The following is a 57,407-nucleotide window of genomic DNA, read 5'->3' on the forward strand; positions in this document are numbered from 1 at the left end:
CGCTGCCCAGCGCACCGGGCGTCATCTCCTCGAAGCCGAAGGCCAGGGCGCAGTCGACGACCCCCGCCTCCACGGCCTGGCGGGCGAGGAGCAGCGCCGACGACCCCGAGGCGCAGTAGTTGTTCAGGTTGAACACCGGGATGCCGGTCATGCCGACGTCGTAGACCGCCCGCTGCCCGCAGGTGCTGTCGCCGTAGACATAGCCGGCGAAGGCCTGCTGGACCTCGTTGTAGGCGATTCCCGCGTCCTGCAGCGCGCCGCGGATCGCGTTCGCCGCCATCACCTCGTACGGGTCGTTGGCCCCGGGCTTGGCGAACTTGACCATGTTGACGCCGATGACCTGTGCTTTGTCACTCATCTGGTTCTCCTTCGATGATTCAGTGCATCAGGGCGAGGTCGGACTCGGCCACGTCGAACTCGACCCGCAGCAGCGCCTGGCACATCGTCTTGCCGGTGAAGTCGGCGCGCAGGCTCCGCGTCGCGCCGCCGCCGAGGGCGTTGCGCAGCACGAAGTTCATCGCGTGCAGCGTCGGCACCTCGTAGCGGTCGACCCGGCCCTTGACCATCTCGCCGAAGAACTCCTTGACGGCGTCGGCCGTCAGGTACTCCAGGATCAGCGGGTAGAACCGCTCCTCCTTCGCGATCACCGCGATGTTGCAGATGTCGCCCTTGTCGCCGGACCGCGCGTAGGCCAGGTCCTTGAGTTGGATTCGGCTCATGTCTCTACAGCTCCCTGGTCTCGACGGTCTGCGAGATCTCCTCGCGCGGAATCAACGTGGGCCACAGGGCCATCACCTCACGCGGCGGCGGGGTGTTCAGCTGTCCGGTGGATCCGATCGGGCCCGTGCCCATGAGCATCACGCACTCGCGGGCGACCTTGCTCGCCTCGGCGCGCGTGGCGCACTTGGCGGCGACGCGGACGCGGACCTCGTTGATGTCCGGGTCCGGTGCGGGCGCGGCCGACCAGTGGCAGGAGTTCACGCCGATCATGTCGAAGCGCAGCTCCTCGGCGTCGAGGTTCACCATCTCCAGTCGCTTGCCGATGATCTCGATCGAGCGCTCGGCCTTGGCCACCGCGTCGGGCCAGGTGACGGAGGACTCGGCTTCGCCGATGAATCCGTCCATGTAGGCGATGCCGGCCTTGAGGGTGTCGGGGCGGGGCTTGCCCTTGGCGCCCCACACCTTGACGCGGTCCTTGGCGACCTCGTCCATCTCGACGTGGGTGAAGTCGGTGATCACCTCGGGCATCAGGTAGTTGCCCGGATCGTGCACCTCGTAGAGCAGGTGCTCGGTGAGCGTCACCTGGTTCACGACGCCGCCGGTGCCGTCGACCTTGGTGATGAACAGCTCGCCGTTCTCGTTGACCTCGGCGATGGGGTAGCCGATGTTCCACGGCTCGGGGACCTCGCGCCACAGGCTCGAGATGCCGCCGCTGCAGGCCGCGCCGCACTCGATCAGGTGACCGGCCAGGATGCCGATGGCCAGGCTGTCCCAGTCGTCCCACTTCCAGCCGAACTCATGCACCAGCGGCGCGAGGATGGCGGCGTCGTCGGTGGCTCGGTCGGAGATGATGATGTCGCACCCGGCCTCGAGCGCCTCGACATAGCCGTAGGCGCCGGAGTAGACGTAGGAGCCGACGATCCGGTCCCGCACGCGGCCGAGGTCCGCGTCACCGGTATCGAGGTTCGTGAAGGTCGCGCCCTGGTCGAGGAGCTCCTCGACCTTGGCCTGGACGTCGTTGGTGGTCACGATGCCGACCTTGAGCTTGGTGATGCCGAGCTCCCGGGCGGTCTCCAGGATCGTGTCCGCGCAGGCCTGCGGGTTCGCCGCGCCCGCATTGGTCAGGATCTTGATGCCCTTCTCCAGACAGATCGGGAGGACGCCGCGCACCACGGCGCGGATCGAGGGCACGTATCCGCGCGACGGGTCCTTCTGCTGCATCTTCTGCAGGGTCGGGATGGTGGGCTCACCGAGGAAGTCGTACGCGAGGTACTGCACGTCGCCGTGCTTGGCGATCTCGATGGCGGGGTCCAGGTTGTCTCCCCAGAATCCGCTACCGGATCCGATTCGGACGGTTTTCATGGCTGTGGATCTCTTTCAGTAGAACTGATCACGAACGGAAGATGGTCTTCGTATCGAGGTAGGCGTCCAGCGCGCCCGGGCCGAGCTCTCGCCCGATGCCGCTGGCCTTCACGCCGCCGAACGGGGCGTCCATCGGGAAGGACGCGGAGTTCACTCCGACGGTGCCGGACACGACCCGCCGCGCGACCTCCGTGGCTCGGTCCTTGTCGGTGGAGAAGACGCCGCCGCCGAGTCCGTAGTCGGAGTCGTTGGCGATCGCCACCGCCTCGTCGACGGTGCCGTAGGGGATCACCACGACGACGGGGCCGAAGATCTCCTCGCGGGCGATGCGCATGTCGTTGTTCACGTCGCGGAAGACCGTCGGCTCGACGTAGTAGCCGCGCTCGAAGCGGGTGTCCCGGCCACCGCCCAGCGCCACGGTGGCGCCCTCGGCCTTGCCGACCTCGAGGTAGCCGAGCACCTTCTCGAACTGCGCGGCGTTGACGAGCGGGCCGTAGAAGACCGAGGCATCACGGGGATCGCCGATCGGGGAATCGACCATGGTCTTGGTGATCACGTCGACGACCTCGTCGTAGCGCGACTCGGGGGCGAGCACCCGGGTCAGCGCGCGGCAGGTCTGGCCCGTGTTCGGCGTGCACGCCGACCGGACGAAGGGCGCGAACGCGGCGAGGTCCGCGTCGTCGAGCACGATGGCCGCCGACTTGCCGCCCAGCTCCAGGGTGACGCGCTTGAGGTCCGCGCCGCACTGCGCCGCGATCGCGCGGCCGGCGGCCGTCGATCCGGTGAAGGAGACCTTCCGCACGGCGGGGTGCGCCACCAGGTCGGCGCCGGTCTGGCGGCCGCCGCTGATCACGTTGACCACGCCGGGCGGGAACCCCGCGGCCTGCGCGGCCTCGGCGAGCACCATCGCGTCGAGGGTCGTCTCGGGCGCCGGCTTGATGACCACCGTGCAGCCGGCGGCGAGCGCGGGCCCGATCTTCCAGGCCGTGAGCGGCTGCGGCCCGTTCCACGGGATGATCGCGGCGACCACGCCGACCGGGACGCGGCTGATGATGACATCGCCGGTCTGGCTGGCGCGTGCCTCCTCGGTCTGGAGGGCGTCAGCCAGGTCCGCGAAGTACCGGTAGTTCTGCACCACCATCGCCTGCATCGCGGACGCGATCGAGATCGGCGTGCCGTTCTCCTGGACGATCAGGGACGAGATCGTGTCCGCCCGCTCGGCGAAGGCATCGGAGAGCGCGCGCAGCAGGCGCGCCCGCTCGGACGGGGCCGTCGCGGCCCACCCGGGCCCCGCGGCGTCCGCAGCGCGCACCGCGGCGTCGACGTCCGTCGCGTCACCGTCGGGAACGGCTCCGAAGACCTCCTCGGTCCTCGGATCCGTGAGCTCGATCCGGCCGGCGGAATGGGCCGGGCGGAACTCGCCCCCGATGTACAGGTGGTCGATGTACGTACTGGTCATAACTCTCTCTCCTCGCTGTCGTTCGGTACAGACTCGGCCCGAGCGGTCTCAGATGATCCGGCGCCGGGCGCCGAGGTAGACGGCTTCCGCCCGGTTGCGCGCGCCGAGCTTGTGCATGACATTGCGGACGTGGAACTTGACGGTTCCCGCCGAGATGAACAGCCGCTGTGCGACCTGTTCGTTGGACAGGCCGCCGGCCAGGCTGCGCAGCACCTCCGCTTCGCGGTTGGACAAGGTCGCATCGCCGCCACCCGTATCCGCGTCGAGCACGAGCGCCACCTGGTCGACGATCCCGCGGAAGACCGGCTCGTCTCCGTACCGCCGCGCCCCGTGCGGACCGCACCAGACGCGTCCGAGGTACTCGGCACCGGAGACCACCGGGTACCCGAGCTCGGCTCCGCCCCGGATCGCCGTCACGACGGACTGCACCGAGTCGTCGGCGGCCTCGAGCCGGACCGGGCCGGCGGGGCCCAGGACCACGGCGTCGTGGGCCCCGGCGCCCACCGGGACGATCGCGCACCAGGCGGTGCCCGTGGTCTGCCGCGCGGCGGCGGCCGCCGCCTGCAGCAACTCCGTGGTGTGGCCGAGCGCCCGGGCGTGCGACACCGCGCACAGGGCCGCAGCGAGGCCGTGGTTCGGCTGTCCGGTCCGGACTGCGGGACGAATGGGCTCGACGCCGACCGGCCGGCCCGAGACGGCCCGGGCCCGGGCGGGACGGGCGTACGCCTGAACAGTCATGAATTCTTCTCCTCGCGGCGCCGGCGACCCTGCGATCGGGATCACATCCTCCATAAAGAATATATCTGATATGCCCCTTCTAGAAGAGGTGGAGCGAGACATTCTTCGAATCGCCGATTCGCGGTCGGCGAAGCCCCGCTCACCGCCGCGGGCCGGCGGGAAACATCCCACCGGCCCGTCGGTTCGCTCGCCTATCCGGATTTCACGCCATCGTGGGCGTCAGCTCCGCTCCATCGACCACGACCGGGGCCGCGCCGACGAGCACGAAGGCGGTGCGACACCATTCGTCGGTCGAGTTGCGCCACCGATGGGCGGTACCGCGCTGCACGATGGCATCGCCCGCGCGCAAGGTGGCCACCTCGCCGCTGTCGAGGACGGCCTGCAGTTCCCCACTGAGAACAACGCCGTAATCCACTGTGGCCGTTCGATGTTCCGGGAATTCACTGTTCGGCGCCCAGTCCACGATGTAGAATGCGGCACCACGCTCCGTCGCGAGGGTCTCGATCACGACGGCCCCGTCGCGCGCGTCCAGGTTGTCCGCCGGGTGCGCGTCGGTCGCCCAGATCCGGTTCGCGAACGCCGACGGCGGAACCTCGAACGCCTCGACCTCTCCGTCGGAGGCGATCACCGATCGCCCTTCGCTGTCATGCCCCGTGACCACGCGCCGCGCTACGTGCTTCATCAGTCCTGCTCCATTCGATCGATCGTTCCTGCCGTTTCGAGGAGTACTGTCCCGACGGACCGGATCTCAATTGAAATTCTTCGAATCGCGCCTTCTTAGAATTCGAATCGAATCGGTCAGTGCCCACATTGACCCACGCCACACTCGAACCGTAGACCGGAAGGATGTCACTTTCCGACCAGCCTCGATACGACCACCTCTTCATCGACGGTGAATGGGTACTCCCTCTCGACGGCGAGACCGCCGAGTCGATCGACCCGGCGACCGGTCGCGGTTGGGCGACGGTCGCGATGGGCGGCCCCGCGGACGTCGATCGCGCCGTCGCCGCGGCGCGCGCCGCGTACCCGGGATGGCGCCGCACCCCTGGTCACGTCCGAGCCGCGCACCTGCGCAGGCTCGCCGACCTGTTCCAGGCCGCGCTCCCCGAGCTCGTCGCCGTGGAATCCCGCGACACCGGTACCCCGATCACGGACATGCGCGGCGGGCTCGCCGGGCAGGTGCAGTGGTACCAGTGGTTCGCCTCGCTCGCCGACAAGACCCACGGTACGACCGTCCCGTTCGACGACACGGTCCACGCATTCACCACGCGCGTGCCGGTGGGCGTGGTGGGCGCGATCGTCCCGTGGAACGCCCCGCTGCTCACGACCTGCCTCAAGGTCGGCGCCGCACTCGCCGCCGGCTGCACGGTGGTGCTCAAGCCCGCGGAGCAGACCCCGGTCTCGGCGTTGCACCTCGCGCGCCTCGTCGCCGAGGCCGGCTTCCCGCCCGGCGTCTTCAACGTCGTGAACGGCACCGGCGCGCGCGTCGGCGCGCACCTCGTGGCGCACCCCGACGTGGACAAGATCTCCTTCACCGGATCCACCGCGACCGGCCGGCGGATGCTGGTCGACGGATCGGCGAACCTGAAGCGGTTCACCTTCGAGCTGGGCGGCAAGGCTCCGCACATCATCTTCGACGACGCCGATGTCGACCAGGCCCTCAACGCCGCCACGGCCTCGGCGTTCCGGCTGTGCGGGCAGAGCTGTGCGCTCGGCTCCCGCGTCCTGGTGCACCGACCGATCTACGACCGGGTCGTCGACGAGTTCCGGCTCCGCGCCGGCCGGGTCCGGGTGGGCATGCCGGATGACGAGTCCGTGCGCATGGGGCCGCAGTCCCACGCCGCGCAGCTCGAGAAGACCCTGTCGTACGTCGACATCGGCCGTGCCGAGGGCGCGGACCTCGTCGCCGGCGGCAACCGGATCACCCGCGACGGCCTCGCGGACGGCTTCTTCGTCGAGCCCACGGTGTTCGCGGGCGCGACCAACGAGATGCGGATCGCCCGTGAGGAGATCTTCGGCCCCGTCGCCACCCTCATCCCGTTCGACGACGAGGACGAGGCGGTGGCGATGGCCAACGACACCGATTACGGCCTCACCGCCGGTCTCTGGACCCGCGACCTGGCCCGCGCCCACCGCGTGAGCAACCGGATCGACGCCGGATCGGTGTGGGTCAACACCTATTCCTTCGTGCGCTGGAACCTGCCCTACGGCGGCTTCAAGGCGAGCGGCTGGGGCCGGGAGAACGGCCTCGACGCGCTCGCTCCGTACCTGGAGACCCGGACCACGGTCATGAGCCTGACCGGCACGTTCCCCGACAATTTCCCCGAGAACTGAGGCAGATCGATGAAGGCAGTGCAATTCCCCGGCGACGGCACGACGGTCCTGACGGAGGTGCCCGACCCCGTCGCCGGCCCCGGTGAGGTCGTGGTCGAGATCCGCGCGTCCGGGATGTGTGGCAGCGACCTGCACATGCGCAACGGGTCGCTCGTGGCGGGCGAGGTCGTGCAGGGCCACGAGCCCTGCGGCGTGGTGGCATCCGTCGGCGCGGGCGTCCTGCCGCAGGTCGCGCGCGTCGGCGACCGGGTGATGATCCACCACTACGTCGGCTGCACGGCCTGTCCGTCGTGCCGGTCCGGGTGGCCGCAGCTGTGCGAGAGCGCGCCCGCGAAGGTGATGGGCCAGACCATCGACGGCGGCCACGCGCCGTTCATCAAGGTCCCCGCGCAGACGCTCCTGCCCCTCCCGGACGCGCTCAGCTTCAAGGCCGGCGCCGCGGTCGGTTGCGGCACGGGTACCGCCTGGGGCGGGCTGCGCCGCCTCGGCGACATCGCCGGCCAGACGCTCGTGGTCTTCGGCCAGGGCCCCGTCGGCCTCTCCGGCACCATGTTCGCGGCGGCGCTCGGCGCCGATGTCATCGCCGTCGACATCGACCCGGTCCGGCTCGCGCGGGCCGAGTCCTTCGGCGCACGCGCCGTCATCAACTCCGCCGAGGAGGACCTCCCGTCCCGGCTCGAGGAACTGACGGGCAGCCCGACGGTGCCGCTCGTCCTCGAGACCTCGGGGCGCGCGAACGCCGACGCACTGCGGGTCCTGGGGACCTGGGGGCGGGTCTGCTTCCTGGGCCTGCCTGGCCACGTCGAGTTCGACGTCCAGCAGCAGTACAAGAAGCAGTGGACCCTCCTGACCTCGTGGACGATGTCGTCGATCGAACAGCAGCGCTGCGCCGAGTTCATCGCGGCCCACGACCTGCCGATCGACGACATCTTCACCCGCAGCTGGTCCCTGGATCAGGCGGCCGAGGCGTACGACTGGTTCGCCGGGCACGCCGACGGCAAGGGCGTCTTCGAGTTCTGACCGGCGGGCACGCCGAACCCACGACGGAGAAGGAGGACCGGGTGGAATCCACGACACTGCTGGCCGGAAAGGTCGCGCTCATCACCGGGGCGGCGAGCGGGATGGGTCTCGCCACCGCCCGGACGTTCGTCGAGAACGGTGCGAGCGTGCTGCTCGCCGATGTCGCGGACGAGGCCGGCGCGGCGGCGGCCGCCGAGCTCGGGGATGCCGCGGCGTATCACCACACCGATGTCACGGACGAGGCGCAACTGCACGCGGCCTTCGACGCCGGCGTCGCCGCGTTCGGCCGCCTCGACATCGTCTTCAGCAATGCCGGCGCCGCGGGCGACCTGTCCCCCGTCGAACAGCTGACCCCCGAGGGACTGCAACGCACGCTGGCCCTGAACCTGCAGGCGCACGCCAGCGCCCACAAGTTCGCCACCCGCAGGTTCCGCGCCCAGGGAACCGCCGGGTCGATCATCACGACCGCGAGCATCGCCGCGCTGCAGTCGGGCTGGAACGGGGCCGCGTACTCCATCGCCAAGGCGGGAGTGATGGCTCTCGTCCGCCAGACCGCGTTGGAGAACAAGGGCACCGGCACCCGGTCGAACGCGATCCTGCCCGGCGCCGTGATGACGCCGATGCTCCCGCCGATGTTCGGGGTCTCCGAGGCCGACGGGCCGCGCTTCCTCGAGGCCGTCGCGGCCGCGATCGGCGGCGAGACCCTGATCGGCCGCACCGGGCAGGCAGCGGACATCGCCAACACGGCCCTGTTCCTCGCGAGCGACCTGTCCGCGTGGATCACCGGGATCGGCATCACCGTGGACGGCGGCGCGATGGCGTACACGAAGGACGCGACGGTGGAGCTGATCGCCGGCGTCGCCGGCGAGTTCGCCTGACGGGCCGAACCCGAGGGTGCGGCGGCCACCGACGCAGATCGCCACCACGACGCTGATGGCGACCGTCGGTACACCGTCTCCGGGTTCGTCCAGGGCGGAATGTTCCTCGGCGGCGCGCTGGTTCCGTCCTTGAGTTGATTCGCTCATACCAATCGCGAATCCGCCTACGTCCCCAGCGAACTGACCGATCCACCAGCTTTGCGCAGGGCCCGCCCGGTCCGAGGCACGCAGGTCCTACAAACAAGGGGACCACCGGAACAACGTCAGGGAGGCCTCACCCATGAAGGTCAATGCAGCAGTCGCCGTCGCGGCCGGAAGCCCGTTGGAGATCCACGAACTCGACCTGGCCGGCCCCGAGGACGGCGAGGTCCTCGTCAAGATGCTCTACGCGGGGCTGTGTCATTCGGACATCCACATCACGCGCGGCGACCTGGAGGCCCGCCTCCCGATGGTGATGGGCCACGAGGGCGCCGGCATCGTCGAATCGGTCGGGCCCGGCGTGACGCGGGTCAAGCCCGGCGACCACGTCGTCCTGTCGTTCATTCCGAGCTGCGGCGTGTGCCGATGGTGCGCGACCGGCCAGCAGGGCCTGTGCGATTGGGGCGCCACGATCCTCGAGGGCAACCTCCCGAGCGGCCGGTTCGCCTTCACCGGTCCGCTGGGCGACTACGGCGCCATGTGCATGCTCGGCACGTTCAGCCCGTGGGCGACGGTGCACCAGAACTCCGTGGTGCCGGTCCGCGACGACCTGCCCCTCGACAAGGCCGCGCTGGTGGGTTGCGGTGTACCTACCGGCTGGGGATCGGCGGTCAACGCTGCGGACGTCCGCCCCGGCGATGCCGTGATCGTGACCGGGATCGGCGGCATCGGGATCAACGCGGTGCAGGGTGCTGCGCTGGCCGGCGCGCGCCTGCTGGTCGCCGTCGATCCGCTGGAGAACAAGCGGGAGGCCGCCCTGCGGCTGGGCGCGACGCACGCCTTCGCCACGGTCGCCGAGGCCGTGGAGATGCTGCAGGACGAGACCAACGGCAACGGCGCAGACAAGGCGATCGTCACTCCGGGACTGGTGACCGAGGAGATCCTCACCGAGAACTTCGACGCGGTCGGCAAGGGCGGCACCGTCGTCCTGACGGGCGTGAACGGCTTCGCGGAGAAGACCGTGAACGTCCCCGGCGCCTTCCTCACCTTCTTCAACAAGACCATCAAGGGCAGCACCTTCGGGCACTGCAACCCGACGCGGGACATCCCGCTGGTGCTCGACCTGTACACCAAGGGACAGATCAAGCTCGACGAGCTGATCACGCGGACGTACCGGCTCGACGAGATCAACCAGGGCTACGACGATCTCCTGGAGGGCCGCAACCTCCGCGGAATCCTGGTGCACGAGCACTGACATCCGAGCGGGCGCGACCGTGGTCGCGCCCGCTCGGATCAGCCCCGGAACACCGGAGTGCGACGCGCCTCGAAGGCCGCGATCCCCTCCGCGGGATCGGGTCCCGCCATGACATCGAGGACCGCCCGCCGCTCGCGCTCGAGCCCCTCGTCGAGCGAGAGCGCCGCGCTCGCGCGGCCGAGCTCCTTCATCGCCGCCAGGCCCGGCGCGCTGCGGGCGGTGAGGCGCATGCAGTACTTCAGCGCCTCGGACTCGAGCTCCTCATCCTCCACCAGGTAGCCGACGAGACCCCAGGCGTGCGCCGTCTCCGCGCTGATCCAGCGCCCCGAATACATCAGGTCGAGCGCGCGCGACATTCCCACCGCCCGTGGCAGGCGCTGCGATGCGCCCCACGCCGGGACGAGCCCGTACTGGACGTGTTGGTCGCCGAACCTGGCGGTCCGCGACGCGAACACCACGTCGCAGCCGAGGAGCAGTTCCAGGCCACCCGCGAGCGCCAGCCCGCGACAGGCCGCGACCACCGGGAACCGGCTGCGCTCGAGCTGGCGAATGGTGTCGTTCACCAGTCGGAGGAAGTCGTCCAACCGCGCGCGATCGGACATCATCTGCTTGGCCTCGATCAGGTCGCCTCCGGTGCAGAAGTTCTCACCCCGCGCCCGCACCAGCACGACGCGCACACCCGCGCCGGGCTCCTCGAACTCCGTGATCGCCCGCGAGAGCGCCTCCCAGGCCGCGCGGGTGAACGCGTTGTTCTTCGCGGGGCGATTCAACTCGATCACACCCAGGGCACCCTCAATGCCGGATGTGACCGGTGCGCCCGGTTCTTCTGCCATGTGAACTCCTTCGACTGGTGAACGTACGCGGCCTTCCCGGCCACCTGTGATGCGGTTACGGCTCCCCGAGCAGGCCGGCGAGCGCGTCGTCGTCCGCGCCGCGGGGGCGCGCGGAGTGCAGCGGCGGTGGCCGCACCCCGTCGAACGACAGCGGCAGCCCGACGATCGGGATGTCGTCACCGGCGGGCGCGTCGATCAGGGCCAACGCCTTCGTCTGCGGATGCTCGACGAGTTCGGCGATCGACTGCACCGGTGCGCACGGGACCCCCGCGGCGCCGAGAACCGTGCGCCAGTGCTCCCGCGTCGCGGTGCGGGCGACGCCCTCGATGAACCCTTCCAGCTCATCACGGTGCGCCAGCCGCCCCTCGTTGGTGGCGAACCGCGGATCCGAGATCCACTCCGGATGCCCCAGCGCCCTCGCCAACTTCGCGAACATCCCGTCGTTCGCAGCGCTCATCACGAGGTCCCCGTCGGCCGTCGGAAAGGCGCGATGCGGAACGATGAAGGCGATCCCCGAGCCGTGTCGCCCGCCCGGATCGCCATCCGCGTGGAAGCCCGCGATCGCGACCGTGTTCCACCCGATCGCCGTCTCGAGCAGCGACGAGTTCACCGAGGCGCCGACGCCGAGCCGTCCCCTGCGGACCAGGGCGGAGACGATGCCGAGCGCGGACCACAGGCCGGCACCGAAGTCGACGATCGAGACGCCCGCGCGAACCGGCGGCCCCGACGCCTCACCGGTGAGACTCATGATTCCCGCGAACGCCTGCATCAGGGGGTCGTAACCCGGTTCGGTCCGCATCGGTCCGACGTGGCCGAACGCTCCCAGCTCACAGTGCACCAGTTCCGGCTTCAACGCCCGCAACGCCGCCGCATCGAGGCCGTAGTTCTCCGCATTCCCCGGCCTGAGGTTGTGCAGGAAGACATCGGCATGGTCCCGAATCAGTCGCTGGAGGCGAGCGAGGTCACGGTCGTTCTTGATGTCCACACTGATCATGCGCTTGCCACGGTTGAGTGCGTGGAAGGCCGCGCCGTCTCCGCGCCACTGGCTCGGACCCCATCCGCGTGAGGAGTCCCCGGTCGGACGCTCGACCTTCCACACGTCGGCGCCGAGCGCGGCGAGTACCTCGCCCGCGTACGGACCCGCCGCGCTGTCACCGAGTTCCACGACCACGACGCCGTGCAAGGGAAGTTCCGGCGCCGATCCTCCGCCGCCGTCCTGCTTGGACCACGCGTCGCTCATCGCACCGTCAGCCCGTCCCGGTAGACCGCGTCCAGCACCGTCTGGTCGACGATCGACGCGGCCGCCGGAAGGCCCTGGACCCCGAGCAGCCCCATGATCTTGTAGTCGTCGCTCTGCAGTCGTTGCACATCGATGCGGAACATCCCGGACTTCTTGGTGTATTCGGTCTCGACGAGCGGAATCGCGGCGAGATTCGATCGCTTCTGCTGCTCGCGCTCCAGCCCCAGAGTCCGGCCGTACTTGTTCATCGTCAGGTCGACCGCGTGATCCGGGTCCGCAGCGTTCCTCTGCCACCCCTTCACAGTCGCACGCATGAACCCGATCACGGCGTCCCGGTTCCGCGCCAGGAACTCTCGCTTGCAGAACACCACGTTGGCGTACATGGAATATCCCATGCTGTGCGCCGACGTGACGATGAAGTCCTTTCCGGGCACCTTCGACTGGGTCAGCTCGAGCGAGATCGGCTCGTTCGTCAGGACGCCGGAGAGAACGTTCCCGACTCCTTTGACGAGGATGGACGGATCGTAGCCGCGGACCTTGAAGTCGTACCTCTCCGGGAGGTTGTTGACCTTGAGGATGGCGTTGAGAGTGTTCTGGTGGCCCTGGTTCGCGAGGATAGTGGCACCGACCAGGTCGGAGGCCGATCGCACGGGCCGTTCCGGGAGCGAGATGTAGCAGTTGGCCGCTTGCTGCCATGTCGTTCCGAGTAGGACGAAGTCGTTCTTGTTCGCGATCGACTGCATGATGAAGGGCATCGACGCCCCGACACCGATATCTGCGCTTCCCGACGAGACGAGGACGGTCGGATCGGGCTTGTTCTCTCCGCCGGTCGCGAAGGTGACGTCGACCCCCTGGTCGCGGTAGTACCCGCTGTCGTCCGCGATCCAGTACCCGGCCCATTGCACGTTCGGCGTCCACCCCAGGGCGACTCGCAACCCCTTTCCCGATCCACCGGACGAGGTGGCCGAGCTTCCGCACGCCGACAGCACGGCGCCGGCTCCCGCCGTCGCGCCGGCTGCCAGTACGCCCTTCAACACTGCACGGCGCGACAGCGCCTGATTCCTACTCATCGAACAGTCTCCTCGTCCCTAAGATGATCGCTGACGCGGTTTTCGTGATTCATGTGAGGCGGCGCCGTCCGACGCGCTCAACGGTGTTGGTGAGGGTGTAGAGCAGCACGCAGAAGATGGTGGCGATCGCGGCGCCGCTCCAGGCGATGATCGGCTTCCCGAAGTTCATCGACTCCACGAAGAGGTGCCCCAATCCGCGGTCGCCGACGAGGAACTCACCGAGGATGGTCCCCGTTACCGCCGCCGGTCCACTGACCCGTGCCGACATGAGGATGTTCGGCGCAGCCGACGGCAGTTCGAGGAGCAGCACGCGACGCCACCTCGACGCCCCGTACACGGTGAAGATGTCGCCGATGGAGGCCGAGGTCGCCTGCAACCCCGAGAGCGTCCACGCGAAGGCCGGGAAGACGACGATGAGCACGGTGATCATGACCACCGACGAGTTCTGATAGCCGAAGACCCTCGCGAGGATGGGGATGAACACCACGATCGGAATCGTGCGGATCAGGATCGCCGTCGGGGTCACGAGCCCGCCGATCAGCGGCGAGAAACGCACCGCGATCGCGAGGACGACTCCGACGACGGTCCCGACGGTGAGGCCCATCAACGTGACCGCGAAGGTCGTCCCCGTGTCGTTGAGGAACCGGCCGGTATCCGTCAGCAAGGTCCTGCCGACGTCCCCCGGTCCGGGCATGACGACCACGTTGTAGTCGCCGATCCGCACAACGGCTTCCCACACCACGATCGCAAGGACCACGGCCCAACTGCGGCGCACCACGAGCGCCATCAACCTGATCATGTCAACACCCCGTACGCGTAGCGTCGCAGTGCGGTGACGACGAGATAGGCGCCTCCCGACAGTGCGACGGTGATGAGGGAACTCGCCCAGAGCGCGTTCATCTGAAAGTTCTGCATCTGACTCACCAGCAGCACCCCGATCCCCTCCGAGGCTCCGAACCATTCGCCGAACACCGCGCCGAGCACTGCCGCCGGCACGGCGAGGGTCATCCCGTCGAGGATCGAGGGAATCGACCGCGGCGCCTGCAGTCGCAGGTACCGCTGCCACCGACTCGCGCCGAGAGTCGAGAACCAGTCGTCCGTCGCCTGCTCGGCGTCCGACTGCGCGCTGGTCGCGGCAACGAAGACGACGAAGCCGACCGCGAGCGCCGCGAGCACCGTCGGCGTCGTGTCCGGGCCGACGACGGTGATCAGCAGCGGCGCTATCGCCACGATCGGGATCGCATGGAGCACCCCCACCAGGGTCGTCAGTCCCGGGCGCAGCTGGGTAGCGATCGCACTCAGCGCACTCAGCGCCGTGGCGACCGCCGACCCTATCGCGAAGCCCCACCACGCGGAACTCGCCGTACTCGCCAGCGCCGACAGCACGAGGTCGCCACTCCCCGGGGCCCGTAGGAAGTCGAGGATCCCCGACATCGACGGCCAGGTGGCCCCGGCGACCCCCGAGACGCTGATCACCTGCACGACGGCGATCAACAGCACGACCCCGGCGGCCGTGACGCCCAACCGCTTCACGGTCGATCCGGTTGCACGAGAAGGTCTGTGAACCGATCGACGAGCCGGTGGAACTCGGGTTCACGGGTGATCGCGCGATCGCGCGGATGGTCGAACTCCACCCGCTGCACCTCGAGCACCCGCCCGGGCCGGCCCGTCATGACGACCACGCGATCCGCTAGGAAGACGGCCTCCGCCACGTCGTGCGTCACCAGAATGGTCGTCGGACTCGTCTCCGCCCAGATCCGGGCGAGCTCGAGGTTCATCCGTTGCCGGGTCACGGCGTCGAGCGCCCCGAAGGGCTCGTCGAGCATGAGCACCTCGGGCTGCAGGGCGAGCGCACGGGCGATCGAGACCCGCTGTCGCATACCGCCGGACAGCTGACGCGGACGCGCGTCCTCGAACCCGTTGAGCCCCACGAGTTCGATGAGCTCCTGGATCCGCGCCGCGTCCGGCTTGCGCCGGCTCAGCCGGAACGGCACCTCGAGGTTCTTCCGGACGTTGAGCCACGGCAGGAGGGCGTTCTCCTGCAGCGCGACCCCGACCCGGTGCTCCGCGACCGTCTCGTGGGGAGCGCGGCCACCGATGGTGATCGTGCCCGTCGACGGTTCCTCCAGCCCCGCGACCGTCCGCAGGACCGTCGACTTCCCGCAGCCCGACGGGCCGAGGATCGCCACGAACTCCCCGGCGGCGACGGTGAGGTCGAACCGGTCCAGCGCGCGCACCGTCGATCGCCAGCCGAGCCGGAAGTCCTTGGTCAACCCGGTGATGACGATCTCGCCGGCCGCCTCGGACCGCCCCTCGCGCGCCGGGGACGGCGCGATCCGGGTCACCACGCGTAATCCTCGGGCGCGGTCCGGTAGCCCGGGAAGATCTCGTCGAGACGGTCCATGTCTTCTCCAGACAGATCCAGATCGACCGCGGGGATCGACGATTCGAGCTGTTCGACCGTGCGCGGCCCGATGATCGGCGCCGCCACACCGGGCCGATGCAGCAGCCATGCAGTCGCCACAGTGGCGGGCGCGGCGCCCAGCTCGCGGCAGAACTCCTCATAACGAGCCAAACGATCAGGCAGGGTCTCGGCGGCTTGGAGCGCCCTGCCCTCACGCCGCCGCACGGCCCCTCCGTCCGCGCCGACCGCGGCCGCGAGGAACCCGCCGTGGAGGGGCGCGTACGGCAGGATGCTCATCCCGTACGCGATCGCAGCGGGGATCAGTTCCCGTTCGACCTCGCGCTTCACGAGGTTGTAGAGCGACTGCTCGCTGACGAGACCGAGCAGGCCTCGTGCGCGCGCCGATTCCTGTGCCTGGGCCAGGTGCCATCCCGCGTGGTTCGACGTCCCTGCGTAGAGGATCTTCCCCTGATTGCGGAGGACCTGGAGGGCCTCCCAGATCTCGTCCCAGGGAGTGGAGCGATCGACGTGGTGCAGCTGATACAGATCGATGTGGTCGGTCTTGAGCCGGCGCAGGCTGGCGTCGCACTCCCGCCGGATCGCCAAGGCGGACGCCCGACCCGAGTTCGGCCAATCGACCGTCGGGTTGTAGAGCTTGGTGGCGATGACCGTCCGCTCCCGCCTACCGCCTCCGAGCGCGAACCAGTCACCGATGATCTCCTCGGTGCGGCCCCTCCCCGAGTCCTCGCCGAGCGGCACCTCCTTCTGCGACGTCACGCCGTAGACGTTCGCGGTGTCGAAGAAGTTGATCCCCGATTCGTGGGCGTGGTCCATGATCGCGTGGGAATCGGTGGCCGACGTCCGCACGCCGAAATTCATGGTGCCGAGAACGAGCCGACTCACCTGCAGGCCCGAACGTCCCAATTGGGTGTACTTCATGTGCTGTCTCTCCTACTGTCAACCGAGCGAACGTGGATCGGGGTCGTGATCGTCACACCGGTTCGACGACGGCCGGCCGCTTCGCCCGCTCGATGGCGGCCGCGTAGATCTGCTCCTGCTGTTCCCGCGGCGTGATGGCCGGGTACGTGGGCCCCTCGGCACCGACGCAACTCGGCAGCGGGGCGATCGACGTGTCGATAGCAGGAAGGTAGAACAGCACGATCGACTTCCTCGAATGATCGGTCTCCGGCGGGGTCACGACCCGATGGGGCGTCGCGGGGAACAATCCGTTCGTCCACCGCGTCATCAGCTGCCCGACGTTCACGACGTACGCGTCGTCCCGGACGGGCACCGTGACCCGCCGACCGTCCAACTGGAGCACCTGCAGCCCGTCGTAGCTGCCCCGCTGGTGCAACAGCGTGAGCACGCCGCTGTCCCCGTGCTCGGGCAGGAGCACCCGCTGCACGGGAAGTTGATCACTGGCCGAGTAGTACTTGCACGCGAAGTTGCTGGCGTCGTTCTGGAAGAACTGCGCGAAGTAGGTGGGATCGAGGTCCAACGAACGCGCGAACAGCGACATCATCAGGTCACCGAGTTGCTTCGTCGCCTCGAACAATTCGTTCACGGAATCCCGGAATCCCGGGATCTCCGGCCACGGGAAGGTGTTGAAGTAGTCCGCGTAGGCGGGGTCCACCCCAACGCGGACGGCCTCGTCGGGCGACTCGATGCTCGCCGTCTCCCAGCTCTCCATCACGGCACCGTCCTCGATCCCCTTCGTCGAGCGGCTGTAGCCGCGCATCAGGTCGCCACTCGGGGACTTCCACGCGTCCTTCTGCGCCTGGGGGCGGGCGAACAGCTCGTCCATGTGCGCGTAGTACGCGTCGATCAGCTCCGGCCGGATCCCATGACCGATCACCTGGCAGAAACCGCCCGTCGAGATCGCCTGATGCACCTCGCGCGCAACCGCGTCCGGGTCAGTGCCGTCGATCGCCGAGCTGAGATCGACGACGGGGATGTGGATGGATGTCATGCGGCAACTCCTTGTGCGTAAACGTTTAACCAGCAGTGGCAGTACAGTAGCACCCTGTGACTGACATCACGCCGAATTCGGCAACAAGACAACAGATCGCAAAACGCGTCACGATCCGAGACGTAGCCAGTGCGGTCGGCGTCTCCGTCGCCACGGTGTCCCACGCGGTCAACGGCACGGGCCGCGTGTCCCGCGCCCGTGCCGCCGAAATCATCGCTGCGGCGGATCGGCTGGGGTACCGGGCGTCGCGCCACGCGCGAGCGATGAAGGTCGGGGGCGGCCTTGCCATCGGGCTGTTCACGACCCATCCCGTGGACACCTCGGCGCACACACTCAGTCAGACCGAGTGGTACGCGCGAACCGCGCTCTCCGCCGCGACCGAGTGTTTCGATCGTGGCGCGACGCTGATGCTCGCACCGCCGATCGATCGAACCCGATCGGCTCGCGAACTCCCGATCGACGGCGCACTGGTCGTCGACCTCGACCGGGATCCCGTGCTGGCGGAGGAACTGGCGGCCCGCCGGATTCCGGTCGTGGCGATCGGCGGCCTCGTGCACCCACCGGCGATGTCGGTCACCGTGGATCCGGCCCAGATGATGCGCCTGGCGTTCGACGGCTTCCGTGCACACGGACGCCGAACTCCCGTGCTCGCACTGGAATCCGGTGACCGCCCCTTCGACCAGGCGATGATGGAAGCCCATCGGATCTGGTGCGCGGAGAACGCCACGGAACCGATCGTGACGACCAACGGCGTCGGCGACGGACCGTTCGACGCGCGAGCTCGCCGGACGTGCGAGAGCATCATCGAGCAGCGGCCCGACGTCGACGCCGTGCTGGCGCCGTTCGACGCCATCGCCGCGATCTGGTGCGCGGCACTCACCGCATCGGGCCGGTCGATTCCGCAGGACGTGGAGATCGCGACGAGCCACGGCCGGGTGACGATGTCAACGCCCGGGACCTACACGTCGATCGACGTTCGCCGCGAGGAGATGAGTTCGACCGCGGCCCACTTGCTGATGGACCGTCTGTCCACCGGCGAGGACGTGGGGAGCCGACTGCTCACTGCGCGGATCATCGACTAGCGCGGCGGCAACCCGAGCGCGGTGATCTCCACGAACGCGTCGAAGCCCTCGGGACCCATCTCCCGGCCGATTCCGCTTCTCTTCACGCCGCCCATCGGGGCGGTGAAGCCGGTCGGATTCCCGTTGATCTCGACGACCCCGGTACGGATACGCGTGGCGATCCCTTCGGCCCGCTCGACGTCGGCGCCGAAGATCGAGCCGCTGAGACCGTAGTCCGTGTCGTTCGCTATGGCGATCGCATCGTCGGTGTCCCGGTACGCGATGACCGTCGCTACGGGCCCGAAGATCTCCTCCCGAGCGATAGTCATCCGCGGCGTGACGGCCGCGAACAGCGTCGGGTCGGTGAACCACCCGCGGTCGGGCACACGGCCACGACCGCCCCCGGTCACGGGGGTCGCCCCGTCGCGGATGCCAGACGCGACCATTCGTTCGACGCGTTCCCGGTGCGCCGACGTGACCAGCGGACCTATCTCCGTCGCGGGCGACGCGGGGTCGCCGACGATCAGATCGCCGACCAGGCCGGCCAGCCCGTCCACGATCTCGGTCTCCCGGTGCGCGGGCACGAGAATGCGGGTCTTCGCACTGCATACCTGTCCCGTGTTGCGATACGCACCCCGGACGACGGCCGGGAGCACCTCCGCCAGGTCGGCGTCGTCGAGGAGGATCGCCGCGGACTTGCCTCCCAGTTCGAGCGTGCAGGGCCGGACCAACGCGCCACACAACGAACCGATCCGACGACCCGCGGTCGTGGATCCGGTGAACGAGACCTTGTCGACCCCCGGGTGCGTCACCAGGTACTCCCCCACCTCGCGCCCCGCCGGTACGATGTTCACGACGCCCTGCGGCAGTCCCGCTCGGTCGAGCGCCTGCGCCAACAGGATCGCGTCCAGCGGCGTTTCCGGCGAGGGCTTGACCACCATCGTGCAACCCGCGAGAAGCGCCGGCGCCAGCTTCTGCATGATGTTCAGGTGCGGGGCGTTCCACGGGACGATCGTCGCCACCACTCCGACCGGCCGCCGCAGCACCCGTGCCCGTCCACTGGCGGATTCCCGCACCGATTCGAAGGGGTACACGCGAGCGAGATCGATCATCGCGTCAAGGATGCCCCGCGCCCGCGTCGTGTGAATCGAATAGGCGTCCGAGATGGGCGCCCCCATCTCGGCGGAGACGGTGCGCGCCATCTGCTCCTCGACGCCGGCGAGTTCTCCACTGAGCGCCTCCAGAACGCCGATCCGCTCCACCAGGGGCATCCGCGCCCAAGGACCTTCGTCGAACGCCCTCCGCGCGGCCCCCACCGCTCGGTCGATGTCCGCCTTCGAACCGTCGGGGACGGTCGTGATCTCCTGCTCCGTGTACGGCGAGATCACTGGAATGGTCCGCTGCCCCGCCGGAGCGATCCACTCGCCGCCGATCCACAACCGATCTGTCAGTTCATGCCACATCTACTACTCCTTCGAAGCGCTGCCGTGCTCGACGCGGGGCGAGAATTCCTGCCGCGATGGAGCACGCACAGGGGACCGAGAAAGACCTGACTCGACCCGCTGACACACACCGGTCTGCGGGGAGGCGGCGAACGCCGCACTACCGGATACTAGTACAGCGGCGAACTCCGCGTGTTCGGAAGCGACACATGGGTTCTGGCCTCGATCGGTACAGCCGTCATCCGCCGGGCCCCCGAAGACTGCAGCGGCGAAGGGACCTCGCGCGCCACGCCCATGCATTGGTAATGCCTGCACCAATAACCCCCCAAAGAGGCAGTTGTGACGGCGGACACGCCGAAAATACGATTGTGCGAACCGTCGGTGCGACCGCCGGGCCGCCAACCCGGCCCGCCCCGTCGCGGCGGATCCCCAAGCATCCAAGGAGCCTGTAGTTGTTCGCCCCCATCATCGCCCCGCAGGCGTCCGCGCCCCCGCGTCGACCGCGACGCGGCACGACGCGCCGACGCCTCCTCGCGGCGGCGGGCACCCTGATCCTCGCCGCCACCGCGGCGTGCTCGACCACCGACGCCCCCGGCCGGACGACGATCGTCATCGCGGACAGCTTCTCCGCCAAACATCCGGTGGGGGCGGGTGTTCAGGCGTTCGTCAAGGCGCTGCGCGCCGACGGCGCGAAGGTCGGGATCGACGTCGACTACTACGCCGCCGGACAACTCGGGAAGCAGAAGGAGATGCTGACCCTGGTCCGCACGGGCGCGGTCGACATGGGCATCATGATCCCTTCGTACCTCGCCAACGACCTGCCGCTGTCCGGCGTCGGCGACCTTCCGGGCTTGGTCGATGATCCGTGCGTCACCACCCAGGTCCTCGATCCGCTGGTGCGTCCCGGGGGAATCGTCTTCGAGAAGGAGATCAAGGCCCGCGGGATAGTGCCCGTGTACGGCGCCTCGATCGCCGGCTACGAGGTCTTCACCAGCACACGGGCGATCCCCACGCCCGAGTCGATCCGGGACCTGCTCATCCGTTCGCCGGGCGGTGTCGGCGACCGTGTGGCCGCGGGCATCGGAGTCACTCCCATCACGATGCCCGTGAACGACCTCTACGAGGCCGTATCGCGCGGCACCGTCGACGGTGCGCTGCTCGCCCGCTACGCCATGATCTCGTACAGCCTGCAGGAGGTGCTCACCCACGGCACGCAGGACGCGAATCTCGGCACTGTCACCACGTGGATGTCGATGAACGCCGCGAAGTGGAACGGGCTCAACGATGCCCAGAAAAAGGTCGTGCTCGACGCCGGCGAGATCGGTCGGGCGACTGCCTGTAAGTCCGTCGCCGCCGCGGACACCGCCGCGGTCGCGACGCTGAAGAAGGCGGGCGTGACATTCGACCCCGTCACCCCTGAGACCCGCCCCGGCTGGGATGCCGCGCTCGCGGGGATCAGGACCAGCTGGACGCGGGATCTCGACGGCGTCGGGCTGCCGGCGTCCGAGGTCCTGCGCGCTGTCGAGGCACGGATCGGGGAGGTCGTCCGATGAGCCCGATCGTCCACCCCTTCCGCGAGGGTGCCGCCGAGCGCACGACCTTCGGCTACCGCACCCAGGACCACCCCGGCCTCGACCGCATCCAGAACGCCGTCTCCGCCGTCGCCGGTACGGTCGCCGCCGTTGCCGTTGTCGTGATGGTGGCGCTGACGCTGCTCGACGTGGCGCTGCGCACCTTCTTCGGCGCCCCCATCGGCTGGTCCGTCGCCTTCATCGAGCTGTACCTGCTGCCGATCGCCGCGTTCTTCGGCATCGTGGTGGCGTACCGGAGCGGCGCACACGTCGCCGTCACGAGCCTGTACGAACGATTCCCGATCCCCGTGCGCAAGGCGATGCTCATCATCGGATACCTCGTGCTGCTGATCGGCCTCGCCGCCCTGTTCTGGGCGGGCCTGCAAGCAACGCTCTTCGCGATCTCCACGGGCGAGGGGCCGGTTCCCGGCTCGTCCGAGCTGCCGCTGCCCGGATGGCTCATGCGCGCGATCGTCCCCGTCGCGACGGGGCTGGGGCTGGTGCTCGTCCTCATCGACCTGGGGCGCGAACTCGCTGCGCCGTGGACCGCGACCGCGACCGACTACGACCCCGGAGACGAGGCGAGTCGCGCCGTGGCCGAAGCGGAAGCCGCCTTCACGAACGACGATTCCACCACTGCGCCGCAGGGAGACACCCGATGATCGCACTCGCCATGATCGTTCTCCTGATCGGGTTGATCCTGATCCGGGTCCCCGTTTCGTTCGCCATCCTCGGCTCGGGCCTGGTGGGCCTGCTCCTCCAGACCACCGTCGGCTCGACGATGGGCGTCATGGAGATCATCCCGATCAGCTCGGTCCAGAGCCTGTCGATGACCGCCATCCCCCTGTTCATCCTCATGGCGCACCTGATGCTCCTGTCCGGGATGATGGATTCCCTGTTCGCGGCCGGCCGCGCGGTCTTCGGGCGGCTGCCCGGTGGGACCGGTATCGCGTCCACCCTCGCGGGCGTCGGCTTCGCGGCGGTGTCGGGCTCCTCGACCGCAGCCGCCGCCACCCTCGCCGAGACCACCAGCAAGGAGATGATCCGGGAGGGCTACCGGCCCACCACGGCGACGGGGATCGTCGCCTCGGTGGGCACGCTCGCGGGCATGATCCCGCCCAGCGTGATCCTCGTGTTCTACGCGGTCACCGCCGAAGCCAGCGTCGGCGACATGATCGTCGCCGGCCTGGTGCCGGGCCTCATCATCGCGGTCGCACTCCTGGTCGCCATGTACCTGCCGGTCCTGCGCAATCCCGCGGTCGTCCCCGCGGGCGCGCGCTCGACGATGGCGGAGAAGGGGCGTGCGATCGTCCAGGCCTCCCCGATCGCCGTGATCTTCCTCGCGGTGGTCGGCATGATCTACTTCGGCATCGTCACCCCGACCGAGTCCGCCGCGATCGGCTGCGCCGTGGCACTGGTCCTGGTCGCGGTCCGCCGGCGCCTGAGCATCACCGGCCTCGTCCACGCGGTGATCGAGACGATCAAGGCCAGCGCCATGATCTTTGCGATCGTCATCGCCGCCCACGTCTTCGGGCATGCCTTCGCCCACACCAAGGTCGCGGACGCGATGGTGACCTGGGTCAAGAGCCTGACGGTCCCGGCCTTCGTCGTGATGTTGATCCTGCTGGCGATGTACGTGGTCCTCGGGTTCTTCATGGACCAGATCGCGATCATCGCGCTGACGGTGCCCATCCTCGTTCCGGTGGTCGCCGCGCTCGGCTACGACAAGATCTGGTTCGGGATCTTCGTCGTGCTGATGGGTGAGATCGGCCTGATCTCACCTCCGCTCGGCCTCAACGTCTTCGTGGTCGCTCGGTCGACGGGCCGTGATACCTGGGAGGTGTTCAAGGGCGCGGCGCCGTACGCGGTCGCGATGGTCGTCGTGGCCGTCGGGTTCATCGCGTGGCCCGACGTGGTCACGTGGCTGCCGTCCGTGCGATGACCCGGACGGCGCGGGTCAGGCACCGTCGGCGATGACGACCGCGCCGTCGGTGCCGGACCCGTAACAGGACCGGAGAAAGCTGCGGAAGCCGTCGACGATGCCCGTCGCGTGCACCTCACCGATCAGTGTCTCCGCGGTGACCCGGACGCCGGGCAGGGGATCCCGACGGATCAGGTCCAGGGTCTGCAGGTAGCGGGCCGACAGATCGCGGTACAGCGCCTCCGGGCCGGAACCCTCGCTGGCGTTGACGGTCAGGTGCAGGCGGCCGGGTCCGGCCCCGCCCGTGCGCAGCCGCTCCCGGTACAGGCGGTAGACCTCGCTCTCGGACGAGAGGACACCCGGGCTGCTGGCACCCACCGTCCGGAACAACCGGCTGGGCCGGGCGAAGGCGTACAGCGAGAACAGCGCGCCGTAGGAGTAGCCGAAGAGGCCGGCATCGTCGGGGTCGATGCGCCAGCCGGCTGCGATCTCGGGATGCAGTTCGTCCTCGATGAAGCTCAGGAACCGGTCGGCACCGGTCGACGAGAGCTCGTCGACGATCCGGCGGAAGGTCTCCTCCGGGAGCAGGCCGCGGTCGACGCGCGGTCGCAGGTGGTCGGCCATCTGATGTGGGAAGGGCTCGCCGGGCGGGACCAGATCCCGATTGCGTACTCGGATGAAGTCGCGGGCATCGTCCCCGACGTAACCGATCGCCACCTGGACGTGGGGCCGCACCGGACGGACCGGATCGAGCGACATCGCCGCCCCGAGCGGCGCGGTGAGCGCGACCTGCATGTTCGCGTCGGTCACGTAGAGCACCGGCAGCGGATCCGTGCCGAGCGCGTACGCGGGCGGGACCGTGACCCACACGCCGAACGGGGCGCCGACGGCCTCGGACCGGATGGTGAAGAACCGCGTACCCGGGATCATCTCGCTCAGTTCGGGTGCTCCGGGGGTGAGGGACGATCCGTTCATGGGGTTCTCCGATCGCGTGGGGATTGCGCACCGAACCCGTCCAACGGACAGTGTCGGATCGGGCTCTTCAACAATAGAATCCACAATATGTGATAGGTCGTCGGTCCTCGCGATTTCGCGCGAGCCCGCACCGATGGCCCGGAAGGAGTCCCATGGCGACGACGGCACTGCGGGCGGTCGGCACCGCCGCGATCCGGGGGCTGCGCCCGGGGCGGCCATTGCACGACCCGACGCGCCTGGCCCGGGTCGCCGTCGGGATGATCGTGGCCGCCGTGATCGGCTACGCGCTGCACGAACCGGTCGATCAGATGATCCTGTGCGTCGGCGCATTCCTCAGTGCCATCGGCTGCCTGATGCCGCACACGCGGCACCGGCTGGCGGCCGCCTCGGGCACTGCGGTCGCGCTCGTGGGCGCGGCGGCGGTGGGCGCGGTGATCATGCAGCGCTGGTGGGTCGTGATCCCCCTCGTCGCGGTGGGCCTGTTCGTCGGCGGGCTCTGCCGCGTCGTGACCGTCGGATTGAGCATGCGCATCATCGTCGTCACCATCACCTTCCTGGCGTTCGCCGAGATCACGCCTTCGCGGAATGAGTGGGGCGGCGAGATCGGCCTGTTCGCCGCGGGCGCGGCGATCATGGTCGCGGCCCAGTTCCTTCCGCCCTACGAGCCGCGGTACGCGGTCCAGCGCGAGGCGCTCGCCGCGCTGTACGAACGACTCGCGACCGACGGGCCCTACGGCCCCGCGCTACTCGCGGCCGAGCGGAGCGTCGCCACGGTGCATCGGCTGCCCAACGCCGGGCGGCGCACGGCACTGATCGAACTCGCCGAACAGATCGGCCGCCTCCGCCTGATCGACGAATCGTCCGCGGCCGACCGGGCCGCCATCGACGACGACCTGCGCGCCGTCGCCGCGGCGATCAGATCGACACCCATTCGGAGCGATGACTCCCACGTGCGCGACGAAGGTCCGCTGCCGGCCGACGTGGATGCGGCGCTGCGGAGCTGTATCGAGAACGCGATGACGATCGCCACCGGCGGACCCGCCCGGCGGCCGTCGGACGACCACCTGCCACCGTCCGCCCTCGACCTGGTCCGCGAGGAACTCCGCCCGTCCTCGCCCTACGCGCACCACGCGGCGCGCCTGGCGGTGTCGGCGGTGGTAGGCCAGCTCGCGGGCATGGCGATCGGAGCCGCACTCGCGCCGCGGATCGTCGAGCCCGCGCACGGCTTCTGGGTCGTCGTCGCGGTCGTCCTGATCCTCGTGCCCGACTACGGTGAGACCTTCTCCCGCGGTATCGCGCGCACGATCGGCACGCTACTTGGCGCGGCGCTCGGCATCGGCATCGCCTTCCTCGGCAATGATCCGCTGCTGCACACGATCATCCTCATCGTCCTCTTCCTGGGTTATCTCGCCTTCCGCTCCTGCGGACAACCGTGGACCATGTTCTGGGTCGTGGCGTGGATCGGGATCCTCACTCCGGGACCGGAAGGCGCGCTGACCCGCGGGCTGTACACCGTCGTCGGCTGCGTGATCGCCTTCGCCACCTACGCGATCGCTCCCACCTGGCACCGGCCGCGCCTGCGCGCATCGCTGCTCAGTTGGGCGGACGCCGAGGCCGACCGGCTCGCCGCGCTCGCCGCGCTCTGGCGCGCTCCGAGCGAGGCGCACCGGCTCACCGTGGCCGAGGCGACCGGGCGCAGCCGCCTCGCCCGCATCGAGTTCACCACCGCGGGCGAGCTGGCACAGCGTGAGCCCGCCCGGCACGACGAGCCATGGTCGAACGAGAGCATCGACGCGGTGTCCGGCGCGGTGCTCGGAGTCGCCCGTGAGGTGGCCGCCCTGGCGGGCCGTCAGGAGCTGGACACCGATGCGCAGGCCGGTGCGGAGAACGCCGACGACGGTGCCGTCCGCCTGCGTGCGCTCGGCGCCCCGGCCGACGAAGGTCCCGGAGCCGGCGCCGATGAACCACTCGGCGCCGCGATCGATTCGCTGGCCTCGGCCCTGCCGCGTCCGGGCCGGTAGGCCCGCTCCGCCGGCACGCCGTCAGCGGGACGAATCGGCGTACCCGTGGCTTCGGAGACGTTGGAGTGCACCGTCGGCGGCCGCGCTCTCGGCTTGATAGCCGTAGAGCGTAGCGCCGGGGAGTGAGGGCACGTCGAGTCCCTCGTAGCGCAGACACAGGTCACCCACCAGAGGATGCCGGACGCGCTTGATCCCCGCCCGGTGGATCTCGACGTCGTGGCGCCCCCACAGCGTGCGGAACTCCTCCACGGAGCTCAGCTCGTGCACCAGGGCCTCCACGGCCCGGACATCGCCCGGACGGGCGAGGGCGAGGCGTAGGAGCGCCACCACATGACGGGCCATCAGGTCTCGGTCCTCGCCGTAGTACGCACGAGCGTCGTCGTCCCCGAAGACGTACCGGGCGAGGTTCGGCGCACCGTCGGCCCGCTCGACGACGGGCGAGTACAGGGCGTAACCCAGGGGGTTGGCCGCGACGATGTCCAGGCGGCTGTTCTGGACGACGACGGGGATCTCGCCCATCGCGGCGATCATCGCTGAAACGAGCGGCGAGAGTTCCGGCTCGGCAGGGGCCACGAAGGGCGGCAGGGTGAGCCCGGCGAGATCGAACAGGTGCGCCGTCTCCACCGGGTCGAGCCGCAGGGCCGCGGCGATGGCCCGCAGTACGTCCTCGGAGACTCCCCGGGCGCGGCCGCGCTCGATCTGGACGTAGTAGTCGGTGCTGACGTTCGCCAGCGCGGCCACCTCCTCGCGCCGCAGGCCGGGAACGCGACGAAGGCCGGACTCGGGGAGTCCGGCCTCCGACGGCGTCACCTTTGCGCGACGCGTGGTGAGGAAGTGACCGATGCCGCTGTCACCCTGTCCCATAACAACAATCGTACGCGTCCCTCACCCGAGGTGGGTTCGGAACCACGTCACCATCCGCTCCGGGTTCTCCGGGAAGTAGTTGTACCCGTCGAACCTTCGCGTGGTGCCTTCGATCCACAGCAGTTCCTTCTCCTGCGCACCGACGGCGGCGTGGATCCGCTCCACGTCGGCCGGCGTCGTGTTCGCGTCGTGGTGCACCTGCGCGATCAAGGTGGGCGCCGTGACCGCCGCGGCATGCCGACTCGGGTCCAACTCGTCTGGGTCGTAGCCCGTCGCCGCGCGGTACTCGGGTGCGAAGGCCGCGTACGCGGCCTCGTCGTACCCGAGCGCGCTCCGCGCCAGAGCGCCGAGCGACACCGGCTGCACCGCGACCAGCGCCGCGATGCCCACCATGCGGCCGGGTTCGCGGTCGAACGCCACGAACGTCGAATCGGCTCCGAGGCAACGACTCAGGAGACCGATCCGGTCGTTCCCGTCGGCACCGTCGGGCGTCAGTCCCAGGCGTTCCCGGCCGTACCGGAGCGAGGCGAGGACATCGCGCGACTCCTGTTCCCCGATGGTGACGACGCCCTTGTTCGCCTCCCCGCTGCGCCCGTGGTTGCGCAGGTCGTAGGCGAGCACGTTGTAGCCGGCGTCGTGCAGGTTCCGGTAGTCCGGCAGGAAGTTCACCTCGAAGTCGATGAACTGGTCGAACGGAGCCACGTGTCCCGGATAGCCGTAGCGGTTGCACGGCATCGGATGGTTGGCGATGACCAGGCGTTCCGAGTCCGCGGGGATGAACCACCCGGACAGCTCGACGCCGTCCACGGCGGTGAAGGTCACGTCCTCGAACTCGAGGCCGTAGTCCGCCGGGGTGCGCAGAATCGGGGGCCGCGCGGTGTGCGTCAGCCCCCGAACCAGGCCGCTGATCTGCTCCGGTGAGGTCACAGGTGCTTCTGGTAGAAGGGGATCAGGGCATCGAGCGCGATCTTGACCGGCTCCGGCTTGTCGTACAGGTCGTAGTGCGACCAGCCCTCGGCCACCACGATCTGCTTGTCCTTCGACGCGGCCCGGCGCAGCAGCTCGTAGCCGTCCCGGTACGCGCCGAACGCGCCCGGCTTGTCACCGACGACGATGCACAGCGGCTGCGTGAGCAGCTTCTCGACGCGGTTGAAAGCGTCCCAGCCCACCGCGACGTTCTGGTGCGAGAAGAGCGCGCGGTTGACGCCGTGCTCCGCGCGACCACGATCGGAGCGGTAGTACTCAGTGGCCTCGGCGGTGTCGATCTCGGTGATGCCGAGCTCCGCGGCCTTCGCCGGCGACTCGGGCAGCAGGTCGTCGACCCGCAGCTGGGCGCCCTTGACCTCGGCGGTGCGCTGCGCGGCCTGCGCCTCCATGGCGGCGATCGGGTCGTAGCCGGTGAACGCCTCCTGCATGAGGCGACCGTAGTTGGCGCCCGTCACGGTGCCGAGTGCCTTGATCCGGCGCTCGGTCATCGTGGCGTTGACGGCGTAGCCGCCCGCGCCGCAGATGCCGAGCGCGCCGATCCGGTCCTCGTCCACGTAGGGCAGGGTCACCAGGTAGTCGATGACGTAGCTGAAGTCCTGCACGCGGAAGGTCGGGTCCTCGAGGTAGCGGGGCTCGCCGCCGCTGGCGCCCTGGAAGCTGGCGTCGGGCACGATGACGACGAAGCCGGCCTCGGCGATCGCCTTGCCGTACACGGAGCCCGAGGTCTGCTCCTTGCAGCTGCCGATCGGGTGCGCGCTGATCACGGCGGGGTACTTCTGCGTGGCGTCGAAGCCGGGCGGGAAGTAGATGTCGGCGGCGATGTCCCAGTAGAGCGCGGGCAGCGACACGGTCTCGATGTTGGGGGTGCTCATGATGATGTCTCCATCTGTTCTGGCTCGGCTTACGTGATCGACGATATGGCGCGGGCCGGGGAGGTGGCAGGGGCTCTCAGCCCCCCTCACCTCCCCGGCCCGACGGTGCGCGATCGCGCAGGTCACGCGGGTTGTCCGGACTACGCGGGGACGTCGACCTTCACCGCGATGAGCGCCGCCTGCGGATCCGCCTTGCGCTCGGTGGGATCGAAGCTGGGCGCGGTGGCGACGAAGAGCGTCCGGCCGTCGGAACCGCCGAGGGCGCAGGCGAAGACGCCTGTGCCCGGCGAGTACTCGTCGACGATCTCCCCGCCGGGCAGCACCCGGACGCAGCGGCCGTGCGCGAAGTCGGCCACCCACAGCGCCCCTTCCGAATCGAGCGCGCAGCCGTCCGCGGCGACGACCATGTCGCCCAGGGCCGCGAACGCGTCCGACTGGGTGCTGGGATCGCCGTAGCGGGCCCACTCCCGACGGTTTGTGAGGCTACCGTCGGGCTGAATGTCGAACGCCGTCGTGCGGTTGCCGAAGGACTCGTCGACGATGAGCACGCCGTCGGTGATCACGCTGCCGTTGGGGAAGAACAGGCCGTCGGCGGCCTCGTGCACCGAGCCGTCGGGATCGACCCGCCAGATCGACGTGGACTTCAGCGGCTCTCCGGCGAACAGGTCGAAGCCGAAGTGCCCCACGTAGGCCCGGCCGCTGGACTGGTCGACCACGACCTCGTTGCCCCACCCGACGAGCTTGCCCGACAGGTCGCCGTGCACCACGATGGCGCCGTCCGGCTCCCGGCGCAGGAGCGCGTGGTTCGTCATCGAGACTGCCACGAGGCGGCCGTCGGGGAGCCAGTCGATGCCGGCGGTCTGGTCCGGCGCCGCCATCTCGACGCGGAGGTCGGAACCGTCCTCCTTCGCCGACAAGATGCGGTTCGTGTACAGATCGGACACCCAGACCCGCCCGTCGTGCCAACGCGGGCCCTCGAGGAAGGTGTGCCCGGAGAGGACCGTGACGGCCTCCCGGCTCGCGGTCTCAGCCATGATCGTTCTCCTTCGGTTGGTGGGGATTGCTTGTCGTCGGGTGCTCACGGTCCTTCATGAGCAGGTCGGTCAGGACCTGGGTCGCCTCCCACGGGATGAGGTGGCCCACTCCGGGCACCTCGACGTATTCGGCTCCCGGGATCAGTTCCGCCAGGCTGTGCCCGTTCGCGGGTACGACGACCCGGTCAGCGGCGCCCTGGACGATCACGGTGGGGGTGTAGATGTGCCGCAGCCGGCTCGGATCGCGCCACGCGTTGATGGCGCGCCCCTGGCAGAACGCCCCGTAGCGGGAGGTGCCCCGCACGAGGTTCTGCGCGGCGAACTCCTCGAGCCGGTTGTCCGGCGGCTCGTACCCGGCGGCGGTGAACTTGTGCAGCGCGTCGAGGAAGTCGGTGAGCTGCTGCTTCGTCGGCCGCCGGATATCGCGGCCGGACGGGAACGCGATCCCCGCCGCCAGGCTCACCCCATGGGGGTTGGCCGTGAACGCCGGCACCGGCGGGATCGTGGCACACAGGACGAGCCTGTCGACCCGGTGCGGATGGCGCATCGCGAACTCCTGCGCGATCATCCCGCCCATCGACTGCCCGAACACGGTCGCGGTCTCGAGCCCGCACGCGGTGAGCACGTCGGCGATGTCGTCCGCCATGTCGCTGATCGTGAAGGGCATCGGCGCCCGCCGCGACCATCCGGTCCCCCGGTTGTCCACGCGGATCACGCGGAAGTGCTTCTCCAGCTCCGACACCCACACGGTGGGCCAGCCGATCCCGCTACCGGTGAACCCGTTGATCAGAACCAACGCCGGGCCGCGCCCGCCCTCGTGCCAATTGATGTGCGGACGGCGGCGACGCCCGCCGAGCGCGCGCCGCCACAGCTGCTCGTACCGGATCCCCCACCCCACGCCGGTCGAGATCGCCGTGGCCAGCGCGGGCCGGCGGTACAGGCTGAGCACCGTGGCGCCGGCCATCTCGAGCAGCCGGTCGGACAGGGTCTCGGGCTCGGCGAGCTCGATCGGCGCACCGTCCTCGTCCTGGTCCTCGACCCGGATCTCCATCGAAGTCACCGTTCTCCTTCTTCCGTTCCGCGGTACGCGGATTCGTTGGCATCCCAGCGGTACTCGGCCTGCACCGACTCGGATGTCGACACGCCTCCCAGCACCCTCACCGTGGCGGGCGCCCCGCCGAGGACCAGCCCGTCCATCGCGCGGGACAGTTCCCACCCGTTCAGCTCGGCCCCCGGCAGGAGCGACACGGTCACCTCGAGCTCCCCGACCCCGGCGGATCGCACCCCGGCCGAATCGACCGCGGCGATCGCCTCGAGTGCAGCCGTGATCACCGACGGTGCCGCCCAGCCACCGTCGGTCTCGACGAGCTCGCGCACAGGCCCGGCGGAGTAGACCTCGCCGCCGTGGTCGACGTACGCCAGCTCGTCGGTGACAGTCCAGGCGTCGCCCAGGGCGAAGGCGTCGCGCACGAGTTCGTCGCCCACGCTGTCGCCCGGGGCGCGGACCAGCAACAGGCCGACCTCCTCCGGCCGGGCGTGTTCGGCGGTACCGTTCGGCGAGAAGCGGACCCGCCCGGCCGCGAGGTCCGCCCGCGCGACGGCGACCTCCGGCGTTCCGGGCGCCGCACGGCCCAGCAGCCCGGGCGAGGTCCGCGACGACACGAGCAGGCCCTCGGTCCGCCCGGGGTGATGGGCGTGCAGGATCTCGGTCGACCGGAATCGGCGCCGCGATCGCTCCCCGAGCCCGCTGGCGATATCGGCTCCGATGAAAGTGCGCACGGGCTGCCCTTTTTCGAGTGCATCCGGATCCGCAGTCACGAGGCGCCGGAGGACCGCGCCGTCGACACCAGCATGCGTGACCCCGTACCGACGCACCTCGAGCCAGAAGGTCTCCGCATCGTCACCCGACGGGATCGCTGCGCGGGCGTGCGCCACGAGGGCACCGCCGAGGAGGACGAGCATCGTCGCTGGATCCGCGAGGGGCGCGGCCAGGTAGACGGTGTCCGCCTCCCCCACGCTCGCCGCACGCGCCGCCGCGTGCGCGAGCACCGCCCACTGGTGCCGGGTGACGGCCGCGTACGGGGCGTCCGGACCGTCCGCCAGGAGGAACACCGCGTCGCCCGGTCGCTGCGGATCGCGCCGGTACCAGCTCGGGATCGCCACGCGAGCGGGGTTGACCGCGTCGAGACGCTTCCATCCGCTCGGTGCGTCCTCCGCCGACGTGACGACACCACGGAATCCATTGGCCTGCACCGCGCGCGCGCCGGCAGCGTCGGTGAGCAGGACGGCGGGCGCGACGGCGGCGGGATCGCCGCCCTGACGAACGGGCGCGACGATCGCGCCGAGCCGGATCAATGCCGCGGAGAGTACGAGGGCCTCGTCCGATGCCGGGAGCAGCACCGCCACGCGTTCGCCGGCGCGGACGCCGACCCCGAGCAATCGCCGTACGGCGTCCTCGACCTCGGCGTCCAGAGCACGCCAGGTCACAACGCGATCGCGGAAGAACAGGGCCGGGGCGTCGGCGCGATCGGCGGCATGTCGAGCGATCAACGTGCTCACCGTGTCCGCGGAATCCGGTCGGAACTGGTCGATCCAACCCACCACCGGCAGCTGGCCCAGGTGTTCCCGCGCCACGCCGGACACCTCGTCCACGATCCGTCCGACCGAACTGAGGGCGTCGTGGGCGACGTCCACCACGCCGTCGACCACGGCCTGGGCTCGCTGCGAGTTCACTCCGGCTGTCCAGGTGCGTCCGGGGGGCGCCAGCTCCGCCGGCCGGATGTCGGCAGGAAGTTCCGCCTCACCCGCGCGCCACCGTAGCCATGCCGCGACCCGCGGCCAGGAGTTGCGCCGCGCGCCGTTGCCTGCGACGAGTCCGAAATGCCCGACGGGGATCAACACCTCGTACACGTCCGCGCGCGGCGCTGCGCTCCGGATGGCTCGGGCGGCATCCGGGTGGCCCTCGCGGTCCGTTTCCCCCAGCATGAGCAGGACGGGCGCCTCGATGTCGGCCAGCGCGATCACCCGATCACCCACGACCTGGCCGCCGACCATCATCCGATTGGTCGCCACCAGGTCCGCGAGACCCGCGAGCGCGGTGCCCGGGTAGTCCGTGAGCCCCTCCTTCGCGAGGAACCGCCGCTGCTGCTCGGCGGGAAGCAGCGCCTCCCGATCGTGCAGAGTCCGGTAGTACTTCCACTGGAACTCCGCGACCCGGACCGGGTCGGTCAGACGGGTCGCGGTCTTGATCAGCCACCGTGGAATCGCGACGTGCGGCAGGACACCGGTCTGCACGGCGCCCCCGGCGAGGTGGGTGTACGACTGCGCGGACACCGGAATCAACGGCGTCGGCAGCGGTGCGGCCCCGAAATCCACGGGCGTGCCGAAGGCGACGATCGAGTCGACTCCGTCGCCCTGCCGGTAGGCGGTCGCCTGGTAGCTGAACATGCCGCCCTGCGAGTACCCGCTCAGCGTGACGTTCCGGCCCGTGACACCGCGGACGACGTCGACCACGTCGGCTACCGCGATGATGTGGTCCGCGACCGTCCGGCTCATCCCACCCGGTTCCTTCTCCGGCCGGCCGAAATCCACGACCCAGACGTCGATGCCCTGCTCGTGGATCGCCCGCACGGCACTCGCCTTCGGCGCGACGTCGTAGACATCGGCCATCATCATCAACGGCGGCACCAGCACCAGCGACGGAGCCGATGTCGACGGCAGGTCGTCCGGGAAGTACCGGCGGAGGCGGTACATCGGGGCCTGCGCGACCACCTCGTACGGCGAATACTCGAACTCGATGTCCAGGCCGCCGTACCGGAGGTACTCCCCCACGTTCCGGGCGGTGGCACCGACCCCCCGCGCCGCGTTCACCACGTCATCCAACGGTCCCATGACGATTATCGCTCCACCATCGACGAGCCCGCGCCCACGACCATCCGATTCAGACTGAAAACCATGTCAACTCCGCCCGCGATTCGTCGGATGCGATGCACCCCACCTTATGGATGACAATGTAACGACGGTCACAGTGCGATTCAATCAACGATTCGGAAAGCAGCGCTTTCCGTGGGTCGAATCACAGTGGTGGCGGGTCGGAACCGGCCGGCACCGTCGTGGTGCGAATTCAGCTGCGCAGCAGCTCGTCCAGATCCGCGTCGTCCGCACCGACCCGGCGAGCTGAGTGCAGCGGCGGCGGGCGCCGGCCGTCGAAGGACAGCGGAACACCGACCGTCGCGATGTCGTCCTCGCCCTCCGGCGCGGCGACGATGCCGAGCGCCGCGGTCTGCTCGTGCGCCAGGAGCTCCGACGTCGTCTGCACAGGGGCAGCGGGAATGCCGTACGGTCGTAGCAGATCGCGCCAGTGGTCGCGGGTGTTGCCGGCGACCGTCTCGCCGATCAGCCGCTCGATCTCGGCGCGGTTCACCAGCCGGGCCGCGTTCGTCGCGAACCGCTCGTCGGTCGCCCATTCCGGATGGCCCAGCGCCTCCGCCAGTCTCGCGAAGAGCGGGTCGTTCGCGCAGCTGATGATCAGATCGCCGTCGGAGCACCGGAACCCGCGGTGCGGCACGATGAACGAGATGCCCGAGCCGTGGCGCTCGCCCGGGTTGCCGTCCGCGTTGAACCCCGCGATCGCCACGGCGTTCCAGGCGATCGCCGTCTCCAGCAGGGAACTGTTGATCGCGGCTCCCGCCCCGCTCCCGGCCCTGCGGAACAGCGCTGCCAGGATGCCGATGACCGACCACATTCCCGAGCCGAAGTCGATGATGGACACGCCCGCCCGCACCGGCGCACCGTCGGCCTCCCCGGTGATCGACATGATGCCGGAGAACGCCTGCATGAGCGGGTCGTAGCCCGGCTCGGTGTTCAACGGCCCGAGATGACCGAAGGCGCCCAGCTCGCAATGGATCAACTCCGGATTCCGTGCCCGGAGCGATGCCGCATCGAGCCCGTACTTCACGGAATTGCCGGGCCGCAGGTTGTGGAGGAAGACGTCGGCGCGCTCCGTGATCAGGCGCTGGAGCTTGGCCAACTGCTCCGGATCCTTGATGTCGATCGAGATCATGCGCTTACCGCGGTTGAGCGCATGGAAGGCGGCCCCCTCGCCGCGCCACTGGCTGGGACCCCAGCCGCGCGCCGAGTCGCCTGCCGGCCGCTCGACCTTCCACACATCCGCTCCCAGACCCGCGAGCACCTGCCCGGCGAACGGGGCGGACGCACTGTCCCCCAGCTCCACGACGGTGATCCCGGACAACGGCAACTCGACCATCACTCAACGCTCTCTCGACCAGAAACAGGACTGGACGCCAATGTAACGGCGGTCACAACACAGCTCAATGGACGAATAGGAAATCGTCGATTCGAATCGCGTGAATCGATTGCGGTGTCGACTCACGAGCCAGAGCACATTACCTGCAGAAAGGAAGAACGCGGGCCGAATCGAATCCCCGAATGCGTACCGCGAAAACAACCTGGCCTCCTGACCAGTTCCAGGGAACACCACTGCTGGATTCGAGGCGGTCGACCCTACCGTTGCTCCGGTGACGCCAATCACATCGATCGACGTCCCGGTTCTCTCGAGCACCGAGATCCGGCCACACCGCAGAAAGCGAAGCCCATGCCATCAAACACATCGCCACGAAGTAGCGTGGTCGTTCTCGCCTTCTGCTTCCTGACCATCCTCGCGGACGGTTTCGACCTCATCATCTACGGAGCGACCCTCCCGTCGCTGATGGCCCAGTGGGGCCTGAGCAAGTCCGCCCTCGCGAACGTGCACAGCGCGACCCTCGCCGCCCTCATGGTCGGCTTCCTCGTCGCCGGCCCGCTCGCCGACCGGTTCGGGCGCCGGGTCGTGATGCTCGGCGGGTCGACGTGGTTCTCCATCATGTGCACGGCCTGCGCCCTCGCGCCGAACTTCGCGTCCTTCGGCTTCTTCCGCATCGCGGCCGGCATCGGCCTCGGGGCCGTCGTGCCCTCCGCCGTTGCCCTGACCGCCGAGTTCGCCCCCCGCAAGAACCGGCAGCTCTTCAACGGGATCACGCTCACCGGCTACCCGGCGGGCGGGATCATCACCGCGCTCGCCGCGCTGGCGATCCTCCCCAGCGCCGCAGCCATCAAGGCCGCGGCCAAGGCCGGTGCGCCCGCGGAGGACTGGCGGATCCTCTACGGCATCGCTGCTGCATTCCTCGTCGTGGTACCGCTCATGTACTTCCTGCTGCCCGAATCGCCGAGCTACCTGCTGCACCGGGGCCGGAAAGAGGAGGCCGAGACGATCGCGAGGACCTACCGACTCGACTTCGAGACGCTCCAGGACGAGCAGCGCGCGCATGAAGCCGCCGACAACCGCAGCGGATACCGCCTCGTCCTCTCCCGCAGATTCCTGGTCTCCACGATCATCTTCACCATCATCATGTTCTGCACCCAGGTCCTGGTGTACGGCCCCAACACCTGGCTCCCGAGCATGATCAGCAGCATGGGCTTCGGCGGGACGCAGGGCACGATGGCTCTGCTCATGCTGCAGATCGGCGCCGCGGTCGGCACCATCATCGGCGCCATCCTCGTCGATCGCGGCGGCGCGACCAAGACCATCGTCCCGTACTTCGTCCTCGGCGCGGCTTCCCTGCTGTTCCTCGCGTACGGCGAGGATATCGGCGCGGTCGGCATCTTCGTCGGAGCGTTCTTCGCCGGCGTGGGCACCGTCGGTACGTCGACGCTGATGTACGGCGTCATCGCCGCCCACTACCCCACCGCCGCACGCAGTTCCGCGATCGGCTTCACCCTCGGCCTCGGTCGCTTCGGTGCGATCCTCGCCCCGCAGATCGGCGCCATCTTCGCGACCGCGCGGGACGGTCTGATCGCCTTCATGGTTCCCGCCCTCATCGGTGCCGTCCTGGTCCTCCTGCTGGCGGTGACCTCGCGCGCCTCCGGCCCGGCCGCCAGACCCGAGCAGGAGACTGATCCGGTGGCCGCCGAGTAAATTCCGGTCCGCCCGGGCACGGACCCCGTGACAGGTTCCCCGACCTGTCACGGGGTCCGTGCATAACCTGGAGGGGTGAGTCCACTGAGCCTGTCGAACCTGATCCGCCAGGTCGACCTGTTCAGCCTGCGGCTGTTCGTCTCCGCGATCGAGGAGAAACAGATCGGCCTCGCGGCCGCGCGCGAGCACATCGCCGCATCGACCGCGACGAAACGGATCCAGACACTCGAGGACGCGGTCGGCACGCCGCTCCTCGAGCGGGGCCGGGGCGGCGTGCATCCGACCGCGATGGGCGAGATCGTCGAACGCTGCGCCCGCGCCGTCCTCAGCGAAGTGACCGACATGCACTCGGCGCTGCTCGACGCGACGACGACGATCGAGCACAGCCTCTCGGTCTGGGCGGCGCACTCGGTGATCGTCGACGTGGTCGCTCCCGCGGTCCGGCTGTTCGTCGCCGAGCGGCCGGATGTCGAACTATCCCTTCGCGAGGCGGACAACTCGGAGGTGGTCGATGCCGTCATCGGCACGTCCGCGGATCTGGGTGTCTTCGCCTGCGTCGGTGCGTACCCCGGGCACGAGGAATTGGCGGTCGCGCTCCTCTACGACGAACCTCTGATCGCGGTCGTCCCGGTGGATCACGCTTTCGCGGAGATCGATTCGGTCGGATTCGGACAGCTGCTGGACAGCGGTCTCATCGCCACCGGCACTCTCGCGCCCGCCTTCGCCGACGGCGCGCGCTCTCTCGGGCGAGACCTGGTGGTCAGTCACGTGGTCCGGACCGGCGAGGTGGCCGTCGGCATGGTGCAGGCCGGTCTTGGAGTCACGGTGGTCCCGAGGAACCTCCTGACACAGGCGAATCCGTCCAGCGTACGCACGCTCGGAATCGACGAGGACTGGGCCGTTCGGAGTGTCTATCTCGCGGTCCGGAAGGGCCGCGAGGCCGGCCCGCTCGCGCGGGCGTTCATGCGCGAGGTGACCGAACGCGCCCGGCGCTGAGAACGCCGGGCGCGCCACGGAATCGTCAGATCGTGGTGTAGCCGCCGTCGATGTTGAACTCCTGGCCGGTGATGTACGACGCCTCATCACTGGCGAGGAAGAGTACCAGCTGTGCCACCTCCTCCGGCTGCCCCACACGCCCCATCGGGATCGCCGCGAGCAGCGCCTTGATGACCTCCGGCTCCTGCACGAGGTAGTCGCTCTGCGGTGTGTGGATGAGGCCCGGGTGCACCGAGTTCACCCGAATCCCGCGCTGGGCGAGGTCGACCGCGGCGTTCTTGCTCAGCAACCGATTGGCGGCCTTGGAAGCGCCGTACGCCGGGTGCAGGTTCGGCCACACGATGATGCCTGCGATGGACGACATGTTCACGATGCTGCCGCCTCCCGCCGCATCGAAGTGGGGTAGTACGGACTGGATTCCATGGAACTGGGCGTAGACGTTGAGCTTCATCAGCCGGTCGAAGTCGTCGAGCTTCGCGGCGTCCCAGGTCTCCGGGGTCCCCGGCAGGCCGGCGTTGTTGACCAGGATGTCGAGCTTGCCGAAGTGCGCGACGGCCTGGGCGGTGACCTCGCGCCAGCGCGCCGCGTCGGTCACGTCCAGTTCGATCGCGATGGCGCTCCCGCCCGCCGCGGTGATCTCGTCGGCCACCGCCCGCGCCGCGTCGCCCCGGATGTCGGTGACGACCACGTCGGCGCCCTCGGCGCCGAACAGGCGGGCATCCGCCGCCCCCATCCCCGATGCCGCGCCAGTGATCAGCGCTACCTTGCCCACTAGCCGGTTCATGTCCGTCGTTCCCTTCGTTCTGTGATGGTGGTGCTCAGCGGGTGACGACCGCCGACGCCTCTCGGTGTAGAGCCTCGGCCAGGGCGGAAGGCCCTGCGTCGCTGAAGATCACTGCACGCAGCCGGTCCGCAACGCCCTGGAGCCCGAACGCGGCGAGGCCGTCGGCCTTGTCGCCGATGTCGTCGACCGAGAGCGGGTGTTCCGCGGTCCCGAGGCTGTCGACGACCATGGCGGTGCGGACGGCACCGTCGACCGTGGTGAGCCGCACCGCGGACGCGAAGTGATCGGGGTAGTAGCGCTTCTCCAGCTCCGGGTCGAGCCGGAACCTCACCCGGTCCGCGATCGACGTGATCGCCCGGTCGGCGAGAAAGGCCTCGCCGTAGGCGTCGTAGCGGCTCGGCCCGTACGCCAGGGTCGCACCGACGATGTAGGGGCAGCTGTACTGGGCCGCCATCGGAGACTCCGCGCGACCCATGTGTTGCTCCTCCACCAGCCTCGGCCCTGCGATCTCGATGTCGGCGATCTGCTCGACCGGCAGAGTGAAGCCGGCGGTGGCCTCGCGGAGCGCATCGATGGTCGAGTGGAACAGGCGGCAGCACGAGTACGGCTTGAGCGCCAGCTCGTGGATCCGGAGCCCACGACCCAGGTTCGGCTCACGCAGCGGTCCGGCGAAGGAGGCCGCCACTCCGTAGGTCCCCTCGATCGCAGCCCGGGGCGCCGTGACGCCCGGCAGTGCGCTGAAGTCCGCGGCCCGGATCCCGTTGTGCGCCCCCAGGCCCGCGTGCACGCGTTTGATCTCGCCGCCCGTCGGCTCGACGGAGAACTGCATCGAACCCGACGGCATCGACAGCGCGTGGCCCCAGGCGGTCACCACCGCATCAGGATCCACCGAGCGGTCCCGGCGCAGGGCGCGCAACGCCAGCGTCGTGACGGCTGCGCCGAACGCGCCGTACAACGCCGTCGGATGGAACCCTCTGTGCACGGCCGACATTCCGCCCGATGCCTCGCCGAGCAGCGTCATCGCCTCGTACCCCGCCGCGAGCGCCTGCAGGAAGTGGGCCGGACGCACCGTCGGGCCGGGCTCGGCGGCGACCGCGAGGGCGGTGGCGACGAGCGGCGCCCCGGGGTGGCTCGCGGTGCCGTTGTGCGTGTCGTCGAGTTCGTAGCCGTGCGCGGCGGTTCCGTGCACGAGCGCGGCGATCGACGCCTCCGTCGTCCACGAACGGCCGAGTACCGCGCTTGTCCCCGACCCGGCGAATCTCTCCGTCCACGCGGCGATGTCACGCGTGACGGGTCGAGTCGCGCCCCACAGCGTGACGATGAGGTTGTCGAGCAGCAGGCGGCGCAGTGCCTCGACGTCGAGGTCGTCGAGGTCGCGCGCGGCGACCGCGGCGACGTGGGCGGCCACGCGGGCCGTGATCGTGCTGGTCATGTCTTCTCCGGTCCGAGTCGCCGGGGTCAGGAATGCGTGGTGCCGCCGAGCTCCGCCCAGTCCTCGGGGTCGTGGAGCACCCAGATCCGGGCCTGCGTGCTCGCGGCGATCTGCTTGATCCGCTGGATCGATACGACGGCCTCGTGCGCGTTGTAGTCGACGGGACACGGGCACTCGTACTGCACGCCGGATCGCAGATGGACGGTGTCGCCCGTGATCAGGAACTTCTGGCTGGGCAGCTCGACCAGCATGCTGATCTCGCCCGGTGTGTGGCCCGGAGTCTGGTACAGGACGATGCTGCCGTCGCCGAACAGGTCGACGTCCTCGCGGAGGGGGTTCCAGGAGAACGCACGAGTCTTCTCGAAATCCGCGGCGCGGTAGAAGCCGCGGAACGGCGGGTCCGGCCAGAACGCGTAGCGGATGTCCACCTCGGACATGTAGAACTGCGCATCGGGGAACAGGTACATCCCGCCGGTGTGGTCGAAGTGCGAGTGCGAGATCACCACGTGCGTGACATCGGAGAGCTGGAAGCCGGCCTTGTTGATCTGCTTGACAAGGGTGTTCTGCGGCGGGCAGTCGAGGGAGAAGACGTCCACGAGGTCGCCGTACACGGAGCGCGGGTCGTCCCAGGTCTCGGGAACCAGCCCGGTGTCGAACAGGATGAGGCCGCGCTCGTGTTCGATGAGGAAGGTGGGGATGGGCACGCTCAGCGGGCCGTGCGTCCCCATCGTGATGAGGCCGGAGTCGAGCGTGATGACGGCGCCGTCGAGAGGGTGGAGCTTGATCGCGGGCATGGCTTTTCCTTCGGTGGGACGGGTTAGTGAGGGAATGACTGAACGGATGTCAGGAGAGGTGCTCGAGCGCTTCGGCGGTGACGCCGAACGAGGTGGTCTCGACGAACGCGTCGAACCCCTCAAGGCCGGCCTCGCGGCCGATCCCGCTGCGTTTGACGCCGCCGAACGGGGCGTGGAAACCGATGCCCGCGCCGTTGATGTCGACGCCGCCGGTACGGATTCGCTGGGCGACCGCGAAGGCGTGGTCGAGGTCGGCGCTGTACACGGCTCCGGACAGGCCGTACGCCGAGTCGTTCGCGATGTCTATCGCCTCGTCCTCGTCATCAGCTGTGAGCACGCAGATCACCGGGCCGAAGATCTCCTCCTGCGCGATCACCATGTCGCTGCGGACGTCGGCGAACACCGTCGGCTGCACGAACTGGCCGGCCGGACGATCGGCGGGGCGCCCACCGCCGACGGTGACTCGCGCACCTTCGGCGCGCCCCTGCGCGATGTAGGTCTCGACGCGATCGCGCTGCCGGGCACTGACCAGCGGACCGATCTCGGTGTCAGGGTCCGCCGGGTCGCCGACACGCAGGTCACCGACCATCGCGGTGAGCGCGTCGACCACCTCGGCGTATCGGCGCCGAGTCGCGATGATCCTCGTCTTGCCGACGCAGGCCTGCCCGTTGTAGCGGAACGAGGCGCCCCGCAGTGACGTGACGGCCGCATCGAGATCCGCGTCGTCGAGGATGATGGCGGCGGACTTGCCGCCGAGTTCCAGAGTGACCCTGCGCAGATCATTGCCGCACGCCGATGCGATCCGTCGTCCTGCGGTGGTGGAACCGGTGAACGAAACCTTGTCCACGCCGGGATGGGTGACGAGGTGTTCGCCCGCAGCCCGATCCGCGGCGACGATGTTCAGCACGCCAGGAGGGAGTCCCGCCTCCGCGGCCGCACGAGCGAGGAAGTGGGCGCTGAGCGGGGACTCCGGAGCCGGCTTGAGCACGACGGTGCACCCGGCGACCAGTGCCGGCGCGAGCTTGAGCATCGCGACCGCGACCGGGGAGTTCCACGGGACGATCGCGGCGACGACACCAACCGGTCGGCGCAGGACGACGGCGTTGCCGGTACGACCGGAGCGGGTGTAGCGCCACGGATACTGCTCGGCGAGTTCGAGATTGATATCGAGGAGCGCTGTCGACGCTCCCACCTGAGCGGCACGCGTCTGGGTGATCGGACACCCCATCTCGGTCGTCACGGTGACGGCGATCTGCTCGCCGTGACCGGCCAGCCGATCCCGGAAACCCCGAATCAGGGCCGCGCGTTCCGCGACGGACATACGGGGCCACGGACCGCGATCGAACGCATCGCGTGCCGCGGCGACCGCGGCGTCCATGTCCGACGGTGCACCGAGGGCGACGCGGGCGATCGTCTCGTCGGTCGTCGGGGAGACGACATCCACCGTCTCGGCGGACGCCGCCGGTCGCCACGCGCCTCCGATGTAGAAACGGTCAGTGTTGTCCTGCCACATTTTTCGCCTCGGTCCTCGCGCTGGAACGGCGCTCACGTCACTGTTGTTCCGGTGTGAGCGGGGTCTCACTTCAGTGTCGAGCGCGAGGATCGGTCGGTCAATTGGCGAAGGGGAAATGTGGATTCGGCACGCGTGAAACGTCGCGCGAGGAACCCGAGGTCGTCACGCGGGCGGGTCGACGAACAGGTCGTAGTCGATCGGGTCCGCGCCGCCGTAGGGCCTCAGGTCCGTGACGCCCGCACCGCGCACGAGCTCGGCGTCGAGGAAGCACCGCCCGGTCACGGAGAGCGGCTGCGCCAGCAGTACCGCCGCGGCGTCCGCCATGATCTGCGGATGCCGTGCGTGGGCGGTGGCCTCGTCGCCGCCGAGCAGGTTCTGCACGGCGGCCGTCGCGATCGTCGTCTCCGGCCACAGGCAGTTCGCCGCGATCCCGAGATCCGCGAACTCCGCCGCGAATCCCATGGTGAGCAGCGACATCCCGTACTTGCCCAGCATGTACGCCGGGTAGCGGCCCAGCCAGTCCGGGGACAGGTTCAGCGGCGGCGACAGCGTGATCACCCGGCCACCGTCGGCCCGCTCGAGATGCGGCAGACACGCCTTCGTCAGCGCGAACGTGCCGCGGGTGTTCACCTGCTGTGTGAGGTCGTAGCGCTTCATCGTGATCTCCGCCGTGGGGATGGTGCTCAACACGCTGGCGTTGTTGATGCACACGTCGATCCCACCGAACCGGTCCACCGCCGTCGCCACCAGCCGGGCGATGTCCTCATCGGAGCGCAGGTCGCCGACCACGCCGACGGCGGCGCCGTCACGCCCGGCGGCACCGTCGATCTCGGCGACCGCGGTGTGGATCGTGCCCGGCAACCGGGGATCGGGATCGTCGGTCTTGGCCAGGAGCACGATGTTCGCGCCGCGCTCGGCGAGGGCGACCGCGATCGCCAGGCCGATACCGCGGCTACCGCCGGACATGACGACCGTACGGCCCGCGAAGGCCCCGGGCCCCGGTGCGGGGATGAGGGAGGCTGGCATGGGATTCCTTCCGTCGCGCGTGCTCTCCTTCCCACGCTAGGGTCCCGACGGTGCCGTGCCCATGTCCCGCGGGGACCGAAACTGCGTCGTCCGTTGTCCGCCGCGACGAAGGACTCAGCGCCAGTTCGGCCCCGTGATCGTCGGGAAGCGGCGGCACAGCAACAGCGCGATCTCCACGTCGAGGCGGCCGTCCTCGAGCGGGCGACCCCGGCGCTCGATGGCCTTGCGTACCCGGTACTTCACCGTGTTGGTGTGCAGGTGCAGCAGCGGCGCCGCCGCGGTGAAGCTGGAACCGGCCTCGAGGAAGACCTGCAGTGAATGCCGCAGGTGCGCATCCGATTCCGTGGGCTCGGCGAGCGGCCCGAGCACCTCGCGCACCCAGACGTCCGCCGTCGAGAGATCGCCCCCGAGCATAGCGGCGATGACGACGCCGACGTCGCCGCTGGCGACCGTCACCCTGTCCTCTCCCGGTGCGCGCACCGCGACCGCGCGGGCGTGCTCGGCCAACTCGTGCGAGCGCACGAAGCCCGCCACCCCACTGCGGGGAGCGCCGATCGCGAGTGACGGCGCCTGCTCATCGGATGCGCCGAGGGCGCGCAGAGTCTCCACGGCACCGTCGGCCGTCCTGGCGGACAGCGGGATCCAGCCCCAAGCGGTCTGCCGATCGTGCGCCATGAACAGGGGCGCGGACGCCGCTCCGACCTGCTTCGCAGCGAGGTGCAGGAAGCGCTCCATGCCGATCAGCTCGCCGCGCTCGAGCTCCGGCTTCGGGTACCACATGATGACCGCGAGGCTGCGCTCCCGCAGCGGATAGCGCAGCGCACCGCTGAGCTCGTCGACGCTTCGGGAATCCGTACTGCCGGACAGGATCCTGCGGATCTGATCGCCACGGATCCGCTCCCGGCTCTCCCGCCAGCGGTCCAGTTCCCGCCGGTAGACCTCGACGACCTGCTCGGAGATCCAGTCGATGTACTGCGAGGTCGCAGTGAAGGTGGCCTCGAAGACCTCCAGTGCGGTGTCGGAATCCAGACCGCCCGCCCGCACCTCCGCGAAGACCAGGCGCAGCAACTCCTGCTGACCCAGTCGATACGCCCGGACCAGGGCATTGGGCGTCACATCGTGCTGCGCGAGACGGCGCGCGTACTCGACGGCCGCTACCGGGGCGGTCACACCCGCGACGTCGATCCCGTGCCGGATGGCGGCGAAGATCGTGACGATGTTGCCCTCGACGCTGGCCCGCAACAGCTCCACCAGCTGGGTGTCGCCCCGCAGCTCGGGAATCTGCGCCAGGATCACGTCCCGGACCGCGTCGGTGACCTCGGCGACGCGGGGCTCCATCCGCACGATCACCGCCGACGCGGCGGACGCGACGCCCTCAGTACCCGACATGGGCCCGAGCGTAGCCACCGCCGCCCACCCGGACGGCGCGATCAGCGAAACCCGTCGTTGTTCGTCGGGGACAACGCGCGCGGGAAGGTTGGGCCTCGCGGACGATGTGACGTCGGTCACGTGGGCCTAGATTTCTTCCCATCAGCAGCCACGCCACGACTCCGGAAGGCCACCCCATGCACTTCGCACTCCTGCCCGCGCACCGCGCCCGCACCGCACCGTCGGCGCCCGCGATCGCGGACGACCGCCGGAGCCTGGACAACGCGGAGTTCGACCAGTTCATCGAGCGTGCGGCCGCGGCCCTCGCCGATCGCCGCGTCGGCCGTGGCGATGTGATCGCGGTGCTGCTGCCGAACACCGCGGATCTCATCGTCACCCTGTTCGCGGCGTGGCGGCTCGGCGCGGCCGTCACGCCGATCAACCCCGCGCTCACGGCCGACTAGGTGCGGTACCAGGTGACCGACGCGGGCTCGTCGGTGTTGGTCACCGACAACCACCGCGGCGACGATCTCGGCGCCCCGCTCCTCCTCACCCACGATCTGGACGGGGCCCGCACCGCCCCCTCCGTCGCCGCGCACGACGACCTCGCCCTGCTGATCTACACCTCGGGCACCACCGGCCGCCCGAAGGGGGTGCGCCTCGACCACGCAAACCTGAGCGCTCAATGCGACTCCGTGGTCGCGGCGCTGGGCCTCACACCGGCGGATCACAGCCTGCTGATCCTGCCGCTGTTCCATGCGAACGGGATCATCGCCGGGACCCTCTCGCCGCTGCTGGCGGGCGGCCGGACGACGGTGGCTGGCCGGTTCCGCCCGGACGCCTTCTTCCCACAGGTCGAGCAGGTGCGGCCCACCTACTTCTCCGCGGTGCCCACGATCTACCAGATGCTCGCGGATCTCCCCGCCGACGTGCGACCGGACACCTCGTCGATCCGCTTCGGCGTCTGCGGCGCGGCTCCGGCCAGCGTCGAGCTGCTGGCGAAGGTGGAGCGGCGCTTCGGTTTCCCGCTGGTGGAGGGCTACGGCCTCTCGGAGTGCACGTGCGTCGCCACGGTCAACCCGTTCGACGGGGTCCGCAAGCCCGGCACCGTCGGTCCCGCGATCCCCGGCGTCACCGTCCGGGTGCTGGGCCCCGACGGTGCCGAGTTGCCCGCCGGCGAGCCCGGCGACGTGGTGATCGAGGGACCGAACGTGATGCGCGGTTATCTGCATCGTCCCGAGGACACGGCGTCCACGCTCGTGGACGGCCGGCTCCGCACCGGCGACATCGGCTTCCTCGACGAGGACGGCTATCTCACCCTCGTCGACCGCGCGAAGGACATCATCATCCGGGGTGGGGAGAACCTCTACCCCAAGGAGATCGAGTCCGTGATCTACCAGTTGCCCCGGGTCGCCGAGGCGGCCGTCGTGGGCCGGCCGGACCCGAGGTTCGGCGAGGTACCCGTCCTGTTCGTCGCGCTCACCGACGGTCCCGCGCTCGATCCGGACGCCATCCTCACGCACGCCGCCACCCGGCTGGCGAAATACAAACTGCCCGTGGAGATCACGATTCTCCCGAGCCTCCCCAAGAACGCCGTCGGCAAGCTCGACAAACCGACCCTGCGGGGCCACATCACTCCCCCGGTCACGGCGTCCTAGTCACATCACTTCACTCCACGCACCATCTGAACAAGGAGAGTCATCATGGGATTCAAGGATCCGGTGTTCCCGGCAGTGGAACCCGAGGAATTCCTCCAGCGCCCTCTCATGGAGCGCATCCGCGTCCTCAGCACCCAGTGGGCCGAGTTCGGTTTCGGCACCCCGTACATGATCCACGTGATCTACGTCGTCAAGCTGTTCGTCTTCTACGGCCTGGGCGGCGTTGCCCTCGCGACGCTGACCTCGGGCACGCAGCCCTTCGCCCTCGGCGAGTGGTGGAACCAGCCGATCGTGTACCAGAAGCTCGTCCTGTGGACGGTGCTGCTCGAGGCCATCGGCGTCGCCGGATCGTGGGGTCCGCTCGCCGGCAAGGCGAAGCCCATGACCGGCGGAATCCTGTTCTGGGCCAAGCCCGGAACCATCCGCCTCCGCCCCTGGAAGTGGATGCCCGGCACCAACGGCGACCGCCGCACCGTCTTCGACGTGCTCGTGTACCTGGCCATGCTGGTCTCACTGCTGGTCGGCATCGCCCTGCCCGGAACCACCGACATCGGCGGCTTCACCACCGCGATGGCCACGCTGGGCATCGATCCCACTCACGGCCTGATGCAGCCCGCCGCCCTCGTCGCCCCGATCGTGCTGCTGGTCCTGATCGGCCTGCGGGACAAGACGATCTTCCTCGCCGCGCGCGGCGAGCAGTACCTCCCGCCGATGCTGGCCTTCGCGATTCTGCCGCTGCTGTTCGGCGACCACGGCTTCGAGAACATGATCATCGCGCTCAAGCTCGTCATCGGCGTGGTGTGGGTCGGCGCAGGCCTGTCCAAGTGCAACCACCACTTCACCATGGTCATCCCGCCCATGGTCTCCAACAGCCCGCTCGTGCCCGGCAGCTGGTTCAAGAAGCTGCAGTACAAGGACTTCTCGCAGGACATGCGTCCGTCCGGGCTCGCACGGTTCATGGCGCACGGACCCGGTGTGGTCGTTGAGATCATCGCCCCGCTGATCCTGCTGTTCTCGACCAACCGCACCGTGACCGTCGTGGCCGCCGTGTTCATGTGCCTCTACCACCTGTTCATCATCTCCACCTTCCCGCTCGCCGTGCCGCTGGAGTGGAACCTGCTGTTCGGCTACACCGCGATATTCCTGTTCATCGGCTTCCCCGCCGACAGCGGCTACGCCCTGTGGGACATGAACCCGGCCTGGCTGGCGATCGTCATCACCGCGGGCCTCGCCTTCTTCCCGATCCTCGGCAACTTCCGCCCGGACAAGGTCTCGTTCCTGCCCTCGATGCGCCAGTACGCCGGCAACTGGGCCACCGCGCTGTGGACCTTCACCCCGGGTGCGGAGGAGAAGCTCAACCGGGTGACCCGTTCGGCCCCGAATCAGATCGACCAGTTCATCGCCGCCGGGTACCCGCCGCTGTGGGCGGAGATCACCCTGCAGATGACGATCGGCTGGCGGTCGCTGCACAGCCAGGGCCGCGGTCTCTTCTCGGTACTGCTCGCCACCCTGCCCGACATCGACACCCGCACCGTCCGCGAGGCCGAGTTCCTCTGCAATTCGATCCTCGGCTTCAACTTCGGCGACGGACACATGCACAACGAGGAGATGATCCGCGCCGTGCAGGACGAGGCCCGCTTCGAGCCCGGCGAATGCGTCATCGTGTGGGTCGAATCCCAACCCGTGCATAAGAAGACACAGGCGTACAAGGTGATCGACGCCGCCCTCGGCGTCGTCGAGGAGGGCACCTGGAACGTGCACGAGGTCGCCGAGACCCAACCCTGGCTGCCCGACGGCCCCGCCCCGCACACCCCCACCTGGTCGACGATCCGCACCGGCCGCCCGGCGGTTCAGGCATGACCACCGCCACCGTCGTCGGTGCCGGCCCCAACGGCCTCGCCGCGGCGATCACCCTGGCTCGCGAGGGCGTCGAGGTCACGCTCCTCGAGGCGGCCGGCACCGTCGGCGGTGGCATCCGCTCCTTCGAGGGCATCGTCGAAGGCCTGATCCACGATCACTGCGCGGCCATGCATCCCATGGCCGTGGGCTCCCCCTTCCTGAACTCGCTGGACCTGGCCACGCACGGACTGCGCTGGCACGCCGCCGAGATCGACTGCGTGCAGCCGCTCGACGACGGCACGGCGGGGGTGCTGCGGCGCACCGTCGGCGATACGGCCGCCGGAATGGGCCCCGACGGTGCGCTGTGGCGGGCCCTGTTCGACAGCACCGTCCGGAACATCGACAAGGTGGGGCCCGCGATCCTCTCGCCCCTGCTCCGCGTCCCGAAGCACCCGATCCACCTGGCCCGGTTCGGGGCAGCGGCCCCGCTGCCCGCGTCGCTCCTGGCCCGCGCGTTCCGCACGCCGCAGGCGCGAGCCCTCTGGGGCGGCATCGCGGCCCACACCTTCCGGCCCCTGCACCAACCCATGACCTCCGCGATCGGCCTCGGCCTGCTGTCGGCCGGCCACGCCTACGGCTGGCAGGTCGCCGAGGGCGGGTCCGGCGCGATCGCCGCCGCGCTGACGGCCGAGCTACTGGCGCTGGGCGGCACCGTCGAGACCGAGGTTCGGGTGACCGCCCTGCGCGAGATGGAATCCAGCGATCTCGTGCTCTTCGATCTGGACCCCGCGCAGGTGGCGGGCATCGTCGGCGATGCGATGCCGGCACGGGTCCGCCGGGCGTTCGAGGGGTTCCGGCGCGGCCCCGGCGCGTTCAAGGTCGACTTCGCCGTCCACGGCGGCGTGCCCTGGACCAACCCGGAGGCCCGCCGGTCGAGCACCGTCCACCTCGGCGGCGACTTCGCCGAGACGGCGGCGACCGAGCGCGACATCGCCGCCGGGCGGATGCCCGATCGCCCGTTCGTGCTGGTCGGCCAGCAGTATCTCGCCGACCCCTCACGCAGCGCCGGCGACGTCCACCCCGTCTGGACCTACGCCCACGTCCCGAACGGCTACCCCGGCGACGCCACCGAAGCCATCATCACCCAGATCGAACGCTTCGCCCCCGGCTTCCGCGACCGCATCATCGGCACCGCCGTGTGCTCCACCACTGAGATGTCCCGCTACAACGCCAACTTCGTCGGCGGCGACATCAACACCGGATCCAAGGACCCGCTCCAGCTGATCTTCGGACCCCGGATCACCCTGCAGCCCTACGACCTCGGCGTCCCCGGCAGGTACATCTGCTCCGCCGCCACCCCACCCGGACCCGCCGCCCACGGCATGTGCGGGTACCACGCGGCTACCCGGGCACTGAAGAAACTGCGCAGCTAGGGGCGCGCGCCGGCCGGTCCGGCGAACACCGTCCGGCCCAGGGCCTGCCACACCAGCAGGACTGCGCCGAGGACGACCGCGACCGCGCCGGCCGGGACATCGAAGGGCCAGTAGAACACCGCGCCCACCACGACCATCGCGGCGCCCACGCCGACCGAGACCCGCAGGCTCTGCTTCGCCATCGGGATCATCTTCCGGCCGGTGGACCACAGGCTGATCGGGGTGCGGCGGAAGACCTCCGTCATCGCGACGGTGAAGAAGACCGTCACGACGAAGGTGCACACCGTGACGATCGGGGCGTACACGTCGAACCGGAAGCGCTGGATCGTGGGCGCAAGCTCCTGCAGGGCGAAGGCGTGCACGAGGAAGATGCCGAACGAGCGGTCCGAGGCCGTCTTGAGGAAGACGTCCCAGAACGAGCCCGCTGTGCGGTGATCCGACCAGTACGTGCCCGCGGCGTAGAGGGCGAGGATGATCATCACGAACATGACGGCCGCATAGGGGTGGAAGACGTTCGCGGCATCGGTCGGGAACATGCCGTCCATGCTGACCTTGGAGCCGTAGACGATCAGCGTCGCCATCACGACGCCGATCGCCACGGTGATCACCCGCCCGCGGTAGCGCACGACCACGTCACGGACGGCCTCGATGTGCATCGCCGCGACGCAGCCGAGCAACGTGAAGAACTGATACGGGAAGACCGTGGCGGGGAGGTGGTTCCACAGCTTGGCGAGCAGGCCGTAGTTGAACATCTCCGGCCGGGCGTTGCTCATGTAGTGCAGCAGGACCAGGTGGAAGACGAAGCTGACGGCCAGGATGTACCGGTGGTAGCCCATGGTCCAGCGGAGGAACTTCAGCAGCAGCGGGAAGATCAGGTACACCTGCATCGTCACGAAGACGAAGTAGAGGTGGTACCAGGCGTCGCCGGTGAGCAGGTCGTACCCGAGCACCTTGAGCGCCGCCTTCGTGGACTCCCAGGTCTCGAAGGTACGCCAGACGTTGGAGAACGCCGGCGGCCACATGACGTACATGTGGTAGAGCCAGTAGAAGACGGACCAGGTCACGAAGGGCAGGCCGACGGCCTTGTACCGGCGCCGCCAGAAATCCACCGCATCCAGCTTCCGGTCCCGGTACTGGTAGACCAGCACGAATCCGGTGAGCGCGAAGAACGCGTTGCGCGTGTAGTGGAAGATCGTCTGGACCGCGTTGGACGCCACGCTGAACGGGAACGTGGTGCCCGAGACGCAGTGATCGAAGATGACGCCCGCGAAGGTCACGATGCGCACGATGTCGAGCTCGTAGAGATGCCCGCCCTTGCGCTTCGGCGTCGCGGGGGGCACGGGCTCCGCTGCCGGCGTCGGCTCGACGCCGCGTTCGCTCATCGTCTGGTCCACACCCACTGATCAACAATCCCTACTACAGCACAGCAATACCTGGTCACAGGCCGCTTCGTACGGTAACCGGTGGCGCAGTGCCGCTCCAACTCCGGCGCACACCTCCCAGGAGACTGCCAGGACGACGGGCCACGACGCGCGGTGCGGCCGATTCGCGGCCCCGCGCGGGCATGTGGTTGCTCCTGAAAGCCATGCGCCCCACGCATGGCTGGGTTCGCACAGGTCAGGGGGTGTTTCTGACGGGAGAGCTATTCACTGTGCGAATACCCCTCCGTCTTCGGCCCGACGGTGCCCATCGTCCCGCTGCACCCCACCCGGCCCGGTGACGAGCACCGTCGGGCACGGCTCAGTTCGCGGTCCAGCCTCCGTCCATGGTGTACGACGCCCCGGTGACCATCGCGGCCCCGGGCGAGCAGAGCCAGGAGACCAGGCCGGCGACCTCGTCGGGCTCGATGAGGCGCTTGATCGCGGACCGGGCGAGGAAGACCTCGCCCAAGACCTGCTGCTCGGTGATGCCGTGGGCGGCCGCCTGCTCGGCGATCTGTGTCGCGACCAGCGCGGTGCGCACGTAGCCGGGGTTCACGCAGTTGCTGGTGACGCCGTGCTCGCCGCCCTCGAGCGCCGTGACCTTCGACAGCCCCTCGACGCCGTGCTTGGCGGCGACATAAGCCGCCTTGTACTTGGAGGCCCGCAGCCCGTGCACCGAGGACACGTGCACGATCCGGCCGGAGCCGCGCTCGTACATCGCCGGGAGCGCGGCGCGGGTCAGCAGGAAGGGCGCCTCGAGCATCAGCGCCATGATCCGGTGGAACCACGCCGGATCGAACTCCTCGATCGGCGCGACGTGCTGCACCCCGGCGTTGTTGACGAGCACGTCCACGTCGAGACGCAGGTCCGCGAGCGCGGCCGTGTCGGTCAGGTCCAGCTCGAGCGCGGAGCCGCCGATCTCCGCCGCCACCTGGGCGGCCGCGGCACCGTCGCGATCGACGACGGTGACGTGGGCACCGTCGGCGGCCAGCCGGCGCGCGACGGCCGCCCCGATCCCCGCGGCGCCGCCGGTGACGAGCGCCTTCACGCCTTGACCTGCAGGTCCGCGGCGGCGCGCTCGAGCATCTGGCGGTCCCGCGCGTCGACCTCGGAGAGACTGATGCCGCGGGTCTCGCGCACGAAGAAGACCGAGACGAACGTGATGACGCACGCCGCGGCGAGGTAGAACGCGATCGGCAGCGAGCTGTCGTAGGCCTTGAGCAGCTTGGTCGCGATGATCGGGGCGAGCGAGCCCGCCACGACCGCGGTGACCTGCGCGGCCAGGGAGACGCCCGAGTACCGCATCCGGGTGGGGAAGGCCTCGGCCATGATCGCGGGCTGCGGCGCGTACATCATCGCGTGGAAGACCAGGCCGATGGTGATCGCCGTGACCACCATGGCGTTGCTGCCCGTGTCGAACATGGGGAAGGCGAAGAAGCCCCAGGTCGCCGAGAGCGCCGCGCCCGCCCAGTAGACGGGGCGGCGGCCGACGCGGTCGGTGAGCGCGCCGAACATCGGCATCACGACGAAGTGCACCGCGTGCGCGATGAGCAGCCAGGTGAGGATGTGCGTGGTGCTCATCTTGACCACGAGCTTGAGGTACGTGATGGAGAAGGTCACCAGCAGGTAGTAGAAGATGTTCTCGCCGAACCGCAGGCCCATCGCCGAGAGCACGCCGCGCGGGTAGCGCTTGAGCACCTCGAGGACGCCGTAGGACACCGCCTTCTCGGCCTCGATCTCCTTCTGCGCCTCCTGGAACAGCGGCGACTCGTCGACCTGGGTGCGGATGTAGTAGCCGATCAGGACGATCACCGCCGACAGCCAGAACGCGATCCGCCAGCCCCACGCCAGGAAATCGGCATCGGACAGCACGCTGGTCAGGATGAGCAGGACGACGGTGGCGACGATGTTGCCGCCGGGGACGCCGGCCTGCGGCCACGACGCCCAGAAGCCGCGCGATCGGTTCGGGCTGTGCTCCCCGACGAGGAGCACGGCGCCGCCCCACTCGCCGCCGACCGCGAAGCCCTGCAGGAAGCGCAGCAGCACCAGCAGGGTCGGCGCCAGATAGCCGACCTGATCGAAGGTGGGCAGGCAGCCCATGAGGAAGGTGGCGGCGCCGACCAGCACGATCGAGACCTGCAGGAGCTTCTTGCGGCCGAACCGGTCGCCCAGGTGGCCGAACACGATGCCGCCGACGGGCCGCGCGGCGAAACCCACCGCGTAGGTGATGAAGGCGGCGATGATCTGGTCGTACGGGCTGCCGCCCTGCGGGAACATGATCTTGTTGAAGACCAGGGTCGCGGCCGTGCCGTACAGGAAGAACTCGTACCACTCGACGACCGTGCCGGCCATCGATGCCCCGACGATCTTGCGCAGCCCGGTGGGCCGCTCCAGGTCGGACTGCGCCATACCTACTCCTTGTGCGATGGGTCATAGCCGGACCGAGATGTGATCCATGCCATGTTTCACGAAGTATGTATGGATAAAATCGCAGACACAATGCCCACGATCGCCGATCGGATCTGCATCCATGCACATGTCCAACCCCAGCGCCGATGGGCTGCTCACCCTCCTCGCCGTCGCGCGGACCGGCCGCTACACCGCGGCGGCCGATGTCCTGGGCATCAATCACACCACCGCGTCGCGCCGGGTGGCCGCGCTGGAACAGACGCTCGGCGGGCCGCTGCTGGCCCGCGCCGCCTCCGGCTGGGAGCTCACCGACCTCGGCCGGACCGCGGTCGGGGCCGCCGAGCGGATCGAGGCCGTGCTGCACGGCCTGGACGCCGACACCGACCACGACCTGCACGGAAAGGTACGGATCGCCGCCACCGACGGGTTCAGCGCCCGCGTCGTGGCGCCCGCGATCGCGACACTGGGCCGGGCGCATCCGCGGCTGTCCGTCGACCTGCTGACCGTGACGCGCCGCGCACCGTCGACCCGCTCCGGCGTGGACATCGAGGTGGTGGTGGGCCGGCCCGAGACGTACCGGGTGGAGCCCGAACTCCTCGCGCCCTACCGGCTGGGCCTGTACGGCTCCCGCGACTACCTCGCCACCGACGGGACCCCCGAGCGGCCGCGCGACCTCGCCGGACGACCGCTGGTCTACTTCATCGACTCGATGCTCACGGTCGACGACCTCGACCTCGCGCGCGTGCTCGTCCCCGGCATGGCGGACCGGCTGAGCTCGACGAACGTGCTCGTGCACGTCGAGGCCACCTGCGCCGGGGCCGGTCTCGGCCTGCTCCCCTGCTTCCTCGCCGACGGCCGCCCCGACCTCGTGCGGGTGCTGCCCGACGAGGTGTCCGTCCGGCTCGAGTACTGGATGGTGGTGCGGCCCGAGGCGGCGCAGCGCCGCGAGGTGGCCGCGGTGGTCACGGCGCTGCGCGCCCAGGTCGGGTCGATGCGCGCCGCGCTGCTCGGCGAGGGATGACCGCCGGCCTCAGCGCAACTCGTCGAGCCGGACGTGCCCGTCCTGCAGGAGCCGCGCAGCGAGAGCCGTCTTGGTGGTCGCATGCCGCCCCGCGGCGACGTACTTGGCGCGGACCCGCGCCACGTGCTCGGCGACGGTGCACTCCGCGATGAACAGCTCCCGCGCCGCGGACGCCTTGCTCTCCGTGCACAGCCACGCCCGCAGCACCTCGACCTCCCGCTCGGTCAGCCAGACGGGCCCGGGCTCGTCCATCGTTCCCGTCATCATCACTGCGGTCATGACTCACCCCTGCCTCGCCGGATCCGGCGGATTCGCCACCGTCGACGCTAGCGACGGGACACCCCCGCCGAAAGCGGGTCCGTCCCGCCGGGGAAGACCCCCTCACCGTTACCCAAGGACAACGAAACAGTCCATCCGGCACGATCTTTCACTCGTCCACGACGGCCCCGCGAGGGCGGCGTATGTTTCTCCCATGACCGAATCGGACGCGGTCGTCGAACAGCCGGCGAACCGCGCGACGCACACCGTGGGCATCGTCGAGGATCACGCGCTGATCGTGCTCGGATTCGAGGCCAGCCTGGCCGCCGTCGACGACCTGGAGTTCGTCGGCCACGCACCGAGCGTGGCCGAACTGCTCGCCCGCGGCCGGCCCGACGTGGTGGTGCTCGACCTGCTCCTCGCCGACGGCACCGCGCCCGAGGCGAACATCGAGAAGCTGCACGCCGCCGGGGCCCGGGTCCTGGTGTACACGGGCAGTTTCGACACCGACCCCTACCTCGCGCGCCAGGCAGCCCGGTGCGGCGTCTGGGGCATCGTGCCGAAGACGGTGAGCGGGGCCGAGCTCGTGCAGGCCGTGCGGGACACCGCCGACGAACGCCCCGTCGTGACCACGGAGTGGGCCGCGGCGATCGACGGCGACCCCGACTTCTCCGACGTGGGACTGAGCCCGCAACAACGGGAGGTCCTCGCGCTGTACGCGTCGGGCGAGACCACCGCCCGCGTCGCCGAACTGACCGGGCTGTCCCCGAAGACCGTGGAGAGCTACATCGACCGGATCCGCGCCAAGTACGCCGTGCAAGGACGCCCCGCGGAGACCAAGCTGCACATGTACCAGCGGGCCGTCGAGGACGGCTTCCTGCAGGCGCCGCGCAGGCGGCGATGGCCGCGCTGACGACGCGGGCCGGCGGGGCCGCCCCGCCGACGGGGACCGAGGGTCCGGCGAGCGCCGACGAGCGACTGACCAGGGTGTTCGCCCGATTCATCGCCGCGGGCTACCTGTTCGACCTCGCGACCACGTTCCCGTCCGTGCTCGATGCGTGGCGCGTCGCGCCGCGGCTCACGGCGGTCACCGCGCCGGCGGTCTTCGGCACCGGCGTCGCGCTGCTGGTCGCGAGCTTCGCCCGGGACTACCGCCGGGCCGTCGGGCGCGCCGCCCTGATCGCGGGCGTCGCCTACCTCGCCGCGGTGCTGCTGTGGCTGATCGCCGACGCGATCAGCCCGCTCCAGCTGCCGGGGGATCACTTCCTCTACTACATCCCCGCGCTCGCCGCGATGGCCGTCGCGCTGCCCGCTCGCCCGGCGACGGCCGCCGGTTACGGCGTCGCGGTCGTGATCGGCACGGTGCTGCTCAACCATCGGGTGGGCGCCTCCCACGACCCGTACGTCCCGGCCCTGCTGTTCTCCCTGGTCTTCACCGCGGTGTTCCTCTCCGCATCCATCGTCGCGTGGCGCGCCGGGCGCCGGCTCGACCTCGCGCAGACCGAGGCGCTGGAGGCCACGGCCGCCGAGGCCTCGGCGCAGGCCCGCGGCGACGAGCAGCAGCGCTTCGCCGCCCTCGTCCACGACGACGTGATCGCGACGCTGCTCGCGGCCACCCGCATCGACGACGCCGCGGCGATCGCGCAGCACGCGCGCACCGTCCTCGTCGCCGTCGACGACTACGAGGGACCGAGCGACCGGGCGGACGCGACCGCGGGCGCGGCGGCAGCCGCACTCGGCGCCGCGGTCGGTCGCGGCGCACCCCACACCCGCTGGTCGGCGCGGGTCGACCCGGACGCCGGACGCGTACCGTCGGACGCGCTGACGGGGGCGATCGCCGCGACCGCGGAGGCACTGCGCAACGTGCAGCGGCACGCCGGGGCGGGCGCCCGCGCCACGGTGGACGCCGTCTTCGAGGAATCGGGCTTTCGCGTGGTCATCCGCGACGACGGGGTCGGATTCGACCCGCGCACCGTCGCCCCCGACCGGCTGGGCGTGGCGGGCAGCATCCTGGGCCGGATGCGCTCGATCCCCGGTGGCGCGGCCACCGTCGACGCGGCGCCGGGCGAGGGCACCGTCGTGACGGTCCGGTGGGCGCGATGACGGGCGACCAGGACGTCCGCGACATCATCGGCATGCGGCACCGGGGCGCGACCGCGCTGGCCTGGGCCCTCGTGGCGACCTTCGCCGTCCTCGCCTGGTATGCGCGCGCCGACCTGGATCCGGCGTGGCCGCAGGCCGTCGGCCTCGTCGGGCTCCTGCTCGGCGCGCTGGTGCTGGTCCGCGCCGCCGGCGATCCGTTGCCGTGGCGATG

General features: G+C 69.6%; 50 protein-coding genes and 1 pseudogene (2 of these 51 cut by a window edge). 18 read left to right on the forward strand and 33 right to left on the reverse strand.

Translation table 11 applies throughout. The annotated features are described in order from the left end of the window. The 6 genes from ABZX10_RS12580 to ABZX10_RS12605 form a co-directional block, all read right to left on the reverse strand. On the reverse strand, positions 1-358 hold the 5' end (the start) of the coding sequence (locus ABZX10_RS12580) for a lipid-transfer protein (RefSeq protein WP_355539658.1). It extends 824 nt beyond the left edge of the window; 358 of the gene's 1,182 nt are visible here — the first part of the coding sequence; it begins with the start codon at positions 356-358; the stop codon falls past the left edge of the window. Between the two features lie 19 nt (positions 359-377). Continuing rightward, positions 378-719, reverse strand: a complete 342-nt coding sequence (locus ABZX10_RS12585; protein ID WP_355539661.1) for a hypothetical protein — start codon at positions 717-719, stop codon at positions 378-380. A 4-nt stretch (positions 720-723) separates the two neighbouring features. Continuing rightward, a complete protein-coding gene (locus ABZX10_RS12590) occupies positions 724-2,082 on the reverse strand; it encodes an acyclic terpene utilization AtuA family protein (protein WP_355539664.1) in 1,359 nt (452 codons plus the stop codon). A gap of 28 nt (positions 2,083-2,110) precedes the next feature. After that, positions 2,111-3,541, reverse strand: a complete 1,431-nt coding sequence (locus ABZX10_RS12595) for an aldehyde dehydrogenase (RefSeq protein ID WP_355539667.1) — start codon at positions 3,539-3,541, stop codon at positions 2,111-2,113. 48 nt (positions 3,542-3,589) lie between these two features. After that, positions 3,590-4,279: a LuxR family transcriptional regulator gene (locus tag ABZX10_RS12600; protein ID WP_355539670.1), complete on the reverse strand. Its 690-nt coding sequence runs from the start codon at positions 4,277-4,279 to the stop codon at positions 3,590-3,592. A 202-nt stretch (positions 4,280-4,481) separates the two neighbouring features. Further along, positions 4,482-4,961, reverse strand: coding sequence for a cupin domain-containing protein (locus ABZX10_RS12605; protein ID WP_355539673.1), 480 nt, complete (start codon positions 4,959-4,961; stop codon positions 4,482-4,484). Between the two features lie 164 nt (positions 4,962-5,125). Between ABZX10_RS12605 and ABZX10_RS12610 the strand changes: the two genes are divergently transcribed. The 4 genes from ABZX10_RS12610 (at position 5,126) to ABZX10_RS12625 (ending at position 9,904) form a co-directional block, all read left to right on the forward strand. Then, on the forward strand, positions 5,126-6,613 hold the full coding sequence (locus ABZX10_RS12610; RefSeq protein WP_355539676.1) for an aldehyde dehydrogenase: 1,488 nt from the start codon (positions 5,126-5,128) through the stop codon (positions 6,611-6,613). 9 nt (positions 6,614-6,622) lie between these two features. Then, a complete protein-coding gene (locus tag ABZX10_RS12615) occupies positions 6,623-7,633 on the forward strand; it encodes an alcohol dehydrogenase catalytic domain-containing protein (RefSeq protein WP_355539679.1) in 1,011 nt (336 codons plus the stop codon). 41 nt (positions 7,634-7,674) lie between these two features. Continuing rightward, positions 7,675-8,511, forward strand: a complete 837-nt coding sequence (locus tag ABZX10_RS12620; protein WP_355539683.1) for an SDR family oxidoreductase — start codon at positions 7,675-7,677, stop codon at positions 8,509-8,511. A 280-nt stretch (positions 8,512-8,791) separates the two neighbouring features. After that, a complete protein-coding gene (locus ABZX10_RS12625; protein ID WP_355539686.1) occupies positions 8,792-9,904 on the forward strand; it encodes an NDMA-dependent alcohol dehydrogenase in 1,113 nt (370 codons plus the stop codon). A gap of 38 nt (positions 9,905-9,942) precedes the next feature. Here ABZX10_RS12625 and ABZX10_RS12630 read toward each other — a convergent pair whose 3' ends face one another. The 8 genes from ABZX10_RS12630 to ABZX10_RS12665 are packed head-to-tail and all read right to left on the reverse strand — an operon-like array spanning position 9,943 to position 17,420. After that, on the reverse strand, positions 9,943-10,737 hold the full coding sequence (locus ABZX10_RS12630) for an enoyl-CoA hydratase/isomerase family protein (protein ID WP_355539689.1): 795 nt from the start codon (positions 10,735-10,737) through the stop codon (positions 9,943-9,945). Between the two features lie 55 nt (positions 10,738-10,792). Beyond that, positions 10,793-11,977 carry a CoA transferase gene (locus ABZX10_RS12635; protein ID WP_355539692.1) on the reverse strand — a complete coding sequence of 395 codons (1,185 nt, stop codon included), beginning with the start codon at positions 11,975-11,977 and terminating at the stop codon, positions 10,793-10,795. Continuing rightward, positions 11,974-13,047 carry an ABC transporter substrate-binding protein gene (locus ABZX10_RS12640; protein ID WP_355539695.1) on the reverse strand — a complete coding sequence of 358 codons (1,074 nt, stop codon included), beginning with the start codon at positions 13,045-13,047 and terminating at the stop codon, positions 11,974-11,976. The genes ABZX10_RS12635 and ABZX10_RS12640 overlap by 4 nt, the downstream gene beginning before the upstream one ends. A 49-nt stretch (positions 13,048-13,096) precedes the next feature. Further along, positions 13,097-13,846, reverse strand: a complete 750-nt coding sequence (locus ABZX10_RS12645) for an ABC transporter permease subunit (RefSeq protein ID WP_355539698.1) — start codon at positions 13,844-13,846, stop codon at positions 13,097-13,099. Next, entirely contained in the window at positions 13,843-14,580 is a 738-nt protein-coding gene (locus ABZX10_RS12650; RefSeq protein ID WP_355539701.1) for an ABC transporter permease subunit, read from the reverse strand. Before ABZX10_RS12650 ends, ABZX10_RS12645 begins: the two co-directional genes overlap by 4 nt. Then, the gene (locus ABZX10_RS12655; protein WP_355539704.1) at positions 14,577-15,395 is read right to left on the reverse strand and encodes an ABC transporter ATP-binding protein; all 819 of its coding nucleotides are present in this window, start codon (positions 15,393-15,395) and stop codon (positions 14,577-14,579) included. Before ABZX10_RS12655 ends, ABZX10_RS12650 begins: the two co-directional genes overlap by 4 nt. Beyond that, the gene (locus ABZX10_RS12660; protein ID WP_355539707.1) at positions 15,389-16,390 is read right to left on the reverse strand and encodes an aldo/keto reductase; all 1,002 of its coding nucleotides are present in this window, start codon (positions 16,388-16,390) and stop codon (positions 15,389-15,391) included. The genes ABZX10_RS12655 and ABZX10_RS12660 overlap by 7 nt, the downstream gene beginning before the upstream one ends. 52 nt (positions 16,391-16,442) lie before the next feature. Then, positions 16,443-17,420, reverse strand: a complete 978-nt coding sequence (locus ABZX10_RS12665) for a 2-oxoglutarate and iron-dependent oxygenase domain-containing protein (protein WP_355539710.1) — start codon at positions 17,418-17,420, stop codon at positions 16,443-16,445. A gap of 56 nt (positions 17,421-17,476) precedes the next feature. Between ABZX10_RS12665 and ABZX10_RS12670 the strand changes: the two genes are divergently transcribed. Beyond that, entirely contained in the window at positions 17,477-18,502 is a 1,026-nt protein-coding gene (locus ABZX10_RS12670) for a LacI family DNA-binding transcriptional regulator (RefSeq protein WP_355539713.1), read from the forward strand. Here ABZX10_RS12670 and ABZX10_RS12675 read toward each other — a convergent pair. Further along, on the reverse strand, positions 18,499-19,944 hold the full coding sequence (locus tag ABZX10_RS12675) for an aldehyde dehydrogenase (RefSeq protein ID WP_355539716.1): 1,446 nt from the start codon (positions 19,942-19,944) through the stop codon (positions 18,499-18,501). The two genes, ABZX10_RS12670 and ABZX10_RS12675, sit on opposite strands and share 4 nt — an antisense overlap. A 431-nt stretch (positions 19,945-20,375) precedes the next feature. On the opposite strand from ABZX10_RS12675, the gene dctP reads away from it, so the two are divergent. The 3 genes from dctP to ABZX10_RS12690 are packed head-to-tail and all read left to right on the forward strand — an operon-like array spanning position 20,376 to position 23,436. Further along, positions 20,376-21,476 carry a TRAP transporter substrate-binding protein DctP gene (gene dctP, locus ABZX10_RS12680; RefSeq protein WP_355539719.1) on the forward strand — a complete coding sequence of 367 codons (1,101 nt, stop codon included), beginning with the start codon at positions 20,376-20,378 and terminating at the stop codon, positions 21,474-21,476. Beyond that, on the forward strand, positions 21,473-22,156 hold the full coding sequence (locus tag ABZX10_RS12685) for a TRAP transporter small permease (RefSeq protein ID WP_355539723.1): 684 nt from the start codon (positions 21,473-21,475) through the stop codon (positions 22,154-22,156). The genes dctP and ABZX10_RS12685 overlap by 4 nt, the downstream gene beginning before the upstream one ends. After that, a complete protein-coding gene (locus tag ABZX10_RS12690) occupies positions 22,153-23,436 on the forward strand; it encodes a TRAP transporter large permease (RefSeq protein WP_355539726.1) in 1,284 nt (427 codons plus the stop codon). Before ABZX10_RS12685 ends, ABZX10_RS12690 begins: the two co-directional genes overlap by 4 nt. Positions 23,437-23,451: 15 nt before the next feature. Here ABZX10_RS12690 and ABZX10_RS12695 read toward each other — a convergent pair whose 3' ends face one another. After that, positions 23,452-24,390 carry an alpha/beta hydrolase-fold protein gene (locus ABZX10_RS12695; RefSeq protein ID WP_355539729.1) on the reverse strand — a complete coding sequence of 313 codons (939 nt, stop codon included), beginning with the start codon at positions 24,388-24,390 and terminating at the stop codon, positions 23,452-23,454. Between the two features lie 152 nt (positions 24,391-24,542). Here ABZX10_RS12695 and ABZX10_RS12700 point away from each other — a divergent pair, with 152 nt between their 5' ends. Then, positions 24,543-26,411, forward strand: a complete 1,869-nt coding sequence (locus ABZX10_RS12700; protein WP_355539732.1) for an FUSC family protein — start codon at positions 24,543-24,545, stop codon at positions 26,409-26,411. 21 nt (positions 26,412-26,432) lie between these two features. On the opposite strand, the gene ABZX10_RS12705 is transcribed toward ABZX10_RS12700, so the two are convergent. From ABZX10_RS12705 to ABZX10_RS12735, 7 genes are all read right to left on the reverse strand, one after another. After that, on the reverse strand, positions 26,433-27,275 hold the full coding sequence (locus ABZX10_RS12705) for a helix-turn-helix transcriptional regulator (RefSeq protein ID WP_355539735.1): 843 nt from the start codon (positions 27,273-27,275) through the stop codon (positions 26,433-26,435). Positions 27,276-27,296: 21 nt separating this feature from the next. Then, positions 27,297-28,202 carry an alpha/beta hydrolase gene (locus ABZX10_RS12710; RefSeq protein ID WP_355539738.1) on the reverse strand — a complete coding sequence of 302 codons (906 nt, stop codon included), beginning with the start codon at positions 28,200-28,202 and terminating at the stop codon, positions 27,297-27,299. Further along, the gene (locus ABZX10_RS12715) at positions 28,199-29,134 is read right to left on the reverse strand and encodes an alpha/beta hydrolase (RefSeq protein WP_355539741.1); all 936 of its coding nucleotides are present in this window, start codon (positions 29,132-29,134) and stop codon (positions 28,199-28,201) included. Before ABZX10_RS12715 ends, ABZX10_RS12710 begins: the two co-directional genes overlap by 4 nt. A 140-nt stretch (positions 29,135-29,274) precedes the next feature. After that, positions 29,275-30,168 (reverse strand): SMP-30/gluconolactonase/LRE family protein, encoded by an 894-nt coding sequence (locus tag ABZX10_RS12720; RefSeq protein WP_355539744.1) that lies wholly within the window; start codon positions 30,166-30,168, stop codon positions 29,275-29,277. Next, positions 30,161-31,219 (reverse strand): alpha/beta hydrolase, encoded by a 1,059-nt coding sequence (locus tag ABZX10_RS12725; RefSeq protein ID WP_355539822.1) that lies wholly within the window; start codon positions 31,217-31,219, stop codon positions 30,161-30,163. The genes ABZX10_RS12720 and ABZX10_RS12725 overlap by 8 nt, the downstream gene beginning before the upstream one ends. A gap of 5 nt (positions 31,220-31,224) precedes the next feature. Further along, the gene (locus tag ABZX10_RS12730; RefSeq protein ID WP_355539747.1) at positions 31,225-34,059 is read right to left on the reverse strand and encodes an AMP-binding protein; all 2,835 of its coding nucleotides are present in this window, start codon (positions 34,057-34,059) and stop codon (positions 31,225-31,227) included. Positions 34,060-34,291: 232 nt separating this feature from the next. Beyond that, positions 34,292-35,434, reverse strand: coding sequence for a CoA transferase (locus ABZX10_RS12735; protein WP_355539750.1), 1,143 nt, complete (start codon positions 35,432-35,434; stop codon positions 34,292-34,294). Positions 35,435-35,812: 378 nt separating this feature from the next. On the opposite strand from ABZX10_RS12735, the gene ABZX10_RS12740 reads away from it, so the two are divergent. Together ABZX10_RS12740 and ABZX10_RS12745 are read left to right on the forward strand one after the other, a co-directional pair. Further along, complete coding sequence (locus ABZX10_RS12740; RefSeq protein WP_355539753.1) at positions 35,813-37,141, forward strand: MFS transporter; 1,329 nt, start codon at positions 35,813-35,815, stop codon at positions 37,139-37,141. Positions 37,142-37,216: 75 nt separating this feature from the next. Beyond that, complete coding sequence (locus ABZX10_RS12745; protein ID WP_355539756.1) at positions 37,217-38,137, forward strand: LysR family transcriptional regulator; 921 nt, start codon at positions 37,217-37,219, stop codon at positions 38,135-38,137. A 25-nt stretch (positions 38,138-38,162) separates the two neighbouring features. Here ABZX10_RS12745 and ABZX10_RS12750 read toward each other — a convergent pair whose 3' ends face one another. The 6 genes from ABZX10_RS12750 to ABZX10_RS12775 form a co-directional block, all read right to left on the reverse strand. After that, positions 38,163-38,921 (reverse strand): glucose 1-dehydrogenase, encoded by a 759-nt coding sequence (locus ABZX10_RS12750; protein WP_355539759.1) that lies wholly within the window; start codon positions 38,919-38,921, stop codon positions 38,163-38,165. 34 nt (positions 38,922-38,955) lie between these two features. Further along, positions 38,956-40,353 (reverse strand): MmgE/PrpD family protein, encoded by a 1,398-nt coding sequence (locus ABZX10_RS12755; protein ID WP_355539762.1) that lies wholly within the window; start codon positions 40,351-40,353, stop codon positions 38,956-38,958. 26 nt (positions 40,354-40,379) lie between these two features. Then, positions 40,380-41,147 carry an N-acyl homoserine lactonase family protein gene (locus ABZX10_RS12760; RefSeq protein ID WP_355539765.1) on the reverse strand — a complete coding sequence of 256 codons (768 nt, stop codon included), beginning with the start codon at positions 41,145-41,147 and terminating at the stop codon, positions 40,380-40,382. A 49-nt stretch (positions 41,148-41,196) separates the two neighbouring features. Beyond that, complete coding sequence (locus ABZX10_RS12765; protein WP_355539768.1) at positions 41,197-42,660, reverse strand: aldehyde dehydrogenase; 1,464 nt, start codon at positions 42,658-42,660, stop codon at positions 41,197-41,199. A gap of 162 nt (positions 42,661-42,822) precedes the next feature. After that, positions 42,823-43,686, reverse strand: coding sequence for an SDR family oxidoreductase (locus ABZX10_RS12770; protein WP_355539771.1), 864 nt, complete (start codon positions 43,684-43,686; stop codon positions 42,823-42,825). A gap of 114 nt (positions 43,687-43,800) precedes the next feature. Then, positions 43,801-45,075, reverse strand: coding sequence for a helix-turn-helix domain-containing protein (locus ABZX10_RS12775; protein WP_355539774.1), 1,275 nt, complete (start codon positions 45,073-45,075; stop codon positions 43,801-43,803). Positions 45,076-45,251: 176 nt separating this feature from the next. On the opposite strand from ABZX10_RS12775, the pseudogene ABZX10_RS12780 reads away from it, so the two are divergent. The 3 genes and pseudogenes from ABZX10_RS12780 to ABZX10_RS12790 all read left to right on the forward strand — a co-directional run bounded on the left by ABZX10_RS12780 (position 45,252) and on the right by ABZX10_RS12790 (position 49,984). After that, positions 45,252-46,712, forward strand: a pseudogene (locus ABZX10_RS12780) (AMP-binding protein). 45 nt (positions 46,713-46,757) lie between these two features. Continuing rightward, positions 46,758-48,572, forward strand: a complete 1,815-nt coding sequence (locus ABZX10_RS12785) for a DUF3556 domain-containing protein (protein ID WP_355539777.1) — start codon at positions 46,758-46,760, stop codon at positions 48,570-48,572. Then, positions 48,569-49,984, forward strand: a complete 1,416-nt coding sequence (locus tag ABZX10_RS12790) for an NAD(P)/FAD-dependent oxidoreductase (RefSeq protein WP_355539780.1) — start codon at positions 48,569-48,571, stop codon at positions 49,982-49,984. The genes ABZX10_RS12785 and ABZX10_RS12790 overlap by 4 nt, the downstream gene beginning before the upstream one ends. On the opposite strand, the gene ABZX10_RS12795 is transcribed toward ABZX10_RS12790, so the two are convergent. The 3 genes from ABZX10_RS12795 to ABZX10_RS12805 all read right to left on the reverse strand — a co-directional run bounded on the left by ABZX10_RS12795 (position 49,981) and on the right by ABZX10_RS12805 (position 53,814). Then, complete coding sequence (locus ABZX10_RS12795) at positions 49,981-51,366, reverse strand: acyltransferase (protein WP_355539783.1); 1,386 nt, start codon at positions 51,364-51,366, stop codon at positions 49,981-49,983. The two genes, ABZX10_RS12790 and ABZX10_RS12795, sit on opposite strands and share 4 nt — an antisense overlap. 358 nt (positions 51,367-51,724) lie before the next feature. Further along, a complete protein-coding gene (locus tag ABZX10_RS12800) occupies positions 51,725-52,453 on the reverse strand; it encodes a 3-hydroxybutyrate dehydrogenase (protein WP_355539786.1) in 729 nt (242 codons plus the stop codon). Beyond that, the gene (locus ABZX10_RS12805; RefSeq protein ID WP_355539789.1) at positions 52,450-53,814 is read right to left on the reverse strand and encodes an MFS transporter; all 1,365 of its coding nucleotides are present in this window, start codon (positions 53,812-53,814) and stop codon (positions 52,450-52,452) included. The genes ABZX10_RS12800 and ABZX10_RS12805 overlap by 4 nt, the downstream gene beginning before the upstream one ends. Before the next feature lie 127 nt (positions 53,815-53,941). On the opposite strand from ABZX10_RS12805, the gene ABZX10_RS12810 reads away from it, so the two are divergent. Beyond that, on the forward strand, positions 53,942-54,835 hold the full coding sequence (locus tag ABZX10_RS12810) for a LysR family transcriptional regulator (protein ID WP_355539825.1): 894 nt from the start codon (positions 53,942-53,944) through the stop codon (positions 54,833-54,835). Between the two features lie 9 nt (positions 54,836-54,844). Here the strand turns inward: ABZX10_RS12810 and ABZX10_RS12815 are convergent, their stop codons facing one another. Beyond that, positions 54,845-55,114, reverse strand: coding sequence for a LuxR C-terminal-related transcriptional regulator (locus ABZX10_RS12815; RefSeq protein ID WP_355539792.1), 270 nt, complete (start codon positions 55,112-55,114; stop codon positions 54,845-54,847). 193 nt (positions 55,115-55,307) lie between these two features. Between ABZX10_RS12815 and ABZX10_RS12820 the strand changes: the two genes are divergently transcribed. The 3 genes in view from ABZX10_RS12820 to ABZX10_RS12830 are tightly spaced (each overlapping or abutting the next) and all read left to right on the forward strand, a layout consistent with a single transcriptional unit that may run on beyond the window. Continuing rightward, positions 55,308-56,006 (forward strand): response regulator transcription factor, encoded by a 699-nt coding sequence (locus ABZX10_RS12820; protein WP_355539795.1) that lies wholly within the window; start codon positions 55,308-55,310, stop codon positions 56,004-56,006. Then, positions 55,994-57,196: a hypothetical protein gene (locus ABZX10_RS12825; protein WP_355539798.1), complete on the forward strand. Its 1,203-nt coding sequence runs from the start codon at positions 55,994-55,996 to the stop codon at positions 57,194-57,196. Before ABZX10_RS12820 ends, ABZX10_RS12825 begins: the two co-directional genes overlap by 13 nt. Continuing rightward, positions 57,193-57,407 carry the 5' end (the start) of a hypothetical protein gene (locus tag ABZX10_RS12830; protein ID WP_355539801.1) on the forward strand. Its footprint extends 793 nt past the window's final position, so 215 of the gene's 1,008 nt are visible here — the first part of the coding sequence; the start codon lies at positions 57,193-57,195; the stop codon falls past the right edge of the window. The genes ABZX10_RS12825 and ABZX10_RS12830 overlap by 4 nt, the downstream gene beginning before the upstream one ends.

This window comes from Tsukamurella sp. NPDC003166, assembly GCF_040611135.1.
In the GTDB taxonomy this organism is placed as follows: Bacteria; Actinomycetota; Actinomycetes; order Mycobacteriales; family Mycobacteriaceae; genus Tsukamurella.

Coding starts and splice junctions, on each gene's coding strand:
- ABZX10_RS12585 (WP_355539661.1), bottom strand. CDS start 719: ATGAGCCGAATCCAACTCAAGGACCTGGCCTACGCGCGGTCCGGCGAC.
- ABZX10_RS12590 (WP_355539664.1), bottom strand. CDS start 2,082: ATGAAAACCGTCCGAATCGGATCCGGTAGCGGATTCTGGGGAGACAAC.
- ABZX10_RS12595 (WP_355539667.1), bottom strand. CDS start 3,541: ATGACCAGTACGTACATCGACCACCTGTACATCGGGGGCGAGTTCCGC.
- ABZX10_RS12600 (WP_355539670.1), bottom strand. CDS start 4,279: ATGACTGTTCAGGCGTACGCCCGTCCCGCCCGGGCCCGGGCCGTCTCG.
- ABZX10_RS12605 (WP_355539673.1), bottom strand. CDS start 4,961: ATGAAGCACGTAGCGCGGCGCGTGGTCACGGGGCATGACAGCGAAGGG.
- ABZX10_RS12610 (WP_355539676.1), top strand. CDS start 5,126: ATGTCACTTTCCGACCAGCCTCGATACGACCACCTCTTCATCGACGGT.
- ABZX10_RS12615 (WP_355539679.1), top strand. CDS start 6,623: ATGAAGGCAGTGCAATTCCCCGGCGACGGCACGACGGTCCTGACGGAG.
- ABZX10_RS12625 (WP_355539686.1), top strand. CDS start 8,792: ATGAAGGTCAATGCAGCAGTCGCCGTCGCGGCCGGAAGCCCGTTGGAG.
- ABZX10_RS12630 (WP_355539689.1), bottom strand. CDS start 10,737: ATGGCAGAAGAACCGGGCGCACCGGTCACATCCGGCATTGAGGGTGCC.
- ABZX10_RS12635 (WP_355539692.1), bottom strand. CDS start 11,977: ATGAGCGACGCGTGGTCCAAGCAGGACGGCGGCGGAGGATCGGCGCCG.
- ABZX10_RS12640 (WP_355539695.1), bottom strand. CDS start 13,047: ATGAGTAGGAATCAGGCGCTGTCGCGCCGTGCAGTGTTGAAGGGCGTA.
- ABZX10_RS12645 (WP_355539698.1), bottom strand. CDS start 13,846: ATGATCAGGTTGATGGCGCTCGTGGTGCGCCGCAGTTGGGCCGTGGTC.
- ABZX10_RS12660 (WP_355539707.1), bottom strand. CDS start 16,390: ATGAAGTACACCCAATTGGGACGTTCGGGCCTGCAGGTGAGTCGGCTC.
- ABZX10_RS12665 (WP_355539710.1), bottom strand. CDS start 17,420: ATGACATCCATCCACATCCCCGTCGTCGATCTCAGCTCGGCGATCGAC.
- ABZX10_RS12675 (WP_355539716.1), bottom strand. CDS start 19,944: ATGTGGCATGAACTGACAGATCGGTTGTGGATCGGCGGCGAGTGGATC.
- ABZX10_RS12685 (WP_355539723.1), top strand. CDS start 21,473: ATGAGCCCGATCGTCCACCCCTTCCGCGAGGGTGCCGCCGAGCGCACG.
- ABZX10_RS12690 (WP_355539726.1), top strand. CDS start 22,153: ATGATCGCACTCGCCATGATCGTTCTCCTGATCGGGTTGATCCTGATC.
- ABZX10_RS12695 (WP_355539729.1), bottom strand. CDS start 24,390: ATGAACGGATCGTCCCTCACCCCCGGAGCACCCGAACTGAGCGAGATG.
- ABZX10_RS12700 (WP_355539732.1), top strand. CDS start 24,543: ATGGCGACGACGGCACTGCGGGCGGTCGGCACCGCCGCGATCCGGGGG.
- ABZX10_RS12705 (WP_355539735.1), bottom strand. CDS start 27,275: ATGGGACAGGGTGACAGCGGCATCGGTCACTTCCTCACCACGCGTCGC.
- ABZX10_RS12715 (WP_355539741.1), bottom strand. CDS start 29,134: ATGAGCACCCCCAACATCGAGACCGTGTCGCTGCCCGCGCTCTACTGG.
- ABZX10_RS12720 (WP_355539744.1), bottom strand. CDS start 30,168: ATGGCTGAGACCGCGAGCCGGGAGGCCGTCACGGTCCTCTCCGGGCAC.
- ABZX10_RS12725 (WP_355539822.1), bottom strand. CDS start 31,219: ATGGAGATCCGGGTCGAGGACCAGGACGAGGACGGTGCGCCGATCGAG.
- ABZX10_RS12730 (WP_355539747.1), bottom strand. CDS start 34,059: ATGGGACCGTTGGATGACGTGGTGAACGCGGCGCGGGGGGTCGGTGCC.
- ABZX10_RS12735 (WP_355539750.1), bottom strand. CDS start 35,434: ATGGTCGAGTTGCCGTTGTCCGGGATCACCGTCGTGGAGCTGGGGGAC.
- ABZX10_RS12750 (WP_355539759.1), bottom strand. CDS start 38,921: ATGAACCGGCTAGTGGGCAAGGTAGCGCTGATCACTGGCGCGGCATCG.
- ABZX10_RS12755 (WP_355539762.1), bottom strand. CDS start 40,353: ATGACCAGCACGATCACGGCCCGCGTGGCCGCCCACGTCGCCGCGGTC.
- ABZX10_RS12760 (WP_355539765.1), bottom strand. CDS start 41,147: ATGCCCGCGATCAAGCTCCACCCTCTCGACGGCGCCGTCATCACGCTC.
- ABZX10_RS12765 (WP_355539768.1), bottom strand. CDS start 42,660: ATGTGGCAGGACAACACTGACCGTTTCTACATCGGAGGCGCGTGGCGA.
- ABZX10_RS12770 (WP_355539771.1), bottom strand. CDS start 43,686: ATGCCAGCCTCCCTCATCCCCGCACCGGGGCCCGGGGCCTTCGCGGGC.
- ABZX10_RS12775 (WP_355539774.1), bottom strand. CDS start 45,075: ATGTCGGGTACTGAGGGCGTCGCGTCCGCCGCGTCGGCGGTGATCGTG.
- ABZX10_RS12785 (WP_355539777.1), top strand. CDS start 46,758: ATGGGATTCAAGGATCCGGTGTTCCCGGCAGTGGAACCCGAGGAATTC.
- ABZX10_RS12790 (WP_355539780.1), top strand. CDS start 48,569: ATGACCACCGCCACCGTCGTCGGTGCCGGCCCCAACGGCCTCGCCGCG.
- ABZX10_RS12795 (WP_355539783.1), bottom strand. CDS start 51,366: ATGAGCGAACGCGGCGTCGAGCCGACGCCGGCAGCGGAGCCCGTGCCC.
- ABZX10_RS12805 (WP_355539789.1), bottom strand. CDS start 53,814: ATGGCGCAGTCCGACCTGGAGCGGCCCACCGGGCTGCGCAAGATCGTC.
- ABZX10_RS12810 (WP_355539825.1), top strand. CDS start 53,942: ATGTCCAACCCCAGCGCCGATGGGCTGCTCACCCTCCTCGCCGTCGCG.
- ABZX10_RS12815 (WP_355539792.1), bottom strand. CDS start 55,114: ATGACCGCAGTGATGATGACGGGAACGATGGACGAGCCCGGGCCCGTC.
- ABZX10_RS12820 (WP_355539795.1), top strand. CDS start 55,308: ATGACCGAATCGGACGCGGTCGTCGAACAGCCGGCGAACCGCGCGACG.
- ABZX10_RS12825 (WP_355539798.1), top strand. CDS start 55,994: ATGGCCGCGCTGACGACGCGGGCCGGCGGGGCCGCCCCGCCGACGGGG.